This window comes from Burkholderia sp. COPS (assembly GCF_019425585.1).
GTDB classification, from domain to species: Bacteria; Pseudomonadota; Gammaproteobacteria; order Burkholderiales; family Burkholderiaceae; genus Burkholderia; species Burkholderia cepacia.
The window spans coordinates 1-56,898 of sequence record NZ_WIXR01000049.1 but is presented as its reverse complement, the minus strand read 5'-3'; the positions used below and the strand labels follow the sequence as shown (position 1 = coordinate 56,898).

Here is a 56,898-nt window from a genome sequence, read left to right as displayed (position 1 = left end):
GACGTCGCGACCGTCGTACCGCAGACCGTCACCGACTGGCAGAGTTATTCGGGTCGTCTCGAGGCGGTCGAGAAAGTCGACATGCGCCCGCAGGTGTCGGGCACGATCGTCGCGGTGAACTTCAAGGACGGCGCGCTCGTGAAGAAGGGCGACGTGCTGTTCGTGATCGACCCGCGCCCGTACCAGGCCGAAACCGATCGCGCGGCCGCGCAACTCGCGGCCGCGCAAGCGCGCAACGGTTACGCGCAGACCGACTGGCAGCGCGCACAGCGGCTGATCGGCGACAACGCGATCGCGAAGCGCGACTACGACGAGAAGCAGAACGCGGCGCGCGAAGCGGCCGCGAACCTGAAGGCCGCCGAAGCCGCGCTCGAAACGGCGCGCATCAACCTCGGCTATACGCGGATCACCGCGCCGGTGTCGGGCCGCGTGTCGCGTGCGGAAATCACGCTCGGCAACGTCGTGTCGGCCGGTGCGTCGGCCGCGCCGCTCACCACGCTGGTGTCGGTGTCGCCGATCTACGCATCGTTCGACGCAGACGAACAGACCTACCTGCAATACATCAACGGCGCGCGCAACGGCCGCAAGGTGCCGGTCGAGCTCGGCCTCGCGAACGAAACCGGCTACTCGCGCAGCGGCGAGATCGACTCGGTCGACAACCGGCTCGACACGTCGTCGGGCACGATCCGCGTGCGTGCGCGCTTCGACAATGCGGACGGTGCGCTCGTCCCGGGCCTGTACGCACGCGTGAAGGTGGGCGGCAGCGCGCCGCACGAGGCGCTGCTCGTCGACGACGCGGCGATCAACACCGACCAGGACAAGAAGTTCGTGTTCGTCGTCGACCAGCAGGGCCGCGTGTCGTACCGGGAAGTGCAGCAGGGGCTGCAGCACGGCAACCGGCGCGTGATCGTGAGCGGCCTCGCGGCAGGCGATCGCGTGGTCGTGAACGGCACGCAGCGCGTGCGCCCCGGCGAACAGGTGAAGCCGCACATGGTCCCGATGACGGGCGGTGACGCGCCGTCCGCGCCGCTGGCGGACAACGCGAAGCCGGCCGCCCCGGCGAAGGCGGATTCGTAAGCGGTCCGCCGCTTCGCATCCGCGTTCAACCAGACAGAGCCACACATGAACATTTCAAAATTCTTTATCGACCGGCCGATCTTCGCAGGAGTCCTATCGGTGATCATCCTGCTCGGCGGGGTGATCGCGATGTTCCTGCTGCCGATCTCGGAATATCCGGAAGTCGTGCCGCCTTCCGTGATCGTGAAGGCGCAGTATCCGGGCGCGAACCCGAAAGTGATCGCCGAGACGGTCGCGTCGCCGCTTGAAGAACAGATCAACGGCGTCGAGGACATGCTCTACATGCAGTCGCAGGCGAACAGCGACGGCAACATGACGATCACCGTCACATTCAAGCTGGGCACCGATCCGGACAAGGCCACGCAGCTCGTGCAGAACCGCGTGAACCAGGCGCTGCCGCGCCTGCCGGAAGACGTGCAGCGGCTCGGCATCACGACGGTGAAGAGCTCGCCGACGCTGACGATGGTGGTCCACCTGATCTCGCCGGACAACCGCTACGACATGACCTACCTGCGCAACTACGCGCTGATCAACGTGAAGGATCGCCTGTCGCGGATCCAGGGCGTCGGCCAGGTGCAGCTGTGGGGTTCGGGCGACTACGCGATGCGCGTATGGCTCGATCCGCAGAAGGTCGCGCAGCGCGGGCTGTCGGCCGAGGACGTCGTGCAGGCGATCCGCGAGCAGAACGTTCAGGTCGCGGCCGGCGTGATCGGCGCGTCGCCGTCGCTGCCCGGCACGCCGCTGCAGCTGTCGGTGAACGCGCGCGGCCGTCTGCAGACGGAAGACGAGTTCGGCGACATCGTCGTGAAGACTACGCCGGACGGTGGCGTCACGCACCTGCGCGACATCGCGCGGATCGAGCTCGACGCATCCGAATACGGGCTGCGTTCGCTGCTCGACAACAAGCCTGCCGTCGCGATGGCGATCAACCAGTCGCCGGGCGCGAACTCGCTGCAGATCTCGGACGAAGTGCGCAAGACGATGGCCGAGCTGAAGCAGGACATGCCGGCGGGCGTCGACTACAAGATCGTCTATGACCCGACGCAGTTCGTGCGTTCGTCGATCAAGGCCGTCGTGCACACGCTGCTCGAAGCAATCGCGCTGGTCGTGATCGTCGTGATCGTGTTCCTGCAGACCTGGCGCGCGTCGCTGATTCCGCTGATCGCGGTGCCGGTGTCGATCATCGGCACGTTCTCGCTGCTGCTCGCATTCGGGTATTCGATCAATGCGCTGTCATTGTTCGGGATGGTGCTCGCGATCGGGATCGTGGTCGACGATGCGATCGTGGTGGTCGAGAACGTCGAGCGCAACATCGAAAGCGGGATGAACGCGCGGCAGGCGACCTACAAGGCGATGCAGGAAGTGAGCGGGCCGATCATCGCGATCGCGCTGACGCTCGTCGCCGTGTTCGTGCCGCTCGCGTTCATGTCGGGCCTGACCGGCCAGTTCTACAAGCAGTTCGCGATGACCATCGCGATCTCGACGGTGATCTCGGCGTTCAACTCGCTGACGCTGTCGCCGGCGCTGTCCGCGATCCTGCTGAAGGGGCATGGCGACAAGGAGGACTGGCTTACGCGCGTGATGAACCGCGTGCTCGGCGGCTTCTTCCGCGGCTTCAACAAGGTGTTCCATCGCGGCGCGGAGAACTACGGCCGCGGCGTGCGCGGCGTGCTGTCGCGCAAGACGCTGATGCTCGGCGTGTATCTCGTGCTGGTGGGTGCGACCGTGCTGGTGTCGAAGGTCGTGCCGGGCGGCTTCGTGCCCGCGCAGGACAAGGAATACCTGATCGCGTTCGCGCAGCTGCCGAACGGTGCGTCGCTCGACCGCACCGAGAAGGTGATCCGCGACATGGGCTCGATCGCGCTGAAGCAGCCGGGCGTCGAGAGCGCGGTCGCGTTCCCGGGGCTGTCGGTGAACGGCTTCACGAACAGCTCGAGCGCGGGCATCGTGTTCGTCACGCTGAAGCCGTTCTCGGAGCGGCATGGCAAGGCGCTGTCGGCGGGCGCGATCGCGGGTGCGCTGAACCAGCAGTACAGCGCGATGAAGGACTCGTTCGTCGCGGTGTTCCCGCCGCCGCCGGTGCTCGGCCTCGGCACGCTCGGCGGGTTCAAGATGCAGATCGAGGATCGCGGCGCGGTCGGCTATGCGCGGCTTGCGGATGCGACCAACGACTTCATCAAGCGCGCGCAGCAGGCGCCGGAACTCGGCCCGTTGTTCACGAGCTACCAGATCAACGTGCCGCAGCTCAACGTCGATCTCGACCGCGTGAAGGCGAAGCAGCTCGGCGTGCCGGTGACCGACGTGTTCAACACGATGCAGGTGTATCTCGGCTCGCTGTACGTGAACGACTTCAACCGCTTCGGGCGCGTGTACCAGGTGCGCGTGCAGGCCGATGCGCCGTTCCGCCAGCGTGCGGACGACATCCTGCAGTTGAAGACGCGCAACGACAAGGGCGAGATGGTGCCGCTGTCGTCGCTCGTCACGGTGACGCCGACGTTCGGCCCCGAAATGGTCGTGCGCTACAACGGCTACACGGCGGCCGACATCAACGGCGGCCCGGCACCGGGCTTCTCGTCGGGTCAGGCGCAGGCGGCGATCGAGCGCATCGCGCATGAAACGCTGCCGCGCGGCGTGCGGTTCGAGTGGACCGACCTCACGTACCAGCAGATCCTTGCCGGCGATTCGGCGATGTACGTGTTCCCGATCAGCGTGCTGCTCGTGTTCCTCGTGCTCGCCGCGCTGTATGAAAGCCTGACGCTGCCGCTCGCGGTGATCCTGATCGTGCCGATGAGCATTCTGTCGGCGCTGACGGGCGTGTGGCTCACGCAGGGCGACAACAACATCTTCACGCAGATCGGCTTGATGGTGCTGGTGGGGCTGTCGGCGAAGAACGCGATCCTGATCGTCGAATTCGCACGCGAGCTCGAACACGACGGCAGGACACCGCTCGAGGCCGCGATCGAGGCGAGCCGGCTGCGGCTGCGCCCGATTCTGATGACGTCGATCGCGTTCATCATGGGCGTCGTGCCGCTCGTCACGTCGACGGGGGCCGGTTCGGAAATGCGCCATGCGATGGGTGTCGCGGTGTTCTTCGGGATGCTCGGCGTGACGCTGTTCGGGCTGATGCTGACGCCGGTGTTCTACGTCGTGTTGCGTACGCTGGCAGGCGGCAAGATCCACGTCGCCGGCAAGGACTCGGCCGGCTACGGCGTGCCGGCCCAGGGCGTACCGGCTTCGGATGCTTGAGGATAAAAAGATGGACAACATGCACAACACGAACGGCCTGATGCGCTTCGCGAAGGTGGCGGCCGCGAGCACCCTGCTCGCGACGCTGCTCGCCGCGTGCGCGGTGGGCCCCGACTACAAGCGCCCGGACGCGGCGGTGCCCGCCGCGTTCAAGGAAGCGCCGACGCTCGCCGCCGGCGAGCAGGCCGGCACATGGAAGACGGCCGAGCCGGCGGACGGCGAACATCGCGGCGAATGGTGGAAGGTGTTCGGCGACCCGGTGCTCGACTCGCTCGAGACCCAGGCGCTCGCCGCGAACCAGAACCTGAAGGCCGCGGCGGCGCGGGTCGAGGAAGCACGTGCGGCGACGCGTTCCGCGCGCTCGCAATGGTTCCCGCAGGTCGGCGCCGGGTTCGGGCCGACGCGCGAAGGGCTGTCGTCGGCGTCGCAGTTCCAGCCGCAGGGCACGGGCCCGACCAACGCGACGCTGTGGCGCGCGCAGGGTACGGTGTCCTACGAAGCCGACCTGTTCGGCCGTGTCGGCCGCAACGTCGAGGCGTCGCGTGCCGACCAGGCGCAGAGCGAAGCGCTGTTCCGTTCGGTGCAGCTCGCGCTGCAGGCGGACGTCGCGCAGAACTATTTCGAACTGCGCCAGCTCGACTCCGACCAGGACCTGTACCGTCGCACGGTGGAGTTGCGCGAGCAGGCACTGAAGCTCGTGCAGCGCCGCTTCAACGAAGGCGACATCAGCGAGCTCGACGTGTCGCGCGCGAAGAACGAGCTGGCCAGCGCGCAGGCCGATGCGGTCGGCGTCGCGCGCCGGCGCGCGGCATCCGAGCATGCGCTCGCGATCCTGCTCGGCAAGGCGCCCGCGGACTTCGCGTTCAAGGAAACGCCGATCGTGCCGGTCGCGGTGAAGGTGCCGCCGGGCCTGCCGTCCGCGCTGCTCGAACGCCGTCCGGACGTGTCGGCGGCCGAGCGCGCGATGGCGGCGGCGAACGCGCGGATCGGCCTCGCGAAGTCGGCGTATTTCCCGAAGCTCGACATCACGGGGGCGTTCGGCTATGAGGCGTCGACGCTCGGCAACCTGTTCCTGTGGTCGAGCCGCACGTTCCTGCTCGGGCCGTTCGCGGGCACCGCGCTGACGCTGCCGCTGTTCGACGGCGGACGCCGTGCGGCCGGCGTGCAGCAGGCGCGCGCGCAGTACGACGAGCAGGTCGCGAACTACCGGCAGCAGGTGCTCGTCGCGTTCCGCGAGGTCGAGGACAATCTCGCCGACCTGCGCCTGCTCGACGACCAGATCCGCGCGCAGGATGCGGCCGTCAATGCGTCGCGGCGCGCGGCGACGTTGTCGCGCACGCAGTACCAGGAAGGTGAAGTCGCCTATCTCGACGTCATCGACAGCGAGCGCTCGGTGCTGCAGTCGCAACTGCAGGCGAACCAGCTCACCGGTGCGCAGGCCGTGTCGACCGTCAACCTGATCCGCGCGCTCGGCGGCGGATGGGGTGCGGCGCCGACGGCGGTCGGCGATGCGGCGTCCGTCAAGGCGGAAGTCGCTGCGCGATGAGCGCGAACGGCGAGTGGTTCGTCGCTCGCCGGCCGTGAAGCGAACAACCCCGGCACGCAGGCTCAGGCCCGCATGCCGGGGTTGTTCCATGGTTCATCGTCAATGGTCGTAGAGGAACGTCGGCGACCGGCCATTTCGTCAACCAGGTACGCGCATGCCGATCCTGGAGATGATGAGGGTTCCGAACAGTCAATGCGTCAGCACACGCGCAACAGCGATCACCCCCGACTGGATGGTGTCGCTGCCGACAGATGCAAAACCCAATACCAACCCTGCCGGCGCCGGACGGTCGATCGCGTAGAGCGAGAGCGGCCGTGTCTCGATGCCCTCGCGCGCCAGACGGCGTGCTACGTCGGCGTCGTCGACGCCGGCCGGCAAGAAAGCCGCCGCATCGAGTCCCGCGACGAGTTGCGGCACCTCCAGCAGTCCGGACAGATGCCGGGCGGCAGCCATCTTCAGTGCTTCGGCACGCTCGCCGTAGATCATGCGCATGCGCCGGATGTGCCGGCCAAAATGACCGTCCGCGATGAATTCATGCAGCACCGACTGCTGGTCGAGCGGCACATGCCGAGCCGTCAACGAAAACGCGGCCACGAACGGATCGACCAACCGGTCCGGCAAGATCGCATACGCGATACGCAGCGCCGGAAACATCAATTTGCTGAACGTGCCGCAGTAGATCACATGTCCATCGTGGTCGAGACTCTTCATCGCGGCCAGCGGATGGCCCTCGAAGCGAAATTCGCTGTCGTAGTCGTCTTCGATGATGACGGCGCCGCGATCCCGTGCCCATTCGAGCAGCGATAACCGCCTCTCCAGCGCGAGCGGCGGCCCCAGCGGCGCTTGCCGCCCGGCCGTGACATAGGCGAGGCGAGCGTCAGGGACGTGCCGCCGCGCCCAGTCCACGTCGACGCCGCCTGCATCGACAGGCACGCCGACAACCCGGGCGCCCGCGGCTTCGAGCACGATGCGCGCGCCGGGGTAGCCCGGATCTTCGATCCATGCGGTGTCGCCCGGATCGAGGAGCAGACGCGCGCCCAGGTCGATCGCCTGCTGGACGCTGCCGAGAACCACGACGTGATCCGCCGTGCACGTAATACCGCGCGACATTCCCACATACGCGGCGATCGCGTCGCGCAGCGGCCGATAACCTTGCGCGTCACCGTCGCCGAGCAGGTCGCGGCGCGTGCGGCGCACGCGCTTTGCCGCCAGTCGCGCCCACAGTTCAAACGGAAACGCATCGAGATCGGGTTGACTGGCACGAAAGGCCCGAGCCGGACTTCCACGGCCGGTCACCTGGAACGGGGTTTGCGCGAGCAGCCTGCCCCGGCTCGACAGTGCGATGCGATGCGCGAGCGCGGCACCATCCCGCTCTTGTGCGCTCGATCGCCCGTCCTGCTTTTTGACCGATACTCGATCGTTGCTGTCGATACGTCGGTCCGGCAGTTCGGGCGCGACGAAACTGCCTCGCCCTGTGGCTGCCGTCAAATATCCTTCGGCATCGAGCTGCGAGAACACGCTCAGTACCGTGCCGCGTGACAACGCAAATCGTGCCGCGAGATCGCGTGACGAAGGCAGGCGTGCGCCGGGCGGTAATCGGCCCGCCAGGATCGCCGAGCGCAGTTCGTCATACAGCCAGCGTTGCAGCGACGTACCGGGCGGTCGCGGCGCCAGTGCAAGTTCGATCTGCTCGGCTCGGCGCATCGTCAACCCTTCCCGAATTGGCTCAATCAATATCGCAATAATGGACCTTTTTCACGACCATTAACAGCCTTACCCTGTTCCTCGTCGCAAGAGCGCCATACCGTTGCAAGCGCTCGCCATCGCAGAGAGGAGAAAGAAATGACACACAGGGTTTTTGTGGCCGGAGCGAGCGGCGCCATTGGCACCGCGCTCGTACCGTTGCTGGTCGCCGCAGGCTATACGGTGTTCGGTAGCACCCGGCGCGCCGACCGGGTGAAAAAGCTCGAAGACGCCGGGGTCGCACCGGTTGTCGTCGATGTATTCGATGCGGCCGCGCTCCGCGACGCGCTGGCTCGTATCGCGCCGGACAGCGTGATTCATCAATTGACCGACCTGCCCGCTGCACTTGACCCCGCCCTCATGGCGCAGGCGGTGGCGGCGAACGCCCGCATTCGTGACGAGGGAACGCGGAACCTGGTTGCTGCAGCCATTTCTGCCGGCTGCAAGCGGATGATTGCGCAGAGCATTGCGTGGGCGTATCGGCCAGGCGTGACGCCCTATGACGAAAACTGCCCGCTCGACCTCGATGCGCAAGGCATGCGCAGGACAAGCGTACGTGGCGTTGCAGCGCTGGAGCGGCACGTGCTGACAACGGCGCCGCTGGTTGGCACGGTACTCAGGTACGGACAGATTTACGGGCCAGGCACAGGTGCCGATTCGCCGACGGGTTCGAGCCCGCTGCATGTCGATGCCGCCGCGTATGGAGCGTTGCTTGCGCTTCAACGAGGCACGGCAGGCGTATTCAACATCGCGCAGGACGACGCTGAGGTCAGCAGCGCCAAGGCGAAGCGTGAGCTGGGTTGGTCGCCGGACTTGCGATCGGCAACGCGCGCATGAACGCCCGTGCATGGTTGCTTGTCGCGCACCCGCCTCGCGTGGCCGGCAGGCCCGCGATGCTTGCCGCGCTGGCGGCGGCCGTGCTGACGCTCGGCCCCGCAGCGCCGCGTTCTGCCGTCGACTGGCTGACGGACATCTGCGGCAGCGGCGGCGATCGGCTGCTATCTGCTGCATCGCCGAATGCCAACGCCATGAACCGGCCTCCTTCCACCGTCAAGGTTCTGTCGTGCGAACCGCTGCCTAACGTCCCGGGCAAGTCGGTGACGACCGCCATCGTCGACTTTCCGCCACTCGGATTTACGCCCGCACATCGTCATCCGGGTTCGGTCGTGGCGGTCGTGCTGGAGGGGACCATCCGCTCTCAGCTGGAGGGTGGCGCGCCTGTCGACTATGCGAGTGGACAAACGTGGTTCGAGCCGCCGCGCGCGCTTCACCTGTTCGCCGAGAATCCCGATCCGACGCGCCCGGCAAGATTGCTTGCGACATTCGTTGCAGATACCGGTTGTGGGGCATTGGTGCTTCCGCCGGACTGAGACGTCCCGGCTGGACCGCACTACGAATGTCCGCTTCGAAGAATGTCGACGGACTGTCGTGGGTCGTCGCCGGCGCGCACAAGCGCATCGTTCGATGCACACCCGGCACCTGCCGACGGTGCAGTTGCGTCCGGCCACCGCCGTCACGTACGAAACTCCTTAACATTCGTCCGCTGTCACCCGCAGTGCCCGCACCAGCTCGCTCGCCGCCTTGCCGAGCCCCGTGTGTTTCGGCCGGCGCAGGTACACGGGCAGCGGCAGCCCGTTGCGGATGTTCGCGAACACGAGCGGCGCGAGTTCGCCGTCGGCCACATACCGGTCGATGATCGATTCCGGCAGGTTCGCCCAGCCATGCCCGGCCTTCACCAGCGCGATCGCGGTGGCCGTGTCGGTCACCTTCCACGTGCGGTTGCCGATCAGCGGCCGCACGTCGGTGAGCGGCCGTTCGGGATCGGCGATCACGATCTGGCGGAAGCCCGACAGCCGCTCGATCGCCCCGGGTTGCGCGCATTCGGCGATCGCCGGATGGCTCGGCGCGGCGACCGCGACGAGCGTCTCGGTCCACAGCGCGTGGATCTGTTCCTGCGGATGAAGATCGAGCCCGCCGTACGCGACACAGAGATCGATGGCGCCGCGATGCAGCGCGTCGACGGTCACGTCCTGCGGCGCCGTGACGATGCTGATCGCGAGCGCCGGATATTTCGCGGCCACGGCCGTCAGTGCACGGGCAACCGGCGCGCCGTCGATTTCGGCCGCGAGCCCGAGCCGCAACGTATCTTCGACGCCTTCCGACAAATGCTGCGCATGCGCGCGCAGCGCGTGCAGCCGCTCGGCGATCGAGCGCGCATCGGGCAGCAGCGCGGCCATCGCGGCGGTCGGCGTCGGTTCGCGCGTGCCGCGGTTGAACAGCACGAGGTCGAGTTCGGCCTCGAGGTTCGCGATCGCCATGCTGATCGCCGACGGCGTGCGGCCGAGCGCGCGCGCGGCCGCCGAGAACGAGCCCTGGTCGACGACGGTCAGCAGCATGTCGATGTGGTCGCTGGTCAGCATGCACCGCCTCCTGTCAGAAAAATTGAAAGGACCTGACTTTGGCGAGCGGGGGCCCGCTGATAGTCTCGCCACCTTGTTCGAGATGAAGGTGGATGGTCATGCAAGGGTGGAAAAGACGCATAGTCTACGTCGTGATGTTCGAGGTGCTCGGCATCCTGGTCGCATCGTCGGTGCTCGGCATGCTGAGCGGCGCGAGCGTGGCGGCGAGCGGGCTGCTGGGGGTGATGATCTCGACGACGGGCGTCACCGTCAATTTCCTGTACAACCTCGCGTTCGAGGCGTGGGAGCGCCGCAGCGCGGCGACGACGCGCACGGTCGGCCGCCGCGTGCTGCATGCGATCGGCTTCCAGGTCGCGCTCGTGACGTTCCTGATTCCGCTGATCGCGTGGTGGCTCGACGTGTCGCTGCTGCAGGCGTTCCTGTACGACGCGGTGCTGATCGTGTTCTTCCCGATCTTCACGTTCGCGTACAACTGGGCGTTCGACAGCGTGTTCGGGCTGCCGGATGCCGTGACGCGCAAAGCCGAGCCGGTTGTCTGGTGATAGATGGCGCGGCGGCGCGTGTGCATGCAGCCGCGATCGGCATGGGCGAGCATCGGGTGACGTACTGGCGCTTCGATGGCCGTACGTATCAGCCGGGCGACTCGTGGATTGAAACGGGCGCCGGCAGCAATGCCGACGGCAACGGCCCGGCTATCGCACAGGGCGGGACGTCGGTCGGGGTGACCTGCCGCTAGCCGCCCGACAGAACTTACGCGGCGACGAACTCGTGCACGTAACGATTGAACACGGCGGGGCTCGCGGCGTTCATCCCGTGCGATGCGCCGGCGACGGTCTGCCGTTGCGCATTGCCGATCCACTGCGTCAGCGTATCGACGTTGTGGCGGAACATCTTCGGGCTGCGCTGGCCGTCGATCAGCAGCGTGCGGCACGCAATGTCGCCAGCCGTGTGCTGCGAGTACGCCGGCAGCGGGTCGCGCAACTGCTTCGGCAGCGTGCTTGCGTTGTCGATCGCCATCGTGCGGAAACGCGACGTGCTTTTCTTCCACGCGCCGGGCAGGCTCACGGAATCGACGAACATCTCGAGGCCCGCTTCGACGTCGCCTTGCCCGATCAGGCTCACGGCCTTCGTGCGCAGTGCGATCGCGGCGGCCGGCAGCGCGGCTTCGCGCACGCCCGGCTGTTGCAGCGGGCCGCCCGGATCGGCGAGCGTCAGCGATTCGACGAGGTGCGGATGCCGGCGCGCGACGTTGAACGCGACGCTGCCGCCGCGCGAGTGGCCGACCAGATGCACGGGGCCGAGATCGAGCGCGTCGATGAACTCGGCGAGCTCGTCGACGTGGTTCTGCCAGCTGAACTCGTCCTGGATGCCCGCTTCGACGGCCGGCCAGTAATGGCTGAGGCTCGGCGCGATGCAGCGGTAGTGGGCCGACAGCGCAGCGAGTTGTGGATCCCAGTAGCGGTAGTCGCACAGCGAGCCGTGCACGAACACCATCGGCGCGCCGCTGCCCCGCTCGACATACGGCAGGCTGATGCCTGACGAAAGCGTCGCAAATTGCAGGTCGGGGTTCGCGAGCACGGACGGCTCGATTCGCATGTTCATGACTGAAAGACTCAAAGGTGCGTCAACACGACGCAACTATGCATCACGGCGACTTGCAAGGAAAACGCATAATTTTCATCGTCGCGATCAATTTTTTTGATGGCTCGGCTGGAAACCCTTGTCGGAAGGGGATGGGTGTCGATGCTTTCAATCGTCTAACGATTGACCGTGAAGCCGGACAGGCCCGGAAAGGCGTGTGCGACGGCCTGCGCACCTGTGCATCGCAACCGGGGAAACGGGGAAAAGGGAAGGACGCGCGCCGTGAACGCGGCCCGCGTTTCAGCGCACCGCCAGCGCGGGCGCCGTCTGAAGCTCGACGGGGAGGTCGTTGTCGGTCGCGAACTGCATCGCGAAGTCGAAAGCGTCCGCGCAGACGGTGCGCAATTCGTCCGACACGAACAGGCATTTGACGCCGCCGTCGACCACCGGCATCGCGAGCCGCGACAGCGCGCACGGATAGCCGGGCCGCCGCTCGCCGACGAACAGCGTGATGACGCCCGCGAGGCGCTCGGGCCAGTCGCTCGGGCGGAAGGTTTTCTGCGCGCGCGTGACGCCGCGGATCAGGTGGCCGGCGACGCGGCCCTGTTCGGTGACTTCGATGCGATCCATGCTCTGCGTGTCCTCGTTCGCGTCATTCGCCGCCATCGGCCGCCGCGTCGCCGCGCGCGGGAATCCGCAGGTTGCGCAGCTTGTGATAAAGCGTCTTCTTCGGCATGCCGAGCGCTTCGCTGGCCTCTGCGACGTTGCCGTTGTGACGCTGCAGCATGTCCTCGATCAGCATCCGCTCGAAATACGCGAGCTGCTCCGCGAGCGTGCCGCCCGCGGTCGGCGTGCCGCCGGACGACAGCAGGCTGTCGCCGGTCAGCCCGAGCACGAAGCGGTCGGCCACGTTCTGCAGTTCGCGCACGTTGCCGGGCCACGCGTGCGTCATCAGTTCGGACACCTGCGCAGCCGTGACGACCGGTGCCGGCTGCCCGAAGCGCCGTGCGGCCGCGAGCACGAAATGCTCGAACAGCAGCGGCACGTCTTCGCGCCGCTCGCGCAGCGGCGGCAGTTCGATCTGCGCGACGTTGAGGCGATACAAAAGGTCGGCGCGGAAGCGGCCGTCGGCCGCCAGTTCGGCAAGATCCGCCTTCGACGCGGCGACCACGCGGCAGTCCACCGGAATCAGCTCGTTCGCGCCGAGCCGCTCGACCACACGCTCCTGCAGCACGCGCAGCATCTTGACCTGCAGCGGAACCGGCATCGTCTCGATCTCGTCGAGGAACAGCGTGCCGCCGTCCGCCCATTCGATCTTGCCGATGCGCTTCTTGATCGCACCCGTGAACGCGCCGGCCTCGTGGCCGAACAGCTCGCTTTCGAACACCTGCTCGGGCAGGCCGCCGCAGTTCAGCGCGACGAAATGCGCGTCGCGCCGGCCGCCGAAGTCGTGCAGGCTGCGCGCGATCAGTTCCTTGCCGGTGCCCGTTTCGCCGGTGATCAGCACCGACACCGACGTATCGGCGAGACGCAGGATCTTCTTGCGCACGTCGGCCATCGCGGGCGACTTGCCGAGCACGAACGCCTCGATGCCCTGCCAGTTGTTCAGCGCCGCGCGCAGGCCCTGCACCTCGAGCGTCAGGCGGCGCTTCTCGACCGCGCGCGCGACGCGCCCCGCGATCACGTCCGACGAGAACGGTTTCTCGATGAAGTCGTACGCGCCGACCTGCATCGCGCCGACGGCCGTCGAGATATCGGCGTGGCCGCTGATCAGCACGACCGGGATCTGCGCGTCGATGGCCATCACGCGATCGAGCAGCTGCAGCCCGTCGATGCCCGGCATCCGCACGTCCGACACGATCACGACCGGCGCGCCGGGCGCGACGTGATGAAGCGCGTCGGCGGCCGACGCGAAGGCCTCGACCGCGAAGCCCGCAAGCGCCACCGCCTGCTCGACGCCGATCCGGACGTTTTCATCGTCCTCGACGACCAGCACCCGAATCTCATCTTCCATGCTCTGTCCTTTGCAGCGTTGCCGCCGCGAATTCGATACTGAACTGCGCGCCGCCTTCGTCGCGGTTCGTCGCGGCGATTCTCGCGCCGAACGCCTCGACGATGCGCGACGTGATCGCGAGGCCGAGCCCGAGGCCCTGGCCGCGCGGCTTGGTCGTGACGAACGGCTCGAACAGGTGCGGCAGCACCTCGGGCGCGATGCCCGCGCCGCTGTCGGCGACCGTGAAGCGCACGCGGCCCGCTTCATCCGGCCCGGTGGCCTCGATGACGATGCGGCGCACGGGCGCGTCGCGCACCGCGTCGAGCGCGTTGCCGAGCAGGTTCACGATCACCTGCTGCAACTGGCTCGATTCGGCGGATACGGCGGTGCCGGGCGCGATGCGCACGTCGAGTTGCACGCCTTCGTCGCGGATCCGCGCATCGTAGATGAGCCGCGCATGCGCGACGGCCTCGTTCAGCGAGACCGCGACGCGTTCGACGTCGGGCTTGCGCGCGAAGGTCTTCAGCTCGCCGGTGAGCACGGCCATGCTGTCGACGAGCTTGCCGATCCGTTCGAGATTGGCGAGCGCCGGCGCCGGCTGGCCGCGCTCGAAGAACGTGCGCGCGTTGTCGCACAGCGTGCGGATCGCGACGAGCGGCTGGTTCAGCTCGTGCGTGAGGCCAGCGGCCATCTGCCCGAGCACCGCGAGCTTGCCCGCGTGCACGACTTCCTGCTGCGACGCGCGCAGCCGCTGCTCGGTGCGCTCGCGCTCGACGATCTCGCGCTGCATCCGGTCGTTCGCGGCCGTCAGCGCGGCCGTGCGCTGCGCGACGGTCAGCTCGAGCCGGTCGTTCGCGCGCCGCAGCGCGTCCTGCGCGTTCAGCCGCGCGACGATCGCGCGGCGGCGCTGGATCGCGTAACCGGCCAGCAGCGCGGCGATCAGGAACGCGCCGGTGACGAACACGAAGGCCGTCTGCTGCTGGCGCCGCGCGCCCGCGATGTCGAGCAGCACCATCAGCGAATCGCCGGCCTGCGGCGCGGGGCGCGACATCACGAGATAGCGTGTGGTGCGGCCGGCGTGGCGCGGATCGGGGAAGGTGCCGAACCATGCGGCCGCGCTGCGGTCGCCGATGCGGCGGTACGGCAGCGCGTCGACGGTGCGGCCCGCGTACTGTCGCGACGCCTGGATGTCGCGCTGCTGCTGCGCGGTGATCGGGCGCAGCGCGGTGAATTTCCATGCCGGCTCGGTCGAGATCACGACCACGCCGTTGCCGTCGACGACCATCGCGGCGACGCCCGGCGCGCGCCACGCCGATTCGAGCGGATCGACGCTGATCTTCACGGCGGCGACGCCGATCGGCACGCCGTCGTCGCGCACCGCGCTCGCGAAGTAGACGCCCGGCACGCCGGTGTTGGTGCCGATGCCGAAGAAGCGGCCGCTGCCGCGCGCGAGCGCGTCCTTGAAATACGGCCGGTACGACACGTTGGTGCCGACGAAGCTGAGCGTCTCGTTCCAGTTGCTGGCGGCGATCACGTCGCCCTGCAGGTCGATCACGTCGACCGCGCCGCTGCCCGCGTCGCGGTTCACGGCTTCGAGGTAGGTGTTCACCGTGTGCACGAGCTCGGGCGCTTCGTGCGGCGCGGCTTTCAGCATCGCGCGCACGCGGTCCTGCCGCGCGACCAGGCCGGGCAGGATCTCGAAGCGGCCGAGTTCGCTCTTCAGGCTCGACGCATAGAGGTCGAGCCGGTGCGCGCCGGTTTCCTCGAGCGCGTCGATCGCGCGTTCCCACGCGAAATCGACGGCCGCGGCCGCCACGCACACGTATAGCACGCCGGCCGATGCCCAGCCCCACCACGGGATTCCCTTGAAGCTTTTCTGCACGTTCGCCCTCATCGAAGCCCGCAACCGGCCGCCCGGAGCGACGCCCCGAACGACGCGCGCCGCGCGCCGGCAAGGCCGGCGGCGGCGCGTGCGAAGCGGCCTGCGCGACGGAGCGCGCGGCGGCGCGTCATCCGAAGTGTGCGATCAGGATCAGCGTGACCGTGACGACGATCGCACCGCCGATGCGGGTCGCGATCTGCGCGAACGGCATCAGCTGCATCCGGTTCGCGGCAGTGAGGATCGCGACGTCGCCGGTGCCGCCTTGCCCGCTGTGGCAGGCGTTCACGATTGCGGTGTCGATAGGGTACATCTTCATCAGGCGGCCGACCACGAAACCGGTGCCCATCAGCGTCGCGACGGTCGACACGATCGTGACCACGTTGACGATCGTGAACGCGGCGGTCAGCTTGTCCCACGGCGTCATCGCGACGCCGATCGCGAACAGCAGCGGGTACGTGACGGCGGTCGAGAAGAACTTGTAGACGACGAACGCGCCTTCCTGCAGCGGCGGCGACACCGCGCGCGCGAGCTTCACGAGCACCGCGAGGAACAGCATCGCGACCGGCGCGGGCAGGCCGAACAGCTTGTGCGCCATCAGGCCGACCAGGTACAGCGTGATCGCCGTGATGCCGGCGCCCGCGATGTGCGAGACGTCGACATGGCCGCGGATTTCCTCGTTCTCGGGCGTCATGTCGCCCGATTCGCCGACCTGCAGGCGGCCGTTGCCGGTCAGGTGCGGGAAGCGCTTGCCGAGCATGTCGAGCGCGCCCGACAGGATGATCGCGGTCAGGCTGCCGAGCATCACCGGCGGCAGCACCATCGCGAACATCTCGCCTTGCGGCAGGTGCATCAGTTCCGAATAGCCGATCGACAGCGGAATCGCGCCTTCGCCGACGCCGCCCGCCATGATCGGCACGACGATGTACAGCAGCGTGTGGCGCGCGCCGAGGCCGAGCGCGGTACCCACCGCCGTGCCGACGATCGCGGCCGCGACCGAGCCGGCCGCGAGCGGGATGAAGATCTTCACGAAGCCCTGGATCAGCACGCGCCGGTCCATGCTCAGGATGCTGCCGACGATGATCGACGCGATGAACAGGTACAGGAAGTTGGTCGACTTCGTGAACTCGACCGTCAGGTTCAGCACCGGCTTCGGCAGCACGTGGTAGTACGTGAGCGCCGACGGCACGAAGGTCGCGAAGATCGCGGCCGCGCCGATGTTGCGCAGGAGCGGCAGGCGCTTGCCCAGTTCCGCGCAGGTGAAGCCGAAGAACGCGAGCACCGCGATCGCCATCGAGATCTCGCCGGGCACCTTGCCGGTGACCGAGAAGCCGACGATCAGCGCAAGCAGGATGAAGTAGACGGGCAGCGGGATGATGCCGATGCGGATTTCCATCAACTTCCACCAGCCTTCCGGCCAGAAGCGCTCGCGCGGGGCGGCGACGGCGTTGGAAACCGGCTCCGGATGGGACGGGGTATGGATAGAGGTCTGCAAGACGTGTCTCCTGATGTTGGAATGCCTGCATCGCTTCGCGGCATCGTGTGCCGTCTATTACGCAACCCCCATGCCAGCAATGCGGCCTGCCGGAATATTTTTAATGCATTGATTCATAAGGGATTTATTTCGTCTGCGGAAATGGCGGCACGGCCGGCTGGCCGAGATTTCGGAATTCGCCCGGCGTCCAGGCCGAGATTTCGGCCGGGCGCCCGGTCGGGCCGCCGATCCTGCGTGGCCGCCGGCCATATCGCCGCGCGCGATTTTCTTCGCACAATCGCTTCGTAGACCGTCCCCGCTCCGCTCTCTATCATCGGCTGATCCTTTTCCGACGTGCTTGACCCTTGTCCGGAGAACGCCCATGCGTTCGCCGCGGCGTCGCTCATCCGTCGATACCGTCTTTGGACAGGAGAGTGGTTCCCATGCTGCATGCCGTTTTTTCCGCCCGTCTTTCCGCCGGCCGCGTCGCGCGCCTGCTGGCCGCCGCCCTGCTCGGCGTCGCACTGCTCAATGGTGCGCGGGCCGACACCGCGCCGCTGAAGGTCGGCATTTCGACGAGCCCGCAGATCGAGGCGCTGAAGGTGGCCGCCAAGGAGGCGAAGGCGCAGGGGCTCGACGTGAGGATCGTCGAATTCACCGACTGGAATACGCCGAACGCGGCGCTCGCGAACAAGGACATCGACGTCAACTACTTCCAGCACATCCCGTTCCTCGAGAACGCGAACAAGCAGGGCGGCTACAACTTCGTGTCGATCGCGCCCGGCACGATCATGAAGATCGGCCTCTATTCGAAGAAGGTAAAAAGCTTCAGCGAGCTGAAGGACGGCGCGAAGGTCGCGATCGCGAACGATCCCGTGAACGGCGGGCGCGGGTTGCTGCTGCTGCAGCGCGCGGGGCTCATCAAGCTGAAGCCGGGTGCCGACTACCGCGCGACGACGCACGACATCGTGGCGAACCCGAAGCACCTGAAGATCATCCCGCTCGAGGCATCGCAACTCGCGCGTTCGCTCGACGACGTCGATCTCGCGCAGGGCTACCCGAGCTTCATCAAGCTCGCCGGCACGACCGACCCGAACAGCGCGCTGCTGTTCGACGGCACCGAGAACAAGATCTTCGCGATCCAGTGGGTCGTGCGGCCGGACAGCGTGAACGACCCGCGCATCCGCAAGTTCATCGCGATCTACCAGCAATCGCCGGCCGTGCGCCGTGCGCTCGACAACGCGTTCGGCTCGCTGTACGCGATCGCGTGGTGACGGAGGCAGGCATGACGACGGCGAACCGCAAGAAGATCCTGCTCAACGCGTTCAACATGAACTGCGTCGGGCACATCAACCATGGGCTGTGGACGCATCCGCGCGACCGCTCCGCGCACTACACCGATCTCGACTACTGGGCCGACCTCGCGAAAACGCTCGAACGCGGCAAGTTCGACGGGATCTTCCTCGCGGACATCGTCGGCGTGTACGACGTGTTCGGCGGCGGCCCCGATGCCGCGCTGCGCGAATCGGTGCAGGTGCCCGTCAACGATCCGCTGCTGCTGGTGCCCGCGATGGCGCAGGTGACGCGGCATCTCGGCTTCGGCGTGACCGCGAACCTGACCTACGAGCCGCCGTACCTGTTCGCGCGCCGCATGTCGACGCTCGATCACCTGACGAAAGGGCGCGTGGGCTGGAACATCGTCACCGGTTATCTCGACAGCGCCGCACGCGGGATGGGCCTCGCGCAGCAGATCGGTCACGACGACCGCTACGAGCGCGCGGACGACTACATGGACGTCGTCTACAAGCTGTGGGAGCAGAGCTGGGACGACGACGCGGTGATCCGCGATGCGCAGGCGCGCGTGTTCGCGCAGCCGGGCAAGGTGCGGCGCGTGAAGCACGACGGGCCGTTCTATTCGATCGATGCGATCCACCTGAGCGAGCCGTCGCTGCAGCGCACGCCGGTGCTGTACCAGGCCGGTTCGTCCGCGCGCGGCGTCGAGTTCGCGGGCCGCCACGCCGAATGCGTGTTCGTGAACGGGCAGAGCAAGGCCGCCGCGCGTGCGGCGGCGCTCGACATCCGTGCGGCTGCCGCGCGGCAGGGGCGCGACCCGGCGTCGATCAGGATCTTTGCCGGCGTGAGCGTCGTGACGGCCGAGACCGAATTGCTCGCGCGCGAGAAATTCGACGAATACCGGCGCTATGCGAGCCCCGAAGCGGGCCTCGCGCATTTCGCGAGCTCGACCGGCATCGACTTCGCGAAGTACGGCCTCGACGAACCGATCTCGTATGTGAAGACCGACTCGATCCAGTCGGCCGTCGACGCGATCTCGAAGAAGAGCACGACCGGCACGTGGACCGTGCGGCGGATGCTCGAACAGATGTCGCTCGGCGGCCGGTATGCGCCGATCGTCGGCTCGCCGTCGCAGGTCGCGGACGAGCTGCAGTCGTGGATCGACGAGACGGGCATCGACGGTTTCAACCTGACGCGCACCGTGATGCCCGAGTCGTTCGAGGATTTCGTCGACTGGGTTGTGCCCGAGCTGCAGAACCGCGGCGTCTACAAGGAAGACTACGATCCTGCGCCGACGCTGCGCGAGAAACTGTTCGGCGCGGGCCCGCGCCTGCCCGCGTGGCACACGGGCGCGCAGCACCGGCCGGCTGCCGTGCCGGCAACCGAGCCCGCGCATCCCGCGCATGCCTGAACGTGACGGAGCGAAGCGATGACGCAATTGTTCGATACGCTGGGTTTCGTCGACGCATCGGCCGCGCGTGCCGGCGCCGCTGCCGGCCCGCATGACGCGGCGGCTGCGGCCGCCGCCGGTGGCGTCGCCGTGTCGCTGGAGCAGGTCGGCAAGGTGTTCGCGACGCCGCGCGGCCAGGCCGCCGCGTTGCGCGACGTGACGCTCGACGTGCGGCGCGGCGAGGTGTTCGGCATCATCGGCCGCAGCGGCGCGGGGAAGTCGACGCTGCTGCGGCTCGTGAACGGGCTCGAGCGGCCGAGCTCGGGCCGCGTGCGCGTGCAGGGCGTCGACGTCGGCGCGCTCGACGAGGACGGGCTCGTGGCGCTGCGGCGTCGCACCGGCATGGTGTTCCAGCATTTCAACCTGCTGTCCGCGAAGACGGTGTTCGAGAACGTCGCGCTGCCGCTGAAGATCGCCGGCGTGCCGAAGGCCGAGCGCGTGCGCAAGGTCGAGGCGCTGCTCGAACTCGTGGGGCTCGCCGCGAAACGCGACGCGTATCCGGCCAGCCTGTCGGGCGGGCAGAAGCAGCGCGTCGGCATTGCCCGCGCGCTCGTGCACGATCCCGAGGTACTGCTGTGCGACGAGGCGACCTCGGCGCTCGATCCCGAGACGACGCAGTCGATCCTCGCGCTGCTCGCCGACATCAACCGTCGCCTCGGGCTGACGATCGTGCTGATCACGCACGAGATGGAAGTGATCCGCGCGGTGTGCGACACGGTCGCGGTGATCGAACAAGGCGAAGTCGTCGAAACGGGCCCCGTGTGGCGCGTGTTCGGCGATCCACGCCACGGCGCGACGCGCGCGCTGCTCAGCACGCTCGTGCACGACCTGCCGGCCGAGCTGGCCGCGCGCGTGCAGCCGCTGCCCGAGCAGGCCGCGCTGCCCGACGGCGCGCACGTCGTGCTCGACGTCCGTTACACGGGCGAGAGCGGCGGCGAGCCGGATGTCGGCGCGCTCGCGGCGGCGCTCGGCGGCTCGGTGCGTTTCCTGCATGGCGGGATCGAGCGCATCCAGGGGCATGCGCAGGGGCGGCTCGTGATCGCGGCGGCGCCGCGCGCGGACGACGCCGGCCAGCCGGCGGCCCGCGGCGGTGCGGTGGCGGCGCTGCTCGAACGCGCGCGCCGCCACGCGAATCACGCGGAGGTGCTCGGCTATGTTTGACCTCTGGTGGCCCGAACTGCTCGACGCGATCCGCGACACGCTGTCGATGGTCGCCGCGTCGGCCGCGGTCGCGGCGCTGATCGGCGTCCCGCTCGCGGTGATCCTCGTGACGACCGCGCCCGGCGGCATCTACGAGCGGCGCGGCGTGAACGCGGTGCTCGGCGCGCTCGTCAACGTGTTCCGCTCGACGCCGTTCATCATCCTGCTCGTCGCGCTGCTGCCGTTCACGCGCGTGCTGATCGGCACGACGATCGGCGTATGGGCGGCCGTCGTGCCGCTGTCGATCGCCGCGATCCCGTTCTTCGCGCGGATCGCCGAGGTGAGCCTGCGCGAAGTCGATCGCGGGCTGATCGAGGCCGCGCTCGCGATGGGCGCGAAGCGCCGCCACATCGTCTGGCACGTGCTGCTGCCCGAGGCGCTGCCCGGCATGCTCGGCGGCTTCACGATCACCGTCGTCGCGCTGATCGGCTCGACCGCGATGGCGGGTGCCGTCGGCGCGGGCGGGCTCGGCGATCTCGCGATCCGCTACGGCTATCAGCGTTTCGACACGACCGTCATGGCGACCGTGATCGTGATCCTGATCGCACTCGTTTCGGCCGTGCAAATCACGGGCGACCGCCTGGTCCGACGCGTGACCCGGCGTACCTGAGCGGCGCCACAAGCGCCGGCTCTTTTCATTGAAGACCCTGAGAGAACGATACCCATGACCTTACCTATCGGCGCGCCGCGCGAATGGAACGGACAATTCGAGGAAGCGCTGTTCCTGGACGTCGCGCGACGCCATCGTCCCGGCTTCCCGGACAAGCTGGCGACACCGCCGCGCGAGCCGCGCGGCGAAGACGAACTGGCCGCCGTCGCCGACTACTACACGAAGATGGCGTCGCACGACCTGTTCATCGTGCAGGTCGTCGCGAAGGCGATCGACACGCTGTTCCGCGACGACCCGCATTTCCAGCTGATCCTGTCGCGCCAGCTCGGCGACGACGGCGCGCACGCGGTGATCGGCCGTGAGCGCGTGACCGAACTGACGGGGCGCGATCCGCTGCCCGAAATCGACCGGCTCGTCGCCGCGCACTGGGCGCGCATCGGCGACATCGCGGTGCGCGACGTCGCGGGCTTTCTCGCGTTCGAGTGGCATTACGAGCTGCACATCCTCGCGAAGCTGTGGATCCAGCGCAAGACCGGCCGTATCGGCGACAGCGCGATGCGCGAGCATGGCGAGAACCGGATCCGGCCGGACGAGGAGTGGCATCGCGTGCAGATCGTCCAGTGGTGGTTCGACACGTTGAAGGCACTGCCGGCGGCCGAACGCGACGCGCTGATCGATCGCGTGATCGCGGCCGACGAGGAAACGCAGGCGCGGCTCGACGGTTACCTGCACGACGAATACGCGCACACCGCGCACGTGTTCGGTGCGGATATCGCCGAATACCGCGCGATCTACGACGACTGGCGGCGCGAGATCCTCGCGCGGTTGACCGGCAGGCGCGAACTGGGGAAACTCGTGCCGTTGTCGGAAGCTGTCTCGACCCAGGAACAGGAAGCCGTCGCATGAACGATCCCCGCGGCCCGGCGACGCTCGCCGCTGCAACGGATGTGTCAGCCGTCGATCCGGACGCACTGGCGCGCGTCATCGAAACGCTGCGCGAAACCGCCGCCGCGCGCGATCGCGCGGGCGGCCACGCCGCGCAGGAAAAGCAGTGGCTCGCCGACGCGGGCCTGCTGACGCTCGCGGTGCCGCGCGAGTTCGGCGGGCAGGAAGCCGGGTGGCCGGCGATCTACGACACGATCCGGCGGATCGCGCGCGTCGACAGCGCGCTCGCACATCTGGTCGGGTTCCAGATCCTGCAGGTGGTGAGCATCGACGTGTGGGGCAGCGCGGCACAGCGCGAACGTTATCTGCGCGGCACGGTCGAGCATCGCTGGTGGTGGGGCAATGCGGTCAACCCGCTCGACACGCGGCTGGTCGCGACCGCGACGCCCGACGGCGGCTACCGGCTCGACGGCGTGAAGGGCTTCTGTTCGGGCACGCGCGGCTCGCAGCGCATGACGGTGTCCGCGCACGATCCGCAAGCGGGCCGCACCGTGTTCGGCGTGGTGCCGACCGATCGCGCGGGGATCACCGTCAACGAAGACTGGGACCCGATCGGCCAGCGCCAGACCGACAGCGGCAGCGTGAGCTTCGACGGCGTGACGCTCGCGCCGGACGAGGTGCTGCACCGCTCCGAGGCGCCGCCGACACCGCGCGCGACGCTGCGCACGCTCGTGTCGCAACTCGTGCTGACGAACCTGTTCGTCGGGCTCGCGGAAGGTGCGCTGGCGGAAGCGCGCGACTACGTGCTGAAGCATGGCCGTCCATGGATACAGTCGGAGGTCGCGCAGGCGAGCGACGATCCGTACACGCTGCAGCGCTTCGGCGACATGCGCGTGCGGGCGATCGCCGCGGCGGCGCTGGCCGATCGCGCGGCGGCCGCATTGCAGCGCGCGTGGGCGCGGCAGGATGCGCTGACGGCGGACGAGCGCGCCGAGGTGGCGCTCGCGGTATCGGAGGCGAAGATCGTCGCGCAGCGCGCGGCGCTCGACAACGGCGAGGCGCTGTTCGACGCATGCGGCGCGCGCGCGACGGCCGCGTCGCTCGGCCTCGACCGCTTCTGGCGCAACGCGCGCACGCATACGCTGCACGATCCGCTCGACTATCGGCTGCGTGACGTCGGCCGGTTCGCGTTGACCGGGGAATTGCCGCCGGCGTCGCTCTATACGTGACGGATTGACACCGGAGCGGGCGCGGCCTGCTCCGGACAACACCCTGCCGGCATGCTGGACGTCCGAAATGATATGTTATATCGTTGCGATACAATATATCATTCGTTCCTCAACGTCCTCTTCCGGAATCGCCCGATGAGCACCGCACTCCCTCCGTCCACGCGGCTTCCCGTGACCGTCCTGTCCGGCTTTCTCGGCGCCGGCAAGACGACGCTGCTCAACCACATCCTGAACAATCGCGAGGGCCGTCGCGTCGCGGTGATCGTCAACGACATGTCCGAGGTCAACATCGACGCCGCGCTCGTCCGCGACGGCGGCGCAGGGCTGTCGCGCACCGACGAGAAGCTGGTCGAGATGAGCAATGGCTGCATCTGCTGCACGCTGCGCGAGGATCTGCTGATCGAGGTCGACCGGCTCGCGCGCGAAGGGCGCTTCGACCAGCTCGTGATCGAATCGACCGGCATCTCGGAGCCGCTGCAGGTGGCCGAGACGTTCACGTTCGAAGGCGAGGACGGCCGCAGCCTCGGCGAAGTCGCGCGGCTCGACACGATGGTGACCGTGGTGGACGCGTTCAATTTCCTGCGCGACTACGCGTCGCGCGACAGCCTGCAGTCGCGCGGCGAATCGATGGGCGACGAGGATGCGCGCACGGTGGTCGATCTGCTGATCGACCAGATCGAGTTCTGCGACGTGATCGTGATCAACAAGATCGACCTGATCGACGACAGCGCACGCGAGCGGCTGGTCGCGCTGCTGCGCGGGCTCAACCCGCGGGCGAGGATCGAGATCGCCGAATTCGGCAAGGTGCCGCTCGAGCGCGTGCTCGACACGGGCCTGTTCGATTTCGACGCAGCATCGCGCGCGCCGGGCTGGCTGCAGGAGCTGCGCGGCACGCACACGCCGGAAACCGACGCATACGGCATCCGCAGTTTCGTCTACCGCGCGCGGCGGCCGTTCCACCCGCAGCGCTTCTTTGCGCTCGTCGAAAGCGAATGGCCGGGCGTCGTCCGCTCGAAGGGGTTCTACTGGCTGGCCACCCATCCGACCGTCGCCGGTTCGTGGTCGCAGGCCGGCGCGGTCGCGCGGCACGGGCCGGCCGGCCACTGGTGGGCGGCCGTGCCGCCCGAGCGCTGGCCGCAGGACGCGGAAGCCGTCGCGCAGATCCGCGCCCGCTGGGACGAGCGCGTCGGCGACGCGCGGCAGGAACTCGTGCTGATCGGCATGGACATGGACGAGCCCGCGCTGCGCGCGCGCTTCGACGCGTGTCTGCTGACCGACGCCGAGATGGCCACCGGCCCCGAACACTGGACCACGTGGGACAACCCGTTTCGCGACTGGCCCTGACCTGAACGCGCTTCCTGCATCGATCCGGATGGAGAAGGCGCTCCACCGGATCCCGAGCATGAATGCCCCCCTTCCCGATATCTCCCTGACCGATGCCGCGCCGGGCCGTCGCCCGCTCGAATGGGTCGGCATGCAGGGCATCGACCTGCCCGTTGCGGTGGCCGAGCCCGGCTGCCGGCGCGACGTGCATGCGCGCGCCGACGTGCAGGTCGACCTTCCCGCACCGCACGTGAAGGGCATCCACATGTCGCGGCTGTACAGGCTGCTCGACGGGCTCGGGGATGGCGCCGCGCTGTCGCCGGCCGGCCTTCGGCCGGTGCTGCAGGCGATGGTCGACAGCCATCGCGACTGCGACACGCGTCGTGCGCGGCTACGGCTGCGCTTCGACCTGCTGGCGCGCCGCGCCGCGCTGGTGACCGACGGGCTTGCCGGGTGGAAGGCCTATCCGGTCCGGATCGACGCGACGCTGACCGACGCCGGGTTCGAGCTGCGCGCGCAGGTGACGGTCGCCTATTCGTCGACGTGCCCGTGCTCGGCCGCGCTGTCGCGGCACTGGGTCGAACAGGCGTTCCTGGCGGCGTTCGGCCGCGACGATCGCGTGGAACCGGCAGCGGTCGCCGAGTGGCTGAAACGGCATGCGACGGCGGCCACGCCGCACAGCCAGCGTAGCGAAGCCGTCGTCAGCGTGGGGCTGCCGGCCGATGGCGCGACGCTCGGGCTGATCGACCTGATCGATCGCGTCGAGCACGCGCTCGGCACGCCGGTGCAGACGGCCGTCAAGCGCGCGGACGAGCAGGCGTTCGCGGTGCTGAACGGCGGCAACCTGATGTTCGTCGAGGATGCCGCGCGCCGGGTCCAGGCCGCGCTGGACGGCCGCCATGCGCACCCGCGCGTGCACGTGCGCCATCTGGAAAGCCTGCACCCGCACGACGCGGTGGCCTGGGCCGCGCCGGTTCGCGAAGGCGCCGACGCATGCTGATCCGCAAGCTGTTCCGGTTCGAGAACGCGCACGTGGTGCGCGGCTGCAGCACGCGGCGTTGCTCGCATTCGATCCACGGCCATTCGTATCGCGTCGAGCTGCTGTTCGAGGCACACGCGCTGGACCACGGGCAGATGATCTACGACTTCGGGCTGCTCAAGGGCGACGTGCGCGACCTGATCGACGCGTTCGACCACGCGGTGACGCTGTGGTCGGATGACGATCCCTGCTACGTCGAGAGCATGCGCCGGCATTCCGAGCGCTGGGTGCTGCTGCCGGTGTCGCCGAGCGCCGAGCAGTTCTCGCGCGTGTTCTTTCGCCTCGTCGATGCGGCGCTGTCCTGCACGCGCATGTCGAACGGCGAAACCGGCGTGCGGCTGCATTCGATCATCGTTCACGAAACCGAGACCGGTTACGCGCAGTGTTTTCGCGACGATGCGTTCAACCCGCGCATGGGCCGCATCGACCTGGACGACATCGTGTTCGCGCCGGCCATCGCCGGACAGTGGCGCGATCCGGGCCTGTTCGAGCGGATCAAGCGCGGCCGTTCGATGTCAAGACAGGAATCCTGATGATCAGAAAGAACCCGCGCGGCGACCTGCCGCAGATACACCCGAGTGCATTCGTCGATCCGACCGCCATTCTGTGCGGGCTCGTGATCGTCGAGGAGAACGTGTTCATCGGCCCGTACGCGGTGATCCGCGCCGACGAAACGGATGGCGACGGCCGGATCGCGCCGATCGTGATCGGTGCGCATTCGAACATCCAGGACGGCGTGGTGATCCATTCGAAGTCGGGCGCGAGCGTCACCATCGGCCGGCACACGTCGATCGCGCATCGCGCGATCGTCCACGGGCCGTGCAAGGTCGGCAACGGCGTGTTCGTCGGCTTCAACAGCGTGCTGTTCAACTGCACCATCGACGACGGCTGCGTGGTGCGCTACAACGCGGTCGTCGACGGCTGCCACCTGCCGCCGGGCTTCTACGTGCGCTCGACCGAGCGCATCGGGCCGGAAACCGATCTCGCCGCGTTGCCGCAGGTGACGGCCGACGCGAGCGACTTCTCCGAGGACGTCGCGCGCACGAACAATGCGCTGGTGCTGGGCTACAAGCACATCCAGAACGAGTTCTGAGCCATGGACGAACCCGTTCGACGTGAAGGGCGCGCGACCGACGCGCTGAAGCGACGCCATGTCGACCTGCTCGTGCACGGCGGCACGGCGATGACCCCCAACGGTGCCGAGCAGGTCGACGTCGCGTGCGTGGATGGCCGTGTCGTCGCGCTGGGTGCGTTGCATGGCACGTGGAGCGCCGACGTTCTCCTGGATGCCGGCGGCCTGCATGTGCTGCCGGGTGTCGTCGACAGCCAGGTGCATTTCCGTGAACCGGGCCTGACGCACAAGGAGACCATCGAGGCCGGCACGCGCGGCGCGGTGCTCGGCGGCGTCACGACGATCTTCGAGATGCCCAACACGCATCCGCTGACGTTGACCGCTCAGGATCTGCAGGCCAAGCTGGAACGCGCGCGCGGCCGCGCGTGGTGCGACTACGCGTTCTACATCGGCGGCTCGGCCGCGAACGCCGAACGGTTGCCGGCGCTTGAAGCGCTGCCGGGCTGCGCGGGCGTGAAGGTCTTCATGGGCAGTTCGTTCGGCGACCTGCTGGCCGACGACGAAGCCGTGTTGCGCCGGATCGTGCGCAACGGGCGGCGGCGCATGGCCGTGCACGCGGAGGACGAAGCGCGGCTGCGCGCACGCCGGGCGCTCGTCGAAGCGAGCGGCGACGTGCGCGACCATCCGCGCTGGCGCGACGTGCAAAGCGCGCTGGCGGCGACGCGGCGCATCGTCGCGCTGGCGGCCGAGACGGGCCGCCGGCTGCATGTGCTGCACGTGTCCACCGCCGAGGAAATGGCGTTGCTCGCGCGGCACCGGCGGCGCGTGACCGTCGAAGTCACGCCGCATCACCTGAGCCTGCATGCGCCCGATTGCTACGAGCGGCTCGGCACGCTCGCGCAGATGAATCCGCCGGTGCGTGAACGGCATCATCGGGATGCGCTGTGGCAGGCCGTTCGCGACGGCGTGGTCGACGTGATCGGCAGCGATCACGCGCCGCATACGCGCGACGAAAAGCGCCGGCCCTATCCGCAGTCGCCGAGCGGGATGACCGGCGTGCAGACGCTGCTGCCGCTGATGCTCGATCACGTGCACGCGGGCCGCTTGAGCCTCGAACGACTGGTCGACCTGACCAGCGCCGGGCCGGCGCGCATCTTCGGCATCGCGGGCAAAGGGCGGATTGCGGTGGGCTACGACGCCGATTTCAGCATCGTCGACCTGCGCGCGCGGCGGATCATCCGCGACGAATGGATCGCCAGCGTCAGCGGCTGGACACCTTACGACGGGTGCGCGGTCACAGGCTGGCCCGTGCATACGGTCGTGCGCGGCCAGGTCGTGGTGCGAGACGGCGCGCTGAACGGGGAGCCGCAGGGGCAGGCCGTCACGTTCCTGGACGCCTAGATCGGCAGGCGAACCGTCTGCTTGATGCGCTTCAGCGGAATCTCGGTTTCGACGTTGCGCACGCCTTCGATCTGCGTGAGCGTTTCCATCTGGAAGCGCTGGTAGTCGTCGAGGTCGCGGGCGATCACGCGCAGCAGATAGTCGTAGCTGCCGGCCATCAGGTGGCATTCGAGCACTTCGGGCGCCTGCTCCATCTCGCGCGCGAAGCGTTCGACCGTCGTCTTGTCCTGGCGCTCCAGCGTGACGCGCACGAACGCCGTGAATCGCAGGTCGACGGCGGCCGGGTTCAGCAGTGCGACATACGCGTCGATCACGCCCTGTTCCTCGAGCAGGTGAACGCGGCGCAGGCAGGGCGTGGCGGACAGCCCGGCCTGTTGCGCGAGTTCGGCATTCGTCTGGTTCGAATTCCGTTGCAATGCACGCAGAATGCGCCGGTCGATTGCATCCAGTTTGATTGACATTTTTGACTGCCCAAGCGGTGGATGCTAGAGAATAACGCCAAAACTGATAGTCAAAGTAGCCGAATACGCATCCAATCTCCATGGGAAGGCGCCGATAATCCGACGACAGGCCGGGCGATTCCCGTCCGCCGGCAATCCCGTTCAGGAGCTATCCCATGTCGCATCCATCCTGGCTGCCGTTCATCGCAACGTCGCTGCTGATCATCGTCACGCCGGGCCAGGACATGGTGCTCGTGATGTCTCGTACGCTGTCCGACGGCACGCGCGCGGGCCTCGTGACCGCCGCGGGCGTCAGCGTCGGGCTGCTCGTGCACACGATGCTCGCGACGCTCGGGCTGGGCGCGCTGCTGCAGGCATCCGAATGGCTGTTCACGGCGCTGAAGGTGGTCGGCGCGTTGTACCTGCTGTATCTCGGCATCACGCTGTTGCGCTCGTCGGGCGAACTGACGCTCGCGACCGGCGACGGTGCACAGGCATCGCGGCTGCGTACGTTCGCGCAAGGCGCGCTGTCGAACGTGTCGAATCCGAAGGTCGCGCTGTTCTATCTGGCGTTCCTGCCGCAGTTCGTGCCGGCGGGCGCCGCGCATCCGATGCTGTCGCTGTTCGTGCTGGGCGCGACCTTCGCGGGCCTGACGTTTCTCGTCAAGGGGCCGGTTGCTGTGTTCGCCGGCCTGCTGTCCGCATCGATCCGCCGCAACCCGCGGATCCTGACGCGCATGCACCGCGTCAGCGGGGTGGTGCTGCTGGGGCTCGGGGTGAAGCTGGCGCTCGAGCGTCGCTGATGGCGGGGCGCTCGTGCGCGTGTCGTCGCGCGCGGTCGCGCATGGCCGGTCGCGTCGGATAAACGGCGTGCCGCATGTGGCTGCCGTGCCATCGGCGCGGTTGCACCGATGGCACGCCTTCCGGCATCGAGCAAGCGCTTCTCGATGCGTCGCGCGTCGGGCCGATTACCAGCGATAACCGACGCCCGCGCCTGCGCCGATCGAGCCGTGGCCCGACACGGCCGTCGTCACCGAGCCCTTGACCAGCCATTTCGTGGTCGCGACGGAAAGACCGACCGCCATCGCGCTTTGACCGCCGTACGTGCCGCCGCCGAGTGCGACGACCTTTTCGCCGGGCAGAACGGCTTGCGGCATGTTGGCCATCGCGATCGCGCTCGCGGTGCCCGCATCCGAGTCCTTGCGGTACTTCGACATTTCCTCGCGGACGGAGTTGATTGCACCGTTCAACTGGCGCACGTTCACGCCATCCGTCGGCGCCGTGCCGTCGGCCATGTTGGTCAACTGACGCTCGGCGCCCGGCGCACCGATCGATACCGTGTTGTCGCGCGACGCGACCGAATTGGCGCCCAAGGCGACCGCATTGTTTGCCGGTGCCTGGCTGTTCGCGCCGATCGCCGTCGAATTGTTGCCGGAGACATTCGAACCGGTTCCGATCGCCGTGCCGTTCGCTGCCGTGACTTTCGAATTCGCGCCGGTTGCGGTGCCGTTCGTTGCCGTGACGGTCGAGTTCGCGCCGGTTGCGGTGCCGTTCGTTGCCGTGACGGTCGAGTTCGTGCCGGTTGCGGTGCCGTTCACTGCGGTGACGGTCGAGTTCGTGCCGGTTGCCGTGCCGTTTGCCGCTGTGACGGTCGCGTTCACGCCGATACCCGTCCCGTTGTCTCCCGACACGTTCGCGCCGTTGCCGAGCGCCGTGCCGTTCGTCGCGCTGACCGATGTGTTCTTGCCGATCGCGGTGCCCGTGCTGTCCGCGACCGTGCCGCTCGGGACGCTCGACGAAATCTTGCCGACGGTGTTCGTGAGCGCGGCCAGATCCGTCGTCAGCGTGGAGACCTGATTGGCGATCGAGAAGAGCTGCGAACCGTTGACCGCGTCCGTGCTGGTCGCGCTGATCGCGCCGGCCGCGACGTTGACGATCTGGCGCTCGGCGCCCGCGCTGCCCACGCTGACCACGCCGACCGGCGTACCCGCGAAGCCGCTGTAGCCGACGCCGTTCAGCGTTACGCTGCTGACGGTGGTTGCCGCACGCGTGGCCGCATTCGAACCCAGCGCCACCGAATTCGCGTCGGCCGCGTTCGCGCCTTCGCCGATGGCGACCGCATTCACCGCGGAGGCCGTCGCGCGGGCGATCGCGACGCTGCCGGTCGCGGATGCCGAACTGTCGACGCCGAGCGCGACCGCATCGCCGGCACCGGCGTTGGCCTGGAAGCCGAGCGCCGTGCCGCCGGCCGCGCTGCTGCCTTTGCCGACCGCCGTCGAGAAGGTTGCGGTGGCGCTGGCGCCCTGGCCGACTGCCGTCGATTGATCCACGGCGACCGCGCCCGAACCGAATGCCGACGCCGTGGCGCCGTTCGCGACCGCGCCCTGGCCCACCGCCGTCGCGTTGAGGCCGGTCGCACCGGCGAACGCGCCAATCGCCGTCGCATGGTCGCCGGTCGCCACGGCATTGCCGCCCAGCGTCGTGGCTTGCGTACCGGTTGCGACGGACTGCCGCCCGATCGCCACGGTTTCGCTGTACGCGCCGGTCGACGAGCCCGAATCGGCGACTGCCGACGGGCCGATTGCGATGTTGTCGCAGCCCCGTGCCGTGGCCGGATACGTACTGGTGCCCGAAATCGCGATGTTGTCCGAGCAGCCTGCGACGGTATCGATCGCATTGCCGTTCTGCACATAGGAAGCCTGCGCCGGTGCGGAAGCCGCGAATGCGACGACCGCTGCGCTGACGGCGATGGCCAGTGCCGCTTTCGACTTCACCGGCGCGTGCTGCACCGGATTCCCCGACCCTCGATGATTCTTGTTCATGTTGTTCCTGGGCTTGATATGAAAGTTGTGTTTTGGCTAGCGTGTCCGTCTCACGATTTCCCTGTCGCCTTGGTTCGAGTACGATCCGATTGAAAAGATGTACTAAACAAATTTGACATTTGGCGGAATGAATCCGAGCGGGAAACGGCGCAGGGGCGGCTGCGTCGTTTGACGTGTTCCGGCACGCTGGCGCGTGCCGGATCGGCAGCCTGAGATGCGACGACGCATTCTGATCGGACGCGCGGGCGCCCGGGTTTGCCGTAGCGGTCGATCTTTATGCTTCAGGGGAAATCCGGCTGCGGAGATGCGCACCGGCGGCCGGCATGGCCGTGATGGCGCGGAAGCCGGCGTTCGTGCGCCGGCTTCCGTCACGCTCCGTTGCGCACGTTATTGCGCCGGCAACGCGTCCGCCAGCGCCCGCATTGCTTCCGCCGTCTCCGGATTCGCGGGGAAAAACGCCTCGATCGCGAGTTCCGACAGCGTCACGTCGACCGGCGTGCCGAACACCGTCGTCGTGCTGAAGAACGTCAGTTCGCCGGCCGCCGTGCGCAGCCGCAACGGCACGGCGATATCCGCGAAGTCGGTGCGCGCATGCGTGTCGTCGGGCTGGCCGGCCGGTGCCGGATACGCGGCGAGTTCGTCGCGCAGCGTGTGCAACGCGTGGTCGCCGCTTGCATCGATCTGCCGCTGCAGCCGATGCAGGATGTGCGCGCGCCACTCGTGCCAGTTGACGATCTGCGACGCGAGGCCGTCCGGGTGCAGGCTCAGCCTCAGCACGTTGACGGGCGGTTGCAGCAGCGACGGATCGGCCTGCGCGACCAGCGCGCCGAGCATCCGGTTCGCGGCGAGCAGCGTCCAGTGACGATCCACGGCGAGCGCCGGGTAGGGCTCGTGGCCGCGCAGCACGGCTTCCACCGCATGGCGCGCGGCATCGAGCTGCGGATCCGAAAACGGCCGTTCGCGAAACAGCGGCGCGAAGCCGGCCGCGACGAGCAGCGCATTGCGTTCGCGCAGCGGCACGTCGAGACGCTCCGCGAGATGCAGCACCATCTCGCGGCTCGGCTGCGCGCGGCCCGATTCGACGAAGCTCAGGTGGCGCGCGGAAACGTCCGCGTCGAGCGCGAGCGCCATCTGGCTCAGGCGCCGGCGTTGCCGCCACGTGCGCAGCAGCGGGCCGATGCCGGACGCGCGGCCGGCGGACGGGGAGGGCGAGTGGAGGGCGGCGGTCGGGTTCATGCAGCAGATGATAGGCAATCCCGCGTGCCTTGGGCATTACCTGCGACGTAAGCATCGCGCCTCCCCGGGCGTGTCGCGGCGCTGCGTTACCATAGCCCCCGTGCCAACTGAGAGACGACGCCGGACCCGCGATTGAAAACGCAAGGGCCGACGCCGTGCATATTTACGACAAGGCATTCCAGGGGAATCCAACAATGAAAAAACTTGCCGTCCGGCTCGCCTGCGTGGCGACGCTTGCATTCACCGCGATCAGCGCCCACGCGCAAACCGAAGCCGCGCAGGTGGAAATGAGGGCCGCGGCTGCCGCCGCCAACGACGCGGTCGTGAAGGGCCCGACCGAGATCGACGTGAAACACGAAGCCGTGCTGAAGCTGAAAGCCGGCGAATCGTTCGTGCCGGCCGCCGAAGCCGGCCGCTACCTGCGCTCGATGGGCAACTCGATCGACGAAACCCGGCTGGTCGGCCTCGTGCTGCCCGACGATCCCGATGCCGACTGGATCTCGGTCGTATCGTTCGAGCCGAGCGGTTATATCCGCGACGACGACGCGAAGGACTGGAAACCCGACGAACTGCTGAAGAGCCTGCAGGCCGGCACCGAGGAAGACAACCCCGGGCGCAAGGAACGCGGCCTGCCCGAAACCGAGGTGGTCGGCTGGGCGAAGGCCCCCGCGTACGACGCGGCCACGCACCGGCTCGTCTGGTCCGCGATCATCCGCGACAAGGGCGCCGCGCCGAACGCCGAAAACGACGGCGTGAACTACCGGACGCTCGTGCTCGGCCGCGACGGTTACCTGTCGCTGACGATGGCGTCGACGCTCGCCGACCTGCCGAAATACAAGGCGTCGGCCGACGAGCTGCTGTCGAACATCAGCTTCAACGACGGCAAGCGCTACGCCGATTTCAACAAGTCGACCGACCACGTCGCCGAGTATGGCCTCGCGGCGCTGATCGTCGGCGTCGGCGCGAAGAAGCTCGGCCTGCTCGCGCTGATCGGCGCGTTCGCGGTGAAGTTCTTCAAGGTCGGTGCGGTTGCGCTGCTGGCCGGCGGCGCCGCGCTGAAACGCTTCTTCGGGCGCAAGCCGAAGCCGGCCGCGGTGCCGGCCGTCGCCGACGCATCCGGCGTGTCCGATGCATCCGCCACGGAGCGCAAGGAATGACGAAGCTGTTGCTGCTGATCTTCGGCGGCCTCAAGCTCGGCAAGGTGCTCGTGTCCGCGGGCACCATGCTCGCGTCGATCGCGGTCTATGCGCTGTTCTACGGCTGGCGGTTCGCGGCCGGTTTCGTGGCACTGCTGCTGGTGCACGAGGCCGGCCACTACGTGGCCGCGCAGCGGCGCGGGCTCGACGTCGGGCTGCCGACCTTCATCCCGTTCGTCGGCGCGTGGATCCAGCTGAAGGAGATGCCGCACGACGCGGAAACCGAGGCGTACGTCGGGCTCGCCGGGCCGTTCGTCGGCACGCTCGGTGCGCTGGCCTGCTACGCGGCCGCGCGCCACTACGACAGCAACCTGCTGCTCGCGCTGTCGTACACGGGCTTCTTCTTGAACCTGTTCAATATGATTCCGCTGTCGCCGTTCGACGGCGGGCGGATCACCGCGGTGCTGTCGCCGCGCATCTGGTTCGCCGGCGTGCCGGTGCTGATCGCGCTGTTCGTGTACCGCCCGAGCCCGCTGCTGATCGTGATGGCGATCCTCGCGCTGCCGCAGCTCAAGCGCGCGTGGCGCTACGATCCCGATGCGCCGGAGAACCGCGTGTACTACGCGACGTCGATCGAGACGAAGACGACGTACGCGCTCTGCTACGTCGGCCTGCTCGCGTTCCTCGCGCTGATGACGTCCGGCGTGCACGACATGCTGCGCGTCGCGCATTCCGCGGCCTGACGCAAAAAACGGCGGCCGCTGTTACGCGGCCGCCGTCGTTTCCCATTTCCTTCTTTTCGCCGAATCTCACGCGTCGCGATGCCGCAGCTCGACGCGCCGGATGTCCTTCACGATCACGAGATAGCTGAACACCGTGACGAGCGCGTTCAGCCCGACGAACACGAGTGCGCCGTTGAACGAGCCGCTCGCGCCGACGAGATAGCCGATCGCGATCGGCGCGACGATGCCGGCCGTGTTGCCGAACATGTTGAACAGGCTGCCCGACAGGCCGATCGCTTCCTTCGGCGCGGTATCCGCGACGACGGCCCAGCCGAGCGAGCCGATGCCCTTGCCGAAGAACGACACGGCCATCAGCACGATCACGAGCGCTTCGCTGTCGACGTAGTTGCAGCCGATGATGACCATCGACAGCGCCATCCCGCCGACGATCGGGATCTTGCGCGCGAGCGTGAGCGACACGCCGCGGCGGATCAGCCCGTCGGACAGCATCCCGCCGAGCACCCCGCCGAGGAACCCGCAGATCGCGGGCAGCGACGTCATGAAGCCGGCCTTCAGCAGCGACATCCCGCGTGCCTGCACGAGGTAGATCGGGAACCATGTGAGGAAGAAATAGGTGAGCACGTTCACGCAGTACTGGCCGAGATACACGCCGATCAGCATCCGGTTCGACAGCAGCTGGCGCACGTAGTACCAGCCCGCCACGCGGCGGCCTTCCGAACGCAGGCCGTCGGTGCCGCGCACGGTCGTGCGCACGAGGCCGCCGCCCTGCTCGATGTGCTCGAGTTCCGCGCGGTTCACGGCCGGATGGTCGGCCGGATCCTTCACGACCCGCAGCCACAGGAACGCGAGCGCGATGCCCACGAGGCCGAGCCACAGATACACCTGGTGCCAGCCGTACGCATGCGTGAGCCACGCCATCAGCGGCGAGAACACCACGGCCGCGAAGTATTGCGCGGCGTTGAAGATCGCGGACGCCGTGCCGCGCTCGGCGGTCGGGAACCAGCTCGCGACGACTTTCGCGTTCGCGGGAAAGGCGGGTGCCTCGGCGATGCCGACCGCGAAGCGCATCGCGAACAGCGCGGCCACCGCGAACGCGGCGCTGCCGCCGAGCCCGATCGTGCCCTGCAGCAGCGTGAACGCCGACCACAGGAAGATGCTGGCCGCATACACGCGGCGCGCGCCGAAGCGGTCGAGCAGCCAGCCGCTCGGCAGTTGCGCGAGCACGTAGGCCCAGCTGAACGCCGAGAAGATGTAGCCCATCGTCACCGGGTCGATGCCGAACGCCTTGCGGATCGGCGTGCCGGTGATCGACAGCGTCGCGCGATCCGCATAGTTGAGCGTCGTGACGACGAACAGCATCGCCAGGATCCAGTAGCGCACGGCGGTCCGTCGCGCGGTGCGCGCGAGGTCGAGCGGAAGATCGCGAGGGGTGGTCTGATTAGGCACTTTAATGTACGTCGTCGTATGACATGGTGCGTAGCTTATGTGGGTTGGCCGACCCCGGAAACCTCGGGTTTTCCCGTTGGGTACAACGCGAAACGCCCACAATTTGGGCATGAACCGAATCAATAAGGGATTCGCGCATTGTGTGGCAAGATCGACGACCCGCGTGAATCGCAAAATCATGTCGGCAGACATCGTATCTGTTGGGCTACAATGAGCCCATCATTCCCGAACCACGGAGCACACCCATGCAACTGACAGGAGAGATGCTGATCGGCGCCGAAGCGGTCGCCGGCTCGGCCGGTACCTTGCGCGCGTTCGACCCGTCGAAGGGCGCGCCGATCGACGCGCCGGCGTTCGGCGTCGCGGCGGCGGCCGACATCGAGCGTGCATGTGAACTCGCGCGCGACGCGTTCGACGCGTACCGCGCACAGCCGCTCGCGGCCCGCGCGGCATTTCTCGACGCGATCGCGGATGAAATCGTCGCGCTCGGCGACGCGCTGATCGAGCGCGCGCACGCTGAAACGGGCCTGCCCGTCGCGCGGCTGCAGGGCGAGCGCGGCCGCACCGTCGGCCAGCTCCGGTTGTTCGCGCGTGTCGTGCGCGACGGTCGTTTCCTCGCCGCGTCGATCGATCCCGCGCAGCCCGCCCGCACGCCGCTGCCGCGCTCAGACCTGCGGCTGCAGAAAGTCGGGCTCGGGCCCGTCGTCGTGTTCGGTGCGAGCAATTTCCCGCTCGCGTTCTCGGTGGCCGGCGGCGATACGGCGTCGGCGCTCGCGGCCGGCTGCCCGGTGATCGTGAAGGCGCATGAGGCGCACCTCGGCACGTCCGAACTGGTCGGCCGCGCGATTCGCGCCGCCGTCGCGAAAACCGGGATGCCGGCCGGTGTGTTCTCGCTGCTGATCGGCCCCGGCCGTGTGATCGGCGCGGCGCTCGTCGGCCATCCGGCGGTCCAGGCCGTCGGCTTCACGGGGTCGCGACAGGGCGGCATGGCGCTCGTGCAGATCGCGAATGCCCGCCCGCAGCCGATTCCCGTCTACGCGGAAATGAGCAGCATCAACCCCGTCGTGCTGTTCCCGGCGGCGCTCGCCGCGCGCGGCGACGCGATCGCGACGAGCTTCGTCGATTCGCTGACGCTCGGCGTCGGCCAGTTCTGTACCAACCCGGGCCTCGTGCTCGCGATCGACGGCCCCGATCTCGACCGCTTCGAAGCCGTCGCCGCGCAGGCGCTCGCGAAGAAGCCGGCCGGCGTGATGCTCACGCCCGGGATCGCCGATGCGTATCGCCATGGCCGCGGCAAGCTGGCCGAACTGCCGGGCGTGCGCGAAATCGGCGCGGGCGAGGCCGCGCAGACCGACTGTCAGGCCGGCGGCGCGTTGTACGAAGTCGGCGCGCAGGCGTTCCTGGCCGAGCCGGCGTTCAGCCACGAAGTGTTCGGGCCGGCGTCGCTGATCGTGCGCTGCCGCGATCTCGACGAAGTCGCGCGCGTGCTCGACGCGCTCGAGGGCCAGCTCACGGCCACGCTGCAGATGGACGCCGACGACAAGCCGCTGGCCCGCCGGCTGCTGCCGATCCTCGAACGCAAGGCCGGGCGCCTGCTCGTGAACGGTTACCCGACCGGCGTCGAGGTGTGTGACGCGATGGTGCACGGCGGCCCGTTCCCCGCGACGTCGAACCCGTCCGTCACGTCGGTCGGCGCGACGGCGATCGAGCGTTTCCTGCGCCCGGTGTGCTACCAGGATTTCCCGGACGATCTGCTACCCGAGGGGTTGCAGGAGCAGAACCCGCTCGCGATTCCGCGGCTGCGGGACGGGAAGGCGGAGTGACGGGCGGCGACGATTGAGCGTGTGATTTCCGGCGGCCGGTGCGTCGGGGTCGGTGCCGTCACGCGGAAACCAAAAGGCGGATGTGGCCGGTGGGCCGCTTCCGCCTTTTTTGCATGACGGGTGTCGGTGCAGACGGGTTTGTTCGAAGTGTCGACAAGAATCATGTCGGGGCAGCATGGGGGGGCGGCGGTCGGAGCAGCGGCCTCGGGGTACGTGACTGCCGTGGATCTTGCCGTCTTCCCCGTCCCCCGGTTTTCTCCTACAGTAGCGAAGCCTCGGGCCAGCCGGCCCGCAGGCAAGCCTGAGAGACCGACAAAAGACAACGAGGGAACCCCCGATGAACATCAACAAGCGTGGCGATCACCTGTTCGCGGCCGGATTGTGGAAAGCGATCGGCGACGTCGCGAAATCCGTGCGCACCCAGGTCGGCCAGTACAGCGAAGGGCGCGTGCTCGCGAATGCGTTGCTGGAATTCCAGCGCGACCTGGGCGGCAGCGAATTCGACGTGACGATCAACCAGGGGCGCGTCGTCACGGGCGCCGACGCGCATTCGCTCGTGTTCGGGCAAGCCGTGCGCCGTTTCCGGCAGGACATGGAAGCACTGGTGTTCGCGCTCCAGTACCGGCGCGGCATCGACGAGCGCGATCCGGGCCTGCGCACCGAAGCACTGCTGCAGGCGAACAGCCAGCTCGCGACCGCGAAGCAGTCGGCGACGATCACGGTCGGCCGGTTCTTCGATGCGGTCGTCGACCGCGACGTGCTCGGGCAGATCCTCGACGGCGAATCGAACGCACGCGCGCGGGCGGGCACGCAGGGGCAGATCGAGGCGACGCGGGTCAGGCTCGCGAACGTGCGCCACCGGATCGTCGGAATCATCGCGCAGATGTGACGCGGCCGGACGGCCTGCAAGGCGGGGTGGCGTCACGCAAAGCGCCGCGCCGGAGGCGGCACCCGTCGCGGCGGATGCGTGCGGGGTTACTGCTGCGAACGGTCGCGATACCGTCGAACCGGCGCGCGACGCGACAACCGGCCTGCGCGGTGCCGATCAACGCACCGCGCAGGCCGTACCCGCTTACTGCGGGCCCATCTTCTTGATCAGCACGTCGAGTTCGGCCGCTTCGGCCTCGGTGAGGTCGACGAGCGGCGCCCGCACGGGGCCTGCGTCGTGGCCGACGAGCTTCGCGCCCGCCTTCACGATGCTGACCGCATAACCCGCGCGGCGGTTGCGGATCTTCAGGTACGGCAGGAAGAACGTGTCGATCAGGCGGCCGACCGTTGCGTGGTCGTCCTTCGCGATCGCTTCGTAGAACTCCATCGCCGTCTTCGGGATGAAGTTGAACACGGCCGACGAATACACCGGCACGCCGAGCGCCTTGTACGCGGCGGCATAGACTTCGGCCGTCGGCAGGCCGCCGAGATACGCGAAGCGGTCGCCGAGGCGGCGGCGGATCGTCACCATGCTTTCGATTTCGCCGACGCCGTCCTTGAAGCCGATCAGGTTCGGGCAACGATCGGCGAGGCGCTCGAGCATGTCGGCGTTCAGCTTCGAATTCGCACGGTTGTACACCACGACGCCGATCTTCAGGGCGCGGCACACCTGCTCGACGTGCTCGGCGATCCCTTCCTGGCTGGCTTCGGTCAGGTAATGCGGCATCAGCAGCACGCCGCTCGCGCCGAGGCGCTCGGCCTCCTGCGCATATTCAATCGCGACGCGCGTCGCGCCGCCCGCGCCGGCGAGGATCGGCACCTTGCCCTTGCAGGTTTCCGTTGCGACGCGGATCACGTCCGAATACTCGCGCTGCGTGAGCGAGAAGAATTCACCGGTGCCGCCGGCCGCGAACAGCGCGCTCGCACCGTACGGCGCGAGCCATTCCAGGCGCTCGGCATAGGTGGACGGGCGGAAGCTGCCGTCGGCGTCGAAGTCCGTCAGCGGAAAGGACAGCAGGCCGTGGGAGATGATCTGTTTGAGTTCTTGCGGTGAAGTCATGGTCGGGTCGTCCGTCTAGCGCGAGTGCTGGTTCGTCGGGAACGGCATACGAGCCAAATTGGCGATGTCGTTGTATGTCATCGTACAACGAGGGAAAGGACCACGCAAGCGATTTGCTGGTGGGTAAATGATAGGGTCTTTCCGGATAAGGGTTTACGCAGCATCGCCGGCCAGAGTCGAATGTCGTATGATGACTAACAATATGGCCGACAGCCTCCAGGAATTCCGATGACTGCTTCCCCGCTCTACATCCGCGTGCATCCGGACGACAACGTCGCGATCGTCGTCAACGACGGCGGCCTGCCCGAGGGCGCGACGTTCGCCGACGGGTTGACACTGCGCGAAGGCGTGCCGCAGGGGCACAAGGTCGCGCTGGTCGATCTCGCGGCCGGCGACCCGATCGTCCGCTACAACGTGGTGATCGGTTATGCGCTGGCCGAGCTGCGACGCGGCAGCTGGGTCAACGAGCGCACGATGCGCATGCCCGAGCCGCCGGGGCTGGACAACCTGCCGCTCGCGACGCGCGCCGCGCCGCCGCTGCCGCCGCTCGAAGGCTATACGTTCGAGGGCTTCCGCAATGCCGACGGCTCGGTCGGCACGCGCAACATCCTCGCAATCACGACGACCGTGCAGTGCGTGTCGGGCGTCGTCGAGCATGCGGTGCGGCGGATCAAGGCCGAGCTGCTGCCGCGCTACCCGAACGTCGACGACGTGGTCGGGCTCGAGCACACCTACGGCTGCGGCGTCGCGATCGACGCGCCCGACGCCGATATCCCGATCCGCACGCTGCGCAACATCAGCCTGAATCCGAACTTCGGCGGCGAGGTGATGACCGTGAGCCTCGGCTGCGAGAAGCTTCAGCCGGAGCGCCTGCTGCCGCCCGGCGCGATTCCGGTGGCGGCCGATGGTGCCGGCGACAACGGCGGTGTCGTGTGCCTGCAGGACGCCGCGCACGTCGGCTTCAACTCGATGATCGACTCGATCATGACGATGGCCGAATCGCATCTCGAGCGGCTGAACCGCCGCCGCCGCGAGACGTGCCCCGCGTCGGATCTCGTCGTCGGCGTGCAATGCGGCGGCAGCGATGCGTTCTCGGGGCTCACCGCGAATCCGGCCGTCGGCTTCGCGGCCGACCTGCTGGTGCGCGCGGGCGCGACGATCATGTTCTCCGAGGTGACGGAAGTGCGTGACGGTGTCGCGCAGCTCACGTCGCGTGCGGCGAACGAGGACGTTGCACGCGAGATCATTCGCGAGATGGACTGGTACGACCGTTACCTGCAGCGCGGCCGCGTCGACCGCAGTGCGAACACGACGCCCGGCAACAAGAAGGGCGGCCTGTCGAACATCGTCGAGAAGGCGATGGGCTCGATCGTGAAGTCGGGCAGCGCGCCGATCGCCGGTGTCGTGCGTCCCGGCGATCGCGCGAAGCAGAAGGGGCTGCTTTATGCCGCGACGCCCGCGAGCGACTTCATCTGCGGCACGCTGCAGCTCGCGGCCGGGATGAACCTGCACATTTTCACGACCGGCCGCGGCACGCCGTACGGCCTCGCACAGGTGCCGGTGATCAAGGTCGCGACGCGCAGCGATCTCGCGCGCCGCTGGCACGACCTGATGGATCTCGACGCGGGGCGGATCGCGACCGGCGCGGCGACGATCGAGGACACCGGCTGGGAACTGTTCCGGCTGATGCTCGACGTCGCGAGCGGCAAGCGTCGCACGTGGGCGGAGCAGTGGAAGCTCGCGAATGCGCTGACGCTGTTCAATCCGGCGCCGGTGACCTGACGCGCGCGGCCGATGCCGCCGGACGATGCGGGCGCCCGACGGCGCCCGTTTTCATTGCGGCGATCGTTATGCGATGTCGATCGGCAGCGACAGCCCGACCTTGACGCGCGACATCACGACCATCGTTTCGAAGTGGCGAATGTTGTGGTGCTGCCGGAATACGCGCGTGGAAAACTCCTCGTAGTGGTCGATGTCGCGCATCGCGATCATCAGCACGAAATCGGCGCGCCCCGTCACCACATAACACTGCATGACTTCCGGCAGCGACTTCAGGAACCGCTTGAATTCGTCGAGCAGGTCGACCCGTTCGCGCTCGACCTGCACGAGGACGAGCATCGTCAACGGGAGGCCGACCTTGGTCGGATCGACGACGGAAACGTCCTGCTGGATATAGCGCTCGTCGCGCAGCCGCTTCACGCGGCGCAGGCATGCGGGCGGGCTCAGGCCGATCTCGGCGGCGAGCGCCTGGTTGGTGATCTGGTTGTCGTGCTGGAGGCGGGCGAGAATTCGCAGGTCGAAGTCGTCGAGCGGTGTGGCGGCGGAATTCATCGGATTTCCTTCGGAGAGAAAAAACGAAACAAACTCGCGAATGATGCCGCCCGATGTTTATCGGATTTCGCGACGGCTGCCGATAATCGTAGCACCCGTCAACAATGAAGCCGCGAGGAAAACATCATGCGTTTCCGACATCTGCTGCTGGCACCGCTCGTGCTGCTGGTGCCGCTTGTGTCGCTTGTGTCCCTTGTGCCGGCCGTTCCCGCGTTCGGCGCGGATACGGTCGTCGTGGGTTTTGCCGGCGCGCTCACGGGTGCGCAGGCGCATTTCGGCGAGGACAGCGCGCGCGGCATTCGGCTCGCGATCGACGAAATCAACGCGGCGCACCCAAACGTCGCCGGGCATCCGGTCACGTTCGCGCTCGACGCGCAAGACGACCAGGCCGACCCGAAGGTCGCGACGACGGTCGCGCAGCGCTTCGTCGATACGCACGTCAGCGCCGTGATCGGCCACCAGAATTCGGGGACGTCGATCGCCGTCGCGCGGCTCTACGCGATGGCGAACATCGCGGAGCTGACGCCGTCGGCCACCAACCCGGCGTTCACGCGTCTCGGCTATCGCACCACGTTCCGGATGCTCGCGAACGACGACTTCCTCGGGCAGGCGGTCGCCCGCTATGCGGTCGAGCAGTTGCACGCGCGCCGCATCGGTGTCGTCGACGATCGCACGGCCTACGGGCAGGGCATCGCGGACGTGTTCGCCGGCGGGCTCGGGAACACGGGTGCCGCCGTGGTCGCACGCGAATACACGACCGACAAGGCGTTCGACTTCGGCGCGCCGCTGACGCTGATCAAGGGCCGTGCGCCCGACGCGATCTTCTTCGGCGGCATGGACACGCAGGGCGGGCCGATGCTCAAGCAGATGAAGAAGCTGCGGATCGCCGTGCCGCTGCTGGGTGGCGACGGTCTGTGCACGCACGAGATCCTGAAACTGGCCGGCGATGCGCTCGACGGCAACCTCGTGTGCGCAGACGGTGGCCGAAGCCTCGCGAAGATGCCGGGCGGCCCCGCGTTCGCGGCGCGCTTCACGCAGAAGTACGGCGCCCCCGTGCAGCTCTACGCACCGTATGCCTATGACGCGATGATGGCCGTCTACCACGCGGTGATGCTCGCGCAGTCCGCCGATCCGGCGAAGATCGTCGACGCGCTGCATCGCGTCGACTTCCAGGGTGTGACCGGCCGGATCGCGTTCGACGCGAACGGCGAGTTGCGCAATCCGGCGGCAACGATTTCGACGTTCAAGGGAGGCAACAAGGTGACTTTGTCGGAGGTGTTGAAATGAATACGCGGATTCTTCCGGTGGGCACAGCATCGCTGCGCGACGTCGCGCGGCCGGTCGGCGACGTTACCGATCCCGCCGTGCGCGAAGCCGCCGGCGCACTGCGCGCCGCGCTGCGCGCGTTTCGCGACGAACACGGTTTCGGCCGCGCGGTCGCCGCGCCGCAGATCGGCGTCGGGCAACGGATGATCGCGCTCGCGCTGGACGGCTGGCCCGACGTGATCGTGAACCCCGAAATCGTGTGGCACAGCGACGCGCGGATGACGCTGTGGGACGACTGCATGTGCTTTCCCGACCTGTTCGTGCGTGTCGAGCGCCACGCGTCGGTGAGCGTGCAGTACACGACGCTCGACGGCGAGCTGCATCGGCGCGACGCGCTGTCGCCCGATGTGTCGGAGCTGATGCAGCACGAGATCGACCATCTCGACGGCAAGCTGTCGTTCGATCGCGCGGCGGGGCCGAATGCGGTCGTGCATCGCAGTGTGTTCGACGCCGATCGCGCGTCGTTTGTCGCGCAGGTCGACTACGCGCCGCACGCGCCCGACGTGAAACGTTCGGCGCCGGAGAGCATTCGGTCCGGCGAAGCATCCGCGTATCCGCCGGGCGCCGCGTACATGAACGGCCGCTTCGTTCCGATCGCCGACGCGCGCGTGTCGGTGCTCGACTGGGGTTTCCTGCATTCCGACGTCACGTACGACACCGTGCACGTGTGGAACGGCCGCTTCTTCCGCCTCGACCGGCACATCGCGCGGTTCAGGCGCTCGCTGGCGCGGCTGCGGCTGGACGTGCCGCTGGGCGACGACGCGCTGCGCGACATCCTCGTCGAATGCGTGCGCCGCTCGGGCCTGCGCAACGCATACGTCGAAATGCTGTGCACGCGCGGCGTATCGCCCACCTTCAGCCGCGACCCGCGCGACGCGGTGAACCAGTTCATCGCGTTCGCGGTGCCGTACGGCTCGGTCGCGAACGAGCGGCAGTTGCGCGAGGGCCTGCACCTGCATCTGGTCGACGACGTGCGGCGGATTCCGCCCGAATCGGTCGATCCGCAGATCAAGAACTACCACTGGCTCGACCTCGTCGCCGGGCTGCTGAAGGGGTATGACGCGGGTGCGGAGTCGGTCGTGCTGAAGTGCACGGACGGCAGCATCGCCGAAGGGCCCGGGTTCAACGTCTTCATCGTGCGCGACGGCCGGCTTCGGACGCCCGAGCGCGGCGTGCTGCACGGCATCACGCGGCAGACCGTGTTCGAGCTGGCGGCGTCGATGGGCATCGACGCGCAGGCTGGCCGTGTCGACGATGCGCAACTGCGCGAAGCGGACGAGGTGTTCATCACGTCGACAGCCGGCGGGATCATGCCCGTCACGCGGCTGAACGGCGCACCGATCGGCGACGGCCGGCCGGGCCCGATGACGCGCCGGCTGTTCGACGCGTACTGGGCGAAGCACGAGGATCCGGCGTGGAGCCTGGCGGTCGACTACGCGGCCAACTGCGCAGCCAACTCCGCGGCCGGCTGATCGCGGCGGCGCGGGCGCGATTTCCTTACCTCGCACGTAATCGACCGCCCGCGCGAGGCCGGCGACGATGACGGCACGCGAATACGAAACACGCAACGTTCGCGACCTCGTCCCCTCATCGACACAAGGAGCCTCGCCATGAGCACCGCCCAATCCGCCTCGTCCGCCTCGTCCATTCACGCCGACCTGATCGACCGCTACTTCGACGCATGGAACGAACCCGACGTCGCGCGCCGCCGCGCGCTGATCGATGCGACCTACGCGAGCGACGCGGCCTATCGCGATCCGCTGATGGCCGGCGACGGCCACGCAGGCATCGACGCGATGATCGCGGCCGTGCAGGCACGCTTCCCCGCGTTCCGCTTTCGCCGCACGACCGACGTCGACGCGTTCGGCCAGCACCTGCGGTTCTCGTGGGCGCTCGTGTCGCCCGACGGCGCGGCGATCGTGAAGGGTTCGGACTTCGGCACGGTCGATGCGTCGGGCCGCCTCGCGACGGTCACCGGTTTCATCGACGAGATGCCGGCCGCGGCGTCGTGACGTGAGCGATGCATGCGCAACGGCCGCCGGGATCGGGTAACGTTATGCGATTCGTTCCTGATCCTGGAGACTAGCCGACATGCTGAAGAATCTCGACCCGCTGCTGCACGCCGACATCCTGCACACGCTGCGTGCGATGGGGCACGGTGATGAAATCGCGATCTGCGATGCGAATTTCCCGGCGGAATCCGTCGCGGAGCACACGGTGGTCGGCCGCGCGTTGCGCATCGACGGCGCCGATTCGGCGCGCGTCGTGCGCGCGGTGCTGTCCGTGCTGCCGCTCGACACGTTCGTCGACACGCCCGCATGGCGGATGGAAGTCGTCGGCGACGCAGCCGCGGTGCCGCCCGTGCAGCGCGAAGTGCAGGCCGAGATCGACCGCGCGGAAGGGCGCGCGGTGCCGCTCGCGGGCATCGACCGTTTCGCGTTCTACGAGCGCGCGCAGCAGGCCTACGCGGTGATCGTCACCGGCGAGTTGCGCGGCTATGGCTGCTTCATCTTCAAGAAAGGGGTGTTGTTGAGCGACGCGGGCTAAACGCGTTTTTCAGTGCGTCGAGCCGCCGGCGCGGCCGCCGCAGTGTAAAGATTTGCTACAACCTTTTTCTTGGACACGGCGAAAAGACCCTCTATGCTGGCCCATTTGCCGCGCCCCCTTCCGGGGCGCGCGGCGTCGAACCGCCCGGGCGCGCCCGGGGCAAGCGGCCGAATTGCATACGAGGAGAGAGGCATGACGCGTACCGTCGATTCCGGCGTCATTTTTTTCGCACGCCTGGCGCTGGCGGCGTTGTTCTTGTGGGGCGGCATCATGAAGCTGCTCGGCTACAGCGATTTCATCGCGTATCTGCACGGGATGAACGTGCCCTATCAACAGGTCGTCGCGCCGATCGTCGTCGCGATCGAGGGGCTGGGCGGCCTGCTGCTGATCGTCGGCTACAAGGTACGGCCGCTCGCGTTGCTGATGGCGGTGTACACGATCGCGACCGCGATGGTCGGGCACAATTTCTGGGACGCGACGAGCGCCGCCGTCCAGCACGACATGGTGATTCACTTCTGGAAGAACGTCGCGATCGCCGGCGGGTTCCTGCTGCTGTTCGTCACCGGCGCCGGCGGCGCGAGCATCGACGCGCTGCGCCGGCCGAGTTCGTCGTACGGCGTGCTGCGTTGAACCGGGCTGACTCGCGCCGCCAGGCCGAGTCATAACAAAAGGGCCGAATCCCGCACGCCGCGGGATTCGGCCCTTCGTTCATCTGGCCGGCGCGTGCGCGCCGACGTTCAGCGTGCGTCCTTCACGTCCTTCGCATCCTTCGAGAACTGCACGGCGATCGCGCCGAGCACGCAGATCGCCGCGACGTACACGACCGGCGCGAGCGGATTCGATTTCATCATCAGCGACACGATCACCGGCGTGAGGCCGCCGAAGATCGCATACGCGACGTTGTACGAGAACGAGATGCCCGAGAAGCGCACGACGGCCGGGAAGCTCTTGACCATCACGAACGGCACCGCGCCGATCGTGCCGACCATGAAGCCCGCGATCCCGTAGTAGAGCGGTAGCGTCGACGCATCGGCCGCGACCTGCGCGAACAGCAGGTAGTAGCACGCGGCCAGCCCGATGCCGCCGATGCCGAGCACGCGCTTCGCGCCGATCCAGCCCGCGAGCGAACCGGCGGTGATGCAGCCGGCGGTCAGGCACAGCGTCGCGACGCTGTTCGCGAACAGTGTCGTCGCGGGCGTCAGGTGGAACTGCTTCTGCAGCAGCGCGGGCGTCATCAGGATCACGACGACGATCGCGGCCGACAGCATCCACGTGAGCAGCATTGACACGATCACCGCGCGGCCGTGGTCGCGCAGCACGGCCTTCAGCGGAATCTCGGCCGCGAGCGCCTTCTTCGCCTTCATCTCGGCGAACACCGGCGTTTCATGCAGCCAGCGGCGCAGGTACACGGAGAACAGGCCGAACACGCCGCCGAGCAGGAACGGGATGCGCCATGCGAACGCACCGACTTCGGCGGTCGAGTAGCGGCTGTTGATGCCGGCGGCGACGAGCGAGCCGAGCAGGATGCCGGCCGTCAGGCCCGCGGTCAGCGTGCCGCATGCATAGCCGATATGACGCGACGGCACGTGCTCGGACACGAACACCCACGCGCCCGGCACCTCGCCGCCGACCGCCGCGCCCTGCAGCACGCGGAACAGCAGCAGCAACACCGGCGCGAGGATGCCGATCGTGTCGTAGGTCGGCAGCAGGCCCATCAGCAGCGTCGGCACGGACATCATCAGCACGCTCAGCGTGAACATCCGCTTGCGGCCGAACAGGTCGCCGAAGTGCGCCATGATCACGCCGCCGAGCGGGCGCGCGAGATAGCCGGCCGCGAAGATGCCGAACGTCTGCAACTGGCGCAGCCAGTCGGGAATGTCGTGCGGGAAGAACAGTTGCCCAATCGCCGGCGCGAAGAACACGAAGATGATGAAGTCGTAGAACTCAAGGGCGCCGCCGAGTGCGGCAAGGCCAAGGGTCTTGTAGTCGCTGCGCGTGAGCGCGCGTTCGGCGGCGCGAGGCACGCCGCTCAATTCGGAAGCTTGCATGGTCAGGACGATCGGTTTTCGAATGTTGTTGTCGGTGCTGCGTCTCCAGGGCCCGCTATCGGCATGGACTGACAAGGCGCGGCTTGCATCGTCGAAGCGTGTCGTGTGCCGGGTGAGGCGCGCAACACGCGCCGCCGCACCGGGATGGGGCACGGCAGGGACGAAGCGTCAAAGCGGGTGGGAGGATTCTACAGGAGCGCGAAATGCGCGCGCGGGTATGCGACGGGGAAGGCTTCGGCGCGCGGCCGGGGCCGGGACAAAAGCGCGCGCGGCGCGGGCGGCCGGTGAGCCGCTGACGCGCCGCGCGGGGCCGGGTTGCGTATCAGTTGCCGGCGATCGTATCGACCGGCTTGAACGTGCCGCGCTCGACCTTGTAGATCGTCACCGGCGCATCCTTCAGGTCGCCCTTCGCGTCGTACGCGATGCTCGGGGCCGACACGCCCTTGACCGACACCTTGCCGAGATACGGCGTGTACACCTTCGGGTCGGTCGAGTTCGCGTCCTTCATCGCGGTGAGCAGCGCGATCGTGCCGTCATACGAGTACGGCGAGTAGGTGATCACGTCTTCGTTGAAGCGCGCCTTGTAGCGTGCCGCGTAACCGGCGAAGCCCGGCATCTTCTCCTTCGGCAGCCCGCCCATGTAGACGATCGCGCCTTCGGCCGCGTCGCCGCCGACCTTCAGGAACGTCGGCGAGCGCGACATCTCGCCCGTCACGAACGCCGACTTCATCCCGAGCTGGCGCATCTTGCGGATCATCGGCGACGATTGCGCGTCGCCGCCGCCGTAGAAGATCGCGTCCGGGTTCATTCCCTTGAGGTTGGTCAGGATCGCTGAGAAATCGAGCGCCTTGTCGTTCGTGAAGTCGCGCTTGATGATCGTGCCGCCCGCCGCCTCGACGGCTTTTGCGAATTCGTCGGCGATGCCCTGGCCGTAGGCCGTGCGGTCGTCGATGATCGCGATGCGCTTGAAGCGCAGCGTCTTCACCGCGTACGTGCCGACGATGCGGCCCGCTTGCGCGTCGCTCGTCAGCAGCCGGTAGGTCGTCTTGTAGCCGCGCGCGGTGTATTGCGGCGACGTGGCCATCGAGATCTGCGGCAACCCCGCGCGATCGTACAGGTCGGACGCGGGAATGCTCGTGCCCGAGTTGAAGTGCCCGATGATCCCGCGGACGTTGTCGTCGATCAGCCGCTGAGCGACGGTCGTGCCCGTGCGCGGGTCGGCCTGGTCGTCCTGCGAATCGAGCTGGAACGTGACGGGCTTGCCGCCGATCGTCGGACGCGTCGCGTTGAAATCGGCGATCGCGAGCTGCACGCCCTTCTGCATGTCCGTGCCGTAGTTCGACTGCGGGCCGGTCAGCGGTGCGGCGAAACCGATCTTGACGACGTCGGCGGCAATGGCGTGCGCGCCCGACAGTGCGCAGGCAGCGGCCAGCGCGACGTGCGATACCTTCAGCTTCACTTTCACTTCCCCTTGATGGCGTGGTTGGGCCGCCGCCGGCTGGCGGGCCGGCACCGGTAAACCGGGCGAGACGGTTCGGTCGGCAGGCCGATGCGAGGGCCGTGCGTGCGTGCCGCGTGCTGCCCGGGCTGTGCCGGAATCGGCGTGTGTGGTGGCCGATGCCGCAGGCCCTGCACGCCGGTCGCTGCCGCGGCGGAAGGTCGTCTCGTGACCGTGAAGCGAAGTCTAGACAGCGAAAATGCGTGCGTCTTGCGCGTTCGGTGCGCGGCCGGCGACGATATCGGCATATCGTCGATAACCCTGATATATGCCGAAATCGTCACGACGAATGCGCAAACGCGCCAAGACGCTGTACGGTTGCATTTTTATGCTGGCGGATGCGGATGCGGATGCGGATGCGGATGCGGATGCGGATGCGGATGCGCGGTGCCGGTGCTCCGGCAAGCCCGTGCGCTCATGGCATGTTGGCGCCGGTGCATGCATGGCTGCGGCGTTGGCATAAGCGGATTCCCGGCCGGCCGTCGCATGCGCGGCGCAGTGGTTGTGCACGCAACGTATGTGGCGTGTCGAAGCCGGTCGGCCGACCGCGCGACGTGGCGGCTGCCGCCAACTTGCCCGCCCTTGCGATCGGCGCGACGCGATCGGAGGGGCGCTTCTATAATCGACGCCATCTGCCACTCGCCTTGCGGTTGCCCGGATGACGACCTTGCCAGCCGTACCGCCCATGAGCCTGTCCGATACGTTGCGCCACCAGCCAGACAACGCCGATCTCGGCGCGATGCTCGCGCACTTCCGCCTGCTCGAACCGGTATTCGATGCGCTGCCGGACGTCGCATTCTTCGTGAAGGACGCGAACGGCCGCTACGCGCTCGTCAACCGCACGCTGGCGATGCGCTGCGGCTACAAGGACAAGCGTGACCTGCTCGGCAAGACGGCCGACGAAGTGTTTCCGCGCCGCTTCGGCCGCAGCTATTTCGAGCAGGACATGGCGACGATCAACGCGGGCCAGCAGCTGATGGACCAGCTCGAGCTGCACCTGTATCCGGGCCGCCAGCCGGGCTGGTGCCTGACCTGCAAGGAGCCGCTGCGCGATGCCGCAGGCAGGGTGGTCGGCCTCGCGGGCATCTCGCGCGACCTGAAGGCGCACGAGGGATCGCACCCGGCGTACAGCCGGCTCGCCGACGTGGTCCAGCACATCCAGGATCACTACGTACAGCCGCTGAACCTGAAACAGCTTGCGCAGATGGCCGGGATGTCGGTCGCGCAGCTCGAACGCTACTTCCACAAGGTGTTCCACCTGACGCCGCGCCAGGTGCTGCTGAAGACGCGGCTGGATGCGGCCACCGCGCTGCTCGTCACGCACGACAAGGTGACCGACGTCGCGGCGCTATGCGGCTATACGGATCACAGCGCGTTCACGCGCCAGTTCAAGGCGACGGTCGGCGTGACGCCGACGGAATACCGGTTGATGCTGCAGGAGCGGGCAGGGTGACGCGACGCGCCGAAAGGGCCGGCGAGTCGCAGGGATCGGGGCGATGCGGGAAAAGGGGGAGAAGGGAAGCGGTGAAGCGGTGAAGCGGTGAAAACCGCGGCTCAGCGGTAGCCGAGCCCTTTCAGGACGGCGGTGCCGTTTTCGGTCAGCCGGAAGCTGGGGGCCGTATCGGCGTCGAGCTTGACCATCTCGACGAGGCCGGCTTCCTGCAGCGCAGGCAGTTCGGGTTTGGCGTTCGCGCCGATCGGTGCGTGCAGCAGCACGAGCAGCGTCGCGATTTCATGATGACTGAGCAGGCGGCGCAGCATCGTCTTCTTTGCAGGGGGCGCGGCCGGGCGGCCCGCGGGTGCTTCTACGGCGCTCATCGCTTTCCTCCTTTTCGAGATAACTATCGGGTACTGGTTGCGGATGGTGCCGTCGAAGACTTAAGCGATTCTTAAAACCGTGGCCGAGGACCGGATGCTGCGCTGCGGTACAGGTTACCGGATGTAACGTCAGACGGCGCGGGGTTGCCGGCCCGATCGCGGCAAGCCGCGCGGGCGGGTGCGCTGCCGCGCGATTCACCACGATGGTGCGTGCGGGATGCGGCCCTTTGAGCCAACCGCGGGGCGCGAATGTGATTCGGCCCCGAAATTCAGGTTCGTCTCTTTCTCTTATTTCCTGTGCTGTGCCTGCGCGGCCAGGCGCACGGCCGCGTTTGCCGCCCCGTAGCCGTCGTATCCGCCGCGCCGCTCGACGATCTCGAGCGAGAAGCGGTTGTCGACCAGTTCTGTATACGCGTGCAGGAATTCGCCGCCGTGCTCGTCGCGGTCGTACAGCAGGTGATGCGTGCTCAGCGTGTCGATCAACTCGTCCGGCAGCGCGTAGCGTGCGGCGAGATCGTCGTAGTAGTTCGGCGGAATGCGCAGGAACGGAATGCCGTCGGCCGCGAACGCGGCGATCGTCTTCACGATGTCGTCCGTGCGGAACGCGACGTGGTTCAGCCCCGTGCCGTGATAGCGGTCGAGCGATTCGGCGACCGCCGTGTGCCGGTCGACCGACGCGTTCAGCGCGATCCGCACCGAGCCGTCGGCGCTGCGCACCGCGCGGCTGCGCATCAGCCCGTACGGGTCGGGCACGAGCCAGCTGCGCTCGGCCTCGAAGCCGAAGGCCGTCTTGAAGAACAGGATCCACGTATCGAGCGCGTCGGCCGGCAGCGCCAGGCACACGTGATCGATGCCCGTCAGCGGGCCGACCTCGCTCGGGCCGTCGATGTCGGTCAGCACGAAGTCCGACTCATACAGCGTCGGCGCGTTCGGCGCTTCGTCGACGAAATACTCGAGGCTGCCGTCCGGCGCCTGCACGCTCGGCAGCACGCGTTCGTTCGGTCCGACGCGGCCGGAGAACGGCGCATAGCCGAAACCGGCCGCGCGTTCGAATGCCACTTTCGCGTCGTCGACGCGGAATGCCGAAGCACACAGCGACAGCCCGTGCTGCTGGAAGAACGCATCGGCGAACGAGTCGCGTTCCGCATTCAGCACGATCGACGCGGCGCCGTGCTGGAACAGCGTCACGTCCTTCGACCGATGCCGGCCCGCGAGCCGGAAGCGCATCCGGCCGAGCCATTCGCCGACGGTTGCCGCGGCCTGTGCGTCGACCGCGAATTCGATGAACTGGAACCCGACGTGCGCGGGCGGCGCCGGCGGCGCGAACAGCGGCTGGCTGGCGGCCGGCGCGCGGCCGTCCCGCGCGAGCCGCTCGCGTGTCAGTTCTTCCAGGTAGAGCAGCGAGCGATGGCCGTCGGCGGCCGTGATCGCGGTCGGCGCCGCGCGGAAGCCGTCGTTGAAGATCTCGAGCGACAGCGGCCCCGTGTAGCCCGATTCGATCACGCGCGCGGTGAAGCGCGCGAGGTCGAAGTCGCCCTGGCCCGGGAACGAGCGGAAATGGCGGCTCCATTCGAGTACGTCCATCGCGAGCTTCGGCGCATCGGCGATCTGCACGAACGCGATCCGGTCGCCGGGGATGTCGGCGATCGCGTCCGGAGAATCGTCGAGTGACAGCGTATGGAAGCTGTCGAGCGCAAGGCCGAGGTGCGGGCTGTTCACGGCATTCACGAGTTGCCACGCATGGCCGTACCGCTTCACGACTCGGCCCCACGCGAGCGCTTCGTACGCGGCGACCACGCCGGCTTGCCGCGCGGCTTCCGCGAGCGCGCCGAGCTGGTCGACGAGCAGCCCGTCGTCGGCGATCGTGTCGGCCGAAACGTTGCTGCACACCAGGATGCGGTCGGTGCCGAGCGCGTGCATCACGTCGAACTTGCGCTTGATGCGGTCGAGGTTGCGGGCGAGCTGGGCTGCGCTCACGCCCTCGAAGTCACGAAATGGCTGGAACAGCACGATGTCGAGGCCGAGATCGGCGGCCATGCGCCGGACGTCGGCCGGCGATCCGTCGAAGTAGACGAGGTCGTTTTCGAAGATTTCGACGCCGTCGAAGCCGGCGGCCTTGATGGCGGCGAGCTTCCCGGCGAGCGTGCCGGACAGTGACACGGTGGCGATCGAGCGCTGCATGGGCGAATCCTGCGGATGAGCGGGGCACGGCGCCGGTCGAATCGACCCTGAATGAACCAGTCGTTGAATTAACGACGAACGCCATATCCCGAATTTACTGGGTAAGTGATGCGTATTGTACAAACTAACTAGGTGGTACAAATTAGCGAAAACCCGAAAAGACATTGCGCTTTCGCAAGCGCACACTAGCGCCAAATCTTGACGTCAGGGGGCGAAGTCGGCTAGCGATGCGCCCCCGTTTTAGGAGCAGAAACACCATGAGCAAGCCCAAGGTGCTGGTGCTGAACGGCCCGAACCTGAATCTGCTGGGGACGCGCGAGCCCCACATCTACGGCGCGGAAACGCTCGCCGACGTCGAGCAGCGCTGCCGAACGGCCGCTGAAGCGCTCGGGCTGGAAATCGACTTCCGCCAGTCGAACGCCGAGCACCAGTTGATCGACTGGCTGCACGCCGCGCGTCACGATACGCACGGCATCGTGATCAACCCGGCTGCCTATACGCATACGTCGGTGGCGCTGGCCGACGCGCTTTCCGCGATCGCGAAACCGGTGATCGAAGTTCATATCTCGAACGTGCATCGCCGCGAGGCGTTCCGCCACCATTCCTATGTGTCGGCGGTTGCCGAAGCCGTGATCTGCGGCTGCGGCACCGAAGGCTACGTGTTCGCGCTGCAGCGTCTGGCGACGCTGTTCGCGCAGGGAGCCGCGCGATGAGCCGCCCGTCGTTTCTGATCGGCCTGATCGGCCAGGGCATCGGCGGGTCGCTGTCGCCGGCGATGCACGAGGAAGAAGGTTTCCGCCAGGGGTTCGGCTATGTCTACCGGCGGATCGACCTCGACGTGCTCGGCGTGACCGTCGACGCACTGCCGCAACTGCTCGATGCCGCGCAGCGGATGGGCTACAACGGCCTGAACATCACGCACCCGTGCAAGCAGCGCGTGATCGAGCACCTCGACGCGCTGTCGGACGATGCGCGTGCGCTCGGCGCGGTGAACACCGTGTTGTTCAAGGACGGCAAGCGGATCGGCCACAACACCGACTGGTCGGGCTTCGCGAAATCGTTCCGCCGCGGGTTGCCCGACGCGTCGCTCGAACGCGTCGTCCAGCTCGGCGCGGGCGGCGCGGGCGCGGCCGTGGCGCACGCCGCGCTGCAGATGGGCGCGGCCGAACTGACGATTTTCGATGTCGACGGCACGCGCGCCGCCGATCTCGCGGCTGAGCTGCAGCAACGCTTCCCTGCGGCACGCGTTGTACAGGGCGGCGATCTCGCGGACGCGATGCGCGCCGCGACGGGCCTGATCCACGCGACGCCGACAGGCATGGCCAAGCATCCGGGCCTGCCGCTGCCGGCCGAGCTGCTCCGCGCGGGCATGTGGGTGGCCGACATCGTGTATTTCCCGCTCGAAACCGAACTGGTCCGCGCCGCGCGCGCGGCCGGCTGCGCGACGCTGCCGGGAGGCGGGATGGCCGTGTACCAGGCCGTCGATGCGTTCGAGATCTTCACCGGACGAACGCCGGACGACGAACGGATGTTCGAACACTTTCAGTCGCTGGTCGCACGCTGACCCATCTACCGACTAGCTGAAAAAAGAGATCAGGAGACAACCATGCAGCACACCACCCACTCGAATGCCGCGTCCGCGGCGGCCGGCACGGTCCGGCGCACCTCGGCGCGCTACAAGATTCTCGCGCTGCTCGCGATCGGCACGATGATCAACTATCTCGACCGCACCGTGCTGGGGGTGGCTGCACCGCAGCTCACCAAGGAGCTCGGCATCAATGCGGCCGTGATGGGCATCATGTTCTCCGCGTTTTCGTGGACGTACGTCGCGATGCAGGTGCCCGGCGGCCTGTTCCTCGACCGCTTCGGCAGCAAGATCACCTATTACTGGTCGATGACGCTGTGGTCGCTGTGCACGTTCCTGCAGGGCTTCGTGCCGGGCATCGCGACGCTGTTCGCATGCCGGCTCGGGCTCGGCGTGACGGAGGCGCCGTGCTTCCCGACCAACAGCCGGGTCGTCGCGACGTGGTTCCCGCAGAACGAGCGCGCGATGGCGACCGGTACGTATACGGTCGGCGAGTACATCGGCCTCGCGTTCTTCAGCCCGGTGCTGTTCGCGCTGATGGGCGCGTTCGGCTGGCGCTCGCTGTTCTGGGTCGTCGGCGCGATCGGCATCGCGTTCGGCCTGGTCTGGTGGAAGTTCTATCATGAGCCGCGCAACCATCCGGGCGCCAACTCGGAGGAGCTTGCGTATATCGAGGCGGGCGGCGGTCTCGTGCACGGTGCACGCAAGGACGGCGACAAAGGCGCCAAGGGCGCGCAGAAGAAGTTCAACTGGGCGATGGCCGGCAAGCTGCTGAAGAAGCGTCAGCTCGCGGGCATCTGCCTCGGCCAGTTCGCCGGCAACTCGACGCTGGTGTTCTTCTTGACCTGGTTCCCGACCTACCTCGCCACCGAGCGCCACATGGGCTGGCTGAAGATCGGCTTCTTCGCGGTGATGCCCTTCATTGCCGCATCGGTCGGCGTGATGTTCGGCGGGATCTTCTCCGACTGGCTGCTGCGTCGCGGTAAGTCCGCGAACCTCGCGCGCAAGCTGCCGATCATCGCGGGCCTGCTGCTCGCGTCGACGATCATTCTCGCGAACTACGTGCAGAGCAACGAGGCCGTGATCGCGATCATGTCGGTCGCGTTCTTCGCGCAAGGGATGGCCGCACTCGGCTGGACCCTCGTGTCGGACATCGCGCCGGACGGCCTGCTCGGCGTGACGGGCGGCATCTTCAACTTCGCGGCGAACCTCGCCGGCATCATCACGCCGCTCGTGGTCGGCTTCATCGTCGCGTCGACCGGCTCGTTCGTCGGCGCGCTCGTGTTCATCGGCGTGATCGCGCTGATCGGTGCGCTGTCTTACATCTTCGTCGTCGGCGACATCAAGCGGATCGAGCTGTAAGCATCGCCTCCACGCGCATCCTGTGCGTTCGCCCGGCGGCCGGTTGGCCGCCGGGCTTAATAGGATGGTCAGCCCGATCCTCACTCTGTGGACTACGCTGAGTGAGGA

At 67.7% G+C, this 56,898-nt stretch carries 49 protein-coding genes (1 of these 49 only partly in view); 32 read left to right on the top strand and 17 right to left on the bottom strand.

The genetic code is table 11. The annotated features are described in order from the left end of the window. The 3 genes in view from ceoA to opcM are tightly spaced (at most 45 nt apart) and all read left to right on the top strand, a layout consistent with a single transcriptional unit that may run on beyond the window. Positions 1-1,077, top strand: the 3' portion of a protein-coding gene (gene ceoA / locus FOZ70_RS31700) for a multidrug efflux RND transporter periplasmic adaptor subunit CeoA (protein ID WP_219707524.1). Its footprint begins 141 nt before the window's first position; only the last 1,077 of its 1,218 coding nucleotides appear in the window; its start codon lies off the left edge, out of view; the stop codon is at positions 1,075-1,077. Between the two features lie 45 nt (positions 1,078-1,122). Continuing rightward, the gene (ceoB, locus tag FOZ70_RS31695; protein WP_021156403.1) at positions 1,123-4,323 is read left to right on the top strand and encodes a multidrug efflux RND transporter permease subunit CeoB; all 3,201 of its coding nucleotides are present in this window, start codon (positions 1,123-1,125) and stop codon (positions 4,321-4,323) included. A 10-nt stretch (positions 4,324-4,333) separates the two neighbouring features. Next, positions 4,334-5,869, top strand: coding sequence for a multidrug efflux transporter outer membrane subunit OpcM (opcM, locus tag FOZ70_RS31690; RefSeq protein ID WP_021156402.1), 1,536 nt, complete (start codon positions 4,334-4,336; stop codon positions 5,867-5,869). A 189-nt stretch (positions 5,870-6,058) separates the two neighbouring features. On the opposite strand, the gene FOZ70_RS31685 is transcribed toward opcM, so the two are convergent. Continuing rightward, positions 6,059-7,573 carry a PLP-dependent aminotransferase family protein gene (locus tag FOZ70_RS31685; protein ID WP_059857198.1) on the bottom strand — a complete coding sequence of 505 codons (1,515 nt, stop codon included), beginning with the start codon at positions 7,571-7,573 and terminating at the stop codon, positions 6,059-6,061. A 138-nt stretch (positions 7,574-7,711) separates the two neighbouring features. Here FOZ70_RS31685 and FOZ70_RS31680 point away from each other — a divergent pair, with 138 nt between their 5' ends. Continuing rightward, complete coding sequence (locus FOZ70_RS31680) at positions 7,712-8,449, top strand: NAD(P)-dependent oxidoreductase (protein ID WP_219707523.1); 738 nt, start codon at positions 7,712-7,714, stop codon at positions 8,447-8,449. Then, positions 8,446-8,982, top strand: coding sequence for a cupin domain-containing protein (locus tag FOZ70_RS31675; protein ID WP_081070371.1), 537 nt, complete (start codon positions 8,446-8,448; stop codon positions 8,980-8,982). The genes FOZ70_RS31680 and FOZ70_RS31675 overlap by 4 nt, the downstream gene beginning before the upstream one ends. 159 nt (positions 8,983-9,141) lie before the next feature. On the opposite strand, the gene FOZ70_RS31670 is transcribed toward FOZ70_RS31675, so the two are convergent. Then, positions 9,142-10,032 (bottom strand): LysR family transcriptional regulator, encoded by an 891-nt coding sequence (locus FOZ70_RS31670; protein ID WP_219707522.1) that lies wholly within the window; start codon positions 10,030-10,032, stop codon positions 9,142-9,144. 98 nt (positions 10,033-10,130) lie between these two features. Between FOZ70_RS31670 and FOZ70_RS31665 the strand changes: the two genes are divergently transcribed. Further along, a complete protein-coding gene (locus FOZ70_RS31665) occupies positions 10,131-10,574 on the top strand; it encodes a PACE efflux transporter (protein WP_059621457.1) in 444 nt (147 codons plus the stop codon). Between the two features lie 208 nt (positions 10,575-10,782). On the opposite strand, the gene FOZ70_RS31660 is transcribed toward FOZ70_RS31665, so the two are convergent. From FOZ70_RS31660 to FOZ70_RS31640, 5 genes are all read right to left on the bottom strand, one after another. Further along, the gene (locus FOZ70_RS31660) at positions 10,783-11,634 is read right to left on the bottom strand and encodes an alpha/beta hydrolase (protein WP_219707521.1); all 852 of its coding nucleotides are present in this window, start codon (positions 11,632-11,634) and stop codon (positions 10,783-10,785) included. Between the two features lie 279 nt (positions 11,635-11,913). After that, on the bottom strand, positions 11,914-12,243 hold the full coding sequence (locus tag FOZ70_RS31655) for a DUF3579 domain-containing protein (RefSeq protein WP_060224897.1): 330 nt from the start codon (positions 12,241-12,243) through the stop codon (positions 11,914-11,916). A gap of 22 nt (positions 12,244-12,265) precedes the next feature. Beyond that, a complete protein-coding gene (locus FOZ70_RS31650; protein WP_021156393.1) occupies positions 12,266-13,627 on the bottom strand; it encodes a sigma-54 dependent transcriptional regulator in 1,362 nt (453 codons plus the stop codon). Further along, entirely contained in the window at positions 13,617-15,500 is a 1,884-nt protein-coding gene (locus FOZ70_RS31645) for an ATP-binding protein (protein ID WP_219707520.1), read from the bottom strand. Before FOZ70_RS31645 ends, FOZ70_RS31650 begins: the two co-directional genes overlap by 11 nt. A gap of 115 nt (positions 15,501-15,615) precedes the next feature. Beyond that, on the bottom strand, positions 15,616-16,980 hold the full coding sequence (locus FOZ70_RS31640) for a 2-hydroxycarboxylate transporter family protein (protein WP_021156390.1): 1,365 nt from the start codon (positions 16,978-16,980) through the stop codon (positions 15,616-15,618). A gap of 422 nt (positions 16,981-17,402) precedes the next feature. Here FOZ70_RS31640 and FOZ70_RS31635 point away from each other — a divergent pair, with 422 nt between their 5' ends. The 11 genes from FOZ70_RS31635 (at position 17,403) to FOZ70_RS31585 (ending at position 28,461) form a co-directional block, all read left to right on the top strand. Continuing rightward, the gene (locus FOZ70_RS31635; protein WP_060050939.1) at positions 17,403-18,233 is read left to right on the top strand and encodes a MetQ/NlpA family ABC transporter substrate-binding protein; all 831 of its coding nucleotides are present in this window, start codon (positions 17,403-17,405) and stop codon (positions 18,231-18,233) included. 11 nt (positions 18,234-18,244) lie between these two features. Next, positions 18,245-19,663: an LLM class flavin-dependent oxidoreductase gene (locus FOZ70_RS31630; RefSeq protein ID WP_059863767.1), complete on the top strand. Its 1,419-nt coding sequence runs from the start codon at positions 18,245-18,247 to the stop codon at positions 19,661-19,663. 18 nt (positions 19,664-19,681) lie between these two features. Next, positions 19,682-20,863: an ATP-binding cassette domain-containing protein gene (locus FOZ70_RS31625; RefSeq protein WP_219707519.1), complete on the top strand. Its 1,182-nt coding sequence runs from the start codon at positions 19,682-19,684 to the stop codon at positions 20,861-20,863. Continuing rightward, complete coding sequence (locus FOZ70_RS31620) at positions 20,856-21,512, top strand: methionine ABC transporter permease (RefSeq protein WP_027790485.1); 657 nt, start codon at positions 20,856-20,858, stop codon at positions 21,510-21,512. The genes FOZ70_RS31625 and FOZ70_RS31620 overlap by 8 nt, the downstream gene beginning before the upstream one ends. 54 nt (positions 21,513-21,566) lie before the next feature. Continuing rightward, positions 21,567-22,418 carry a hypothetical protein gene (locus tag FOZ70_RS31615; RefSeq protein ID WP_021159288.1) on the top strand — a complete coding sequence of 284 codons (852 nt, stop codon included), beginning with the start codon at positions 21,567-21,569 and terminating at the stop codon, positions 22,416-22,418. Then, positions 22,415-23,626 (top strand): acyl-CoA dehydrogenase family protein, encoded by a 1,212-nt coding sequence (locus FOZ70_RS31610; RefSeq protein WP_219707518.1) that lies wholly within the window; start codon positions 22,415-22,417, stop codon positions 23,624-23,626. Before FOZ70_RS31615 ends, FOZ70_RS31610 begins: the two co-directional genes overlap by 4 nt. Before the next feature lie 135 nt (positions 23,627-23,761). Continuing rightward, entirely contained in the window at positions 23,762-24,970 is a 1,209-nt protein-coding gene (zigA, locus tag FOZ70_RS31605; protein ID WP_219707517.1) for a zinc metallochaperone GTPase ZigA, read from the top strand. A gap of 58 nt (positions 24,971-25,028) precedes the next feature. Further along, complete coding sequence (gene folE2 / locus FOZ70_RS31600; RefSeq protein ID WP_219707516.1) at positions 25,029-25,949, top strand: GTP cyclohydrolase FolE2; 921 nt, start codon at positions 25,029-25,031, stop codon at positions 25,947-25,949. Next, the gene (locus FOZ70_RS31595; protein ID WP_219707515.1) at positions 25,943-26,521 is read left to right on the top strand and encodes a 6-carboxytetrahydropterin synthase; all 579 of its coding nucleotides are present in this window, start codon (positions 25,943-25,945) and stop codon (positions 26,519-26,521) included. The genes folE2 and FOZ70_RS31595 overlap by 7 nt, the downstream gene beginning before the upstream one ends. Next, on the top strand, positions 26,521-27,081 hold the full coding sequence (locus tag FOZ70_RS31590; protein WP_059487394.1) for a carbonate dehydratase: 561 nt from the start codon (positions 26,521-26,523) through the stop codon (positions 27,079-27,081). Before FOZ70_RS31595 ends, FOZ70_RS31590 begins: the two co-directional genes overlap by 1 nt. A 3-nt stretch (positions 27,082-27,084) precedes the next feature. Continuing rightward, positions 27,085-28,461 (top strand): dihydroorotase, encoded by a 1,377-nt coding sequence (locus FOZ70_RS31585; RefSeq protein WP_219707514.1) that lies wholly within the window; start codon positions 27,085-27,087, stop codon positions 28,459-28,461. On the opposite strand, the gene FOZ70_RS31580 is transcribed toward FOZ70_RS31585, so the two are convergent. Further along, on the bottom strand, positions 28,458-28,922 hold the full coding sequence (locus FOZ70_RS31580; protein ID WP_042974902.1) for an Lrp/AsnC family transcriptional regulator: 465 nt from the start codon (positions 28,920-28,922) through the stop codon (positions 28,458-28,460). The genes FOZ70_RS31585 and FOZ70_RS31580 overlap by 4 nt on opposite strands. A 155-nt stretch (positions 28,923-29,077) precedes the next feature. Here FOZ70_RS31580 and FOZ70_RS31575 point away from each other — a divergent pair, with 155 nt between their 5' ends. Continuing rightward, positions 29,078-29,704, top strand: a complete 627-nt coding sequence (locus tag FOZ70_RS31575; RefSeq protein ID WP_059621440.1) for a LysE family translocator — start codon at positions 29,078-29,080, stop codon at positions 29,702-29,704. Positions 29,705-29,869: 165 nt separating this feature from the next. Here FOZ70_RS31575 and FOZ70_RS31570 read toward each other — a convergent pair whose 3' ends face one another. Next, the gene (locus FOZ70_RS31570; RefSeq protein WP_219707513.1) at positions 29,870-31,723 is read right to left on the bottom strand and encodes a YadA family autotransporter adhesin; all 1,854 of its coding nucleotides are present in this window, start codon (positions 31,721-31,723) and stop codon (positions 29,870-29,872) included. A gap of 387 nt (positions 31,724-32,110) precedes the next feature. Further along, positions 32,111-32,959, bottom strand: a complete 849-nt coding sequence (locus tag FOZ70_RS31565) for a helix-turn-helix transcriptional regulator (protein WP_219707512.1) — start codon at positions 32,957-32,959, stop codon at positions 32,111-32,113. Positions 32,960-33,153: 194 nt separating this feature from the next. Between FOZ70_RS31565 and FOZ70_RS31560 the strand changes: the two genes are divergently transcribed. Together FOZ70_RS31560 and FOZ70_RS31555 are read left to right on the top strand one after the other, a co-directional pair. Next, on the top strand, positions 33,154-34,116 hold the full coding sequence (locus tag FOZ70_RS31560; RefSeq protein WP_042974906.1) for a DUF2167 domain-containing protein: 963 nt from the start codon (positions 33,154-33,156) through the stop codon (positions 34,114-34,116). Then, positions 34,113-34,838, top strand: a complete 726-nt coding sequence (locus tag FOZ70_RS31555; RefSeq protein ID WP_021159298.1) for a site-2 protease family protein — start codon at positions 34,113-34,115, stop codon at positions 34,836-34,838. Before FOZ70_RS31560 ends, FOZ70_RS31555 begins: the two co-directional genes overlap by 4 nt. Positions 34,839-34,904: 66 nt before the next feature. Here FOZ70_RS31555 and FOZ70_RS31550 read toward each other — a convergent pair whose 3' ends face one another. After that, a complete protein-coding gene (locus FOZ70_RS31550; protein WP_219707511.1) occupies positions 34,905-36,284 on the bottom strand; it encodes an MFS transporter in 1,380 nt (459 codons plus the stop codon). A gap of 245 nt (positions 36,285-36,529) precedes the next feature. Here FOZ70_RS31550 and FOZ70_RS31545 point away from each other — a divergent pair, with 245 nt between their 5' ends. Together FOZ70_RS31545 and FOZ70_RS31540 are read left to right on the top strand one after the other, a co-directional pair. After that, complete coding sequence (locus FOZ70_RS31545; RefSeq protein ID WP_219707510.1) at positions 36,530-38,107, top strand: aldehyde dehydrogenase (NADP(+)); 1,578 nt, start codon at positions 36,530-36,532, stop codon at positions 38,105-38,107. Between the two features lie 337 nt (positions 38,108-38,444). Next, positions 38,445-38,996, top strand: coding sequence for a hypothetical protein (locus FOZ70_RS31540; RefSeq protein ID WP_021159300.1), 552 nt, complete (start codon positions 38,445-38,447; stop codon positions 38,994-38,996). Between the two features lie 183 nt (positions 38,997-39,179). Here the strand turns inward: FOZ70_RS31540 and kdgD are convergent, their stop codons facing one another. Then, the gene (kdgD, locus tag FOZ70_RS31535; RefSeq protein WP_048023382.1) at positions 39,180-40,094 is read right to left on the bottom strand and encodes a 5-dehydro-4-deoxyglucarate dehydratase; all 915 of its coding nucleotides are present in this window, start codon (positions 40,092-40,094) and stop codon (positions 39,180-39,182) included. 228 nt (positions 40,095-40,322) lie between these two features. On the opposite strand from kdgD, the gene garD reads away from it, so the two are divergent. Continuing rightward, positions 40,323-41,876, top strand: a complete 1,554-nt coding sequence (gene garD / locus FOZ70_RS31530; RefSeq protein WP_021159302.1) for a galactarate dehydratase — start codon at positions 40,323-40,325, stop codon at positions 41,874-41,876. A gap of 66 nt (positions 41,877-41,942) precedes the next feature. Here the strand turns inward: garD and FOZ70_RS31525 are convergent, their stop codons facing one another. Further along, entirely contained in the window at positions 41,943-42,425 is a 483-nt protein-coding gene (locus FOZ70_RS31525) for an Lrp/AsnC family transcriptional regulator (RefSeq protein WP_042974910.1), read from the bottom strand. A 126-nt stretch (positions 42,426-42,551) separates the two neighbouring features. On the opposite strand from FOZ70_RS31525, the gene FOZ70_RS31520 reads away from it, so the two are divergent. From FOZ70_RS31520 to FOZ70_RS31500, 5 genes are all read left to right on the top strand, one after another. After that, positions 42,552-43,712 (top strand): branched-chain amino acid ABC transporter substrate-binding protein, encoded by a 1,161-nt coding sequence (locus FOZ70_RS31520; RefSeq protein WP_258025783.1) that lies wholly within the window; start codon positions 42,552-42,554, stop codon positions 43,710-43,712. Beyond that, complete coding sequence (locus FOZ70_RS31515; RefSeq protein ID WP_219707509.1) at positions 43,709-45,223, top strand: aminotransferase class IV; 1,515 nt, start codon at positions 43,709-43,711, stop codon at positions 45,221-45,223. The genes FOZ70_RS31520 and FOZ70_RS31515 overlap by 4 nt, the downstream gene beginning before the upstream one ends. A gap of 138 nt (positions 45,224-45,361) precedes the next feature. Continuing rightward, positions 45,362-45,763 (top strand): nuclear transport factor 2 family protein, encoded by a 402-nt coding sequence (locus FOZ70_RS31510; protein ID WP_048023376.1) that lies wholly within the window; start codon positions 45,362-45,364, stop codon positions 45,761-45,763. 79 nt (positions 45,764-45,842) lie between these two features. Further along, the gene (locus FOZ70_RS31505; protein WP_021159305.1) at positions 45,843-46,298 is read left to right on the top strand and encodes an RbsD/FucU family protein; all 456 of its coding nucleotides are present in this window, start codon (positions 45,843-45,845) and stop codon (positions 46,296-46,298) included. A gap of 192 nt (positions 46,299-46,490) precedes the next feature. Next, complete coding sequence (locus tag FOZ70_RS31500; RefSeq protein ID WP_021159306.1) at positions 46,491-46,928, top strand: DoxX family protein; 438 nt, start codon at positions 46,491-46,493, stop codon at positions 46,926-46,928. Between the two features lie 107 nt (positions 46,929-47,035). Here FOZ70_RS31500 and FOZ70_RS31495 read toward each other — a convergent pair whose 3' ends face one another. Next, complete coding sequence (locus FOZ70_RS31495) at positions 47,036-48,346, bottom strand: MFS transporter (protein ID WP_060224768.1); 1,311 nt, start codon at positions 48,344-48,346, stop codon at positions 47,036-47,038. A 322-nt stretch (positions 48,347-48,668) separates the two neighbouring features. Beyond that, a complete protein-coding gene (locus FOZ70_RS31490; protein ID WP_021159308.1) occupies positions 48,669-49,805 on the bottom strand; it encodes a branched-chain amino acid ABC transporter substrate-binding protein in 1,137 nt (378 codons plus the stop codon). Between the two features lie 697 nt (positions 49,806-50,502). Here FOZ70_RS31490 and FOZ70_RS31485 point away from each other — a divergent pair. After that, positions 50,503-51,297 (top strand): AraC family transcriptional regulator, encoded by a 795-nt coding sequence (locus tag FOZ70_RS31485; RefSeq protein ID WP_021159310.1) that lies wholly within the window; start codon positions 50,503-50,505, stop codon positions 51,295-51,297. 101 nt (positions 51,298-51,398) lie between these two features. On the opposite strand, the gene FOZ70_RS31480 is transcribed toward FOZ70_RS31485, so the two are convergent. Continuing rightward, positions 51,399-51,662, bottom strand: coding sequence for a hypothetical protein (locus FOZ70_RS31480; protein ID WP_021159311.1), 264 nt, complete (start codon positions 51,660-51,662; stop codon positions 51,399-51,401). 288 nt (positions 51,663-51,950) lie between these two features. Further along, a complete protein-coding gene (locus FOZ70_RS31475) occupies positions 51,951-53,843 on the bottom strand; it encodes a sugar phosphate isomerase/epimerase and 4-hydroxyphenylpyruvate domain-containing protein (RefSeq protein WP_021159312.1) in 1,893 nt (630 codons plus the stop codon). A gap of 257 nt (positions 53,844-54,100) precedes the next feature. Here FOZ70_RS31475 and aroQ point away from each other — a divergent pair, with 257 nt between their 5' ends. Genes aroQ through FOZ70_RS31460 form a run of 3 tightly spaced genes read left to right on the top strand, consistent with a single transcriptional unit; the run spans position 54,101 to position 56,790 of the window. Beyond that, a complete protein-coding gene (gene aroQ, locus FOZ70_RS31470; protein ID WP_021159313.1) occupies positions 54,101-54,556 on the top strand; it encodes a type II 3-dehydroquinate dehydratase in 456 nt (151 codons plus the stop codon). Continuing rightward, the gene (locus FOZ70_RS31465; protein ID WP_048020812.1) at positions 54,553-55,407 is read left to right on the top strand and encodes a shikimate dehydrogenase; all 855 of its coding nucleotides are present in this window, start codon (positions 54,553-54,555) and stop codon (positions 55,405-55,407) included. Before aroQ ends, FOZ70_RS31465 begins: the two co-directional genes overlap by 4 nt. A gap of 42 nt (positions 55,408-55,449) precedes the next feature. Next, positions 55,450-56,790 (top strand): MFS transporter, encoded by a 1,341-nt coding sequence (locus FOZ70_RS31460; RefSeq protein ID WP_219707508.1) that lies wholly within the window; start codon positions 55,450-55,452, stop codon positions 56,788-56,790. The last annotated feature ends 108 nt before the right edge of the window (positions 56,791-56,898 follow it).

Coding starts and splice junctions, on each gene's coding strand:
- FOZ70_RS31585 (WP_219707514.1), top strand. CDS start 27,085: ATGGACGAACCCGTTCGACGTGAAGGGCGCGCGACCGACGCGCTGAAG.
- FOZ70_RS31570 (WP_219707513.1), bottom strand. CDS start 31,723: ATGAACAAGAATCATCGAGGGTCGGGGAATCCGGTGCAGCACGCGCCG.
- FOZ70_RS31610 (WP_219707518.1), top strand. CDS start 22,415: ATGAACGATCCCCGCGGCCCGGCGACGCTCGCCGCTGCAACGGATGTG.
- FOZ70_RS31685 (WP_059857198.1), bottom strand. CDS start 7,573: ATGCGCCGAGCCGAGCAGATCGAACTTGCACTGGCGCCGCGACCGCCC.
- FOZ70_RS31630 (WP_059863767.1), top strand. CDS start 18,245: ATGACGACGGCGAACCGCAAGAAGATCCTGCTCAACGCGTTCAACATG.
- FOZ70_RS31590 (WP_059487394.1), top strand. CDS start 26,521: ATGATCAGAAAGAACCCGCGCGGCGACCTGCCGCAGATACACCCGAGT.
- FOZ70_RS31485 (WP_021159310.1), top strand. CDS start 50,503: ATGACGACCTTGCCAGCCGTACCGCCCATGAGCCTGTCCGATACGTTG.
- FOZ70_RS31500 (WP_021159306.1), top strand. CDS start 46,491: ATGACGCGTACCGTCGATTCCGGCGTCATTTTTTTCGCACGCCTGGCG.
- FOZ70_RS31670 (WP_219707522.1), bottom strand. CDS start 10,032: ATGCTGACCAGCGACCACATCGACATGCTGCTGACCGTCGTCGACCAG.
- FOZ70_RS31480 (WP_021159311.1), bottom strand. CDS start 51,662: ATGAGCGCCGTAGAAGCACCCGCGGGCCGCCCGGCCGCGCCCCCTGCA.
- FOZ70_RS31625 (WP_219707519.1), top strand. CDS start 19,682: ATGACGCAATTGTTCGATACGCTGGGTTTCGTCGACGCATCGGCCGCG.
- ceoB (WP_021156403.1), top strand. CDS start 1,123: ATGAACATTTCAAAATTCTTTATCGACCGGCCGATCTTCGCAGGAGTC.
- FOZ70_RS31540 (WP_021159300.1), top strand. CDS start 38,445: ATGAACATCAACAAGCGTGGCGATCACCTGTTCGCGGCCGGATTGTGG.
- FOZ70_RS31555 (WP_021159298.1), top strand. CDS start 34,113: ATGACGAAGCTGTTGCTGCTGATCTTCGGCGGCCTCAAGCTCGGCAAG.
- FOZ70_RS31465 (WP_048020812.1), top strand. CDS start 54,553: ATGAGCCGCCCGTCGTTTCTGATCGGCCTGATCGGCCAGGGCATCGGC.
- FOZ70_RS31460 (WP_219707508.1), top strand. CDS start 55,450: ATGCAGCACACCACCCACTCGAATGCCGCGTCCGCGGCGGCCGGCACG.
- zigA (WP_219707517.1), top strand. CDS start 23,762: ATGAGCACCGCACTCCCTCCGTCCACGCGGCTTCCCGTGACCGTCCTG.
- FOZ70_RS31520 (WP_258025783.1), top strand. CDS start 42,552: ATGCGTTTCCGACATCTGCTGCTGGCACCGCTCGTGCTGCTGGTGCCG.
- FOZ70_RS31525 (WP_042974910.1), bottom strand. CDS start 42,425: ATGAATTCCGCCGCCACACCGCTCGACGACTTCGACCTGCGAATTCTC.
- FOZ70_RS31565 (WP_219707512.1), bottom strand. CDS start 32,959: ATGAACCCGACCGCCGCCCTCCACTCGCCCTCCCCGTCCGCCGGCCGC.
- FOZ70_RS31575 (WP_059621440.1), top strand. CDS start 29,078: ATGTCGCATCCATCCTGGCTGCCGTTCATCGCAACGTCGCTGCTGATC.
- folE2 (WP_219707516.1), top strand. CDS start 25,029: ATGAATGCCCCCCTTCCCGATATCTCCCTGACCGATGCCGCGCCGGGC.
- FOZ70_RS31545 (WP_219707510.1), top strand. CDS start 36,530: ATGCAACTGACAGGAGAGATGCTGATCGGCGCCGAAGCGGTCGCCGGC.
- FOZ70_RS31505 (WP_021159305.1), top strand. CDS start 45,843: ATGCTGAAGAATCTCGACCCGCTGCTGCACGCCGACATCCTGCACACG.
- FOZ70_RS31620 (WP_027790485.1), top strand. CDS start 20,856: ATGTTTGACCTCTGGTGGCCCGAACTGCTCGACGCGATCCGCGACACG.
- FOZ70_RS31515 (WP_219707509.1), top strand. CDS start 43,709: ATGAATACGCGGATTCTTCCGGTGGGCACAGCATCGCTGCGCGACGTC.
- FOZ70_RS31675 (WP_081070371.1), top strand. CDS start 8,446: ATGAACGCCCGTGCATGGTTGCTTGTCGCGCACCCGCCTCGCGTGGCC.
- FOZ70_RS31615 (WP_021159288.1), top strand. CDS start 21,567: ATGACCTTACCTATCGGCGCGCCGCGCGAATGGAACGGACAATTCGAG.
- opcM (WP_021156402.1), top strand. CDS start 4,334: ATGGACAACATGCACAACACGAACGGCCTGATGCGCTTCGCGAAGGTG.
- FOZ70_RS31580 (WP_042974902.1), bottom strand. CDS start 28,922: ATGTCAATCAAACTGGATGCAATCGACCGGCGCATTCTGCGTGCATTG.
- garD (WP_021159302.1), top strand. CDS start 40,323: ATGACTGCTTCCCCGCTCTACATCCGCGTGCATCCGGACGACAACGTC.
- FOZ70_RS31495 (WP_060224768.1), bottom strand. CDS start 48,346: ATGCAAGCTTCCGAATTGAGCGGCGTGCCTCGCGCCGCCGAACGCGCG.
- kdgD (WP_048023382.1), bottom strand. CDS start 40,094: ATGACTTCACCGCAAGAACTCAAACAGATCATCTCCCACGGCCTGCTG.
- FOZ70_RS31475 (WP_021159312.1), bottom strand. CDS start 53,843: ATGCAGCGCTCGATCGCCACCGTGTCACTGTCCGGCACGCTCGCCGGG.
- FOZ70_RS31510 (WP_048023376.1), top strand. CDS start 45,362: ATGAGCACCGCCCAATCCGCCTCGTCCGCCTCGTCCATTCACGCCGAC.
- FOZ70_RS31655 (WP_060224897.1), bottom strand. CDS start 12,243: ATGGATCGCATCGAAGTCACCGAACAGGGCCGCGTCGCCGGCCACCTG.
- FOZ70_RS31635 (WP_060050939.1), top strand. CDS start 17,403: ATGCTGCATGCCGTTTTTTCCGCCCGTCTTTCCGCCGGCCGCGTCGCG.
- FOZ70_RS31665 (WP_059621457.1), top strand. CDS start 10,131: ATGCAAGGGTGGAAAAGACGCATAGTCTACGTCGTGATGTTCGAGGTG.
- FOZ70_RS31595 (WP_219707515.1), top strand. CDS start 25,943: ATGCTGATCCGCAAGCTGTTCCGGTTCGAGAACGCGCACGTGGTGCGC.
- FOZ70_RS31660 (WP_219707521.1), bottom strand. CDS start 11,634: ATGAACATGCGAATCGAGCCGTCCGTGCTCGCGAACCCCGACCTGCAA.
- FOZ70_RS31680 (WP_219707523.1), top strand. CDS start 7,712: ATGACACACAGGGTTTTTGTGGCCGGAGCGAGCGGCGCCATTGGCACC.
- FOZ70_RS31560 (WP_042974906.1), top strand. CDS start 33,154: ATGAAAAAACTTGCCGTCCGGCTCGCCTGCGTGGCGACGCTTGCATTC.
- FOZ70_RS31645 (WP_219707520.1), bottom strand. CDS start 15,500: ATGAGGGCGAACGTGCAGAAAAGCTTCAAGGGAATCCCGTGGTGGGGC.
- aroQ (WP_021159313.1), top strand. CDS start 54,101: ATGAGCAAGCCCAAGGTGCTGGTGCTGAACGGCCCGAACCTGAATCTG.
- FOZ70_RS31650 (WP_021156393.1), bottom strand. CDS start 13,627: ATGGAAGATGAGATTCGGGTGCTGGTCGTCGAGGACGATGAAAACGTC.